54 protein-coding genes (1 of these 54 cut by a window edge) are annotated in these 56311 nt (G+C 68.7%); 24 read left to right on the top strand and 30 right to left on the bottom strand.

The window, feature by feature from the left end:
• The 15 genes from AC5Y2S_RS20720 to fdxE form a co-directional block, all read right to left on the bottom strand.
• Positions 1–695: the 5' portion of a PPE family protein, SVP subgroup gene (locus AC5Y2S_RS20720; protein ID WP_499958052.1), read on the bottom strand. It extends 583 nt beyond the left edge of the window; only the first 695 of its 1278 coding nucleotides appear in the window; its start codon is at positions 693–695; its stop codon lies beyond the left edge, outside the window.
• A 620-nt stretch (positions 696–1315) separates the two neighbouring features.
• On the bottom strand, positions 1316–3145 hold the full coding sequence (gene eccA / locus AC5Y2S_RS20715; RefSeq protein ID WP_499958051.1) for a type VII secretion AAA-ATPase EccA: 1830 nt from the start codon (positions 3143–3145) through the stop codon (positions 1316–1318).
• Positions 3142–4344 carry a type VII secretion protein EccE gene (gene eccE, locus AC5Y2S_RS20710; RefSeq protein WP_499958050.1) on the bottom strand — a complete coding sequence of 401 codons (1203 nt, stop codon included), beginning with the start codon at positions 4342–4344 and terminating at the stop codon, positions 3142–3144. Before eccE ends, eccA begins: the two co-directional genes overlap by 4 nt.
• Positions 4345–4363: 19 nt before the next feature.
• A complete protein-coding gene (locus AC5Y2S_RS20705; RefSeq protein ID WP_499958049.1) occupies positions 4364–6220 on the bottom strand; it encodes a S8 family serine peptidase in 1857 nt (618 codons plus the stop codon).
• Positions 6198–7715, bottom strand: coding sequence for a type VII secretion integral membrane protein EccD (eccD, locus tag AC5Y2S_RS20700; protein WP_499958048.1), 1518 nt, complete (start codon positions 7713–7715; stop codon positions 6198–6200). Before eccD ends, AC5Y2S_RS20705 begins: the two co-directional genes overlap by 23 nt.
• A gap of 233 nt (positions 7716–7948) precedes the next feature.
• Positions 7949–8851 (bottom strand): ESX secretion-associated protein EspG, encoded by a 903-nt coding sequence (locus AC5Y2S_RS20695; protein ID WP_499958047.1) that lies wholly within the window; start codon positions 8849–8851, stop codon positions 7949–7951.
• Positions 8852–8942: 91 nt separating this feature from the next.
• Entirely contained in the window at positions 8943–9227 is a 285-nt protein-coding gene (locus AC5Y2S_RS20690) for a WXG100 family type VII secretion target (protein ID WP_067013757.1), read from the bottom strand.
• Positions 9228–9277: 50 nt separating this feature from the next.
• The gene (locus tag AC5Y2S_RS20685) at positions 9278–9574 is read right to left on the bottom strand and encodes a WXG100 family type VII secretion target (RefSeq protein WP_066914021.1); all 297 of its coding nucleotides are present in this window, start codon (positions 9572–9574) and stop codon (positions 9278–9280) included.
• 233 nt (positions 9575–9807) lie between these two features.
• Positions 9808–10107, bottom strand: coding sequence for a PE family protein (locus AC5Y2S_RS20680; protein WP_066912455.1), 300 nt, complete (start codon positions 10105–10107; stop codon positions 9808–9810).
• Positions 10108–10459: 352 nt separating this feature from the next.
• Positions 10460–11683, bottom strand: coding sequence for a PPE family protein (locus AC5Y2S_RS20675; RefSeq protein ID WP_499958508.1), 1224 nt, complete (start codon positions 11681–11683; stop codon positions 10460–10462).
• Between the two features lie 57 nt (positions 11684–11740).
• A complete protein-coding gene (locus AC5Y2S_RS20670; RefSeq protein WP_499958045.1) occupies positions 11741–12958 on the bottom strand; it encodes a PPE family protein in 1218 nt (405 codons plus the stop codon).
• Between the two features lie 475 nt (positions 12959–13433).
• Positions 13434–14642 carry a PPE family protein gene (locus tag AC5Y2S_RS20665; RefSeq protein ID WP_499958044.1) on the bottom strand — a complete coding sequence of 403 codons (1209 nt, stop codon included), beginning with the start codon at positions 14640–14642 and terminating at the stop codon, positions 13434–13436.
• Between the two features lie 11 nt (positions 14643–14653).
• Positions 14654–14953 carry a PE family protein gene (locus AC5Y2S_RS20660; protein ID WP_066912455.1) on the bottom strand — a complete coding sequence of 100 codons (300 nt, stop codon included), beginning with the start codon at positions 14951–14953 and terminating at the stop codon, positions 14654–14656.
• 173 nt (positions 14954–15126) lie between these two features.
• Complete coding sequence (locus tag AC5Y2S_RS20655; RefSeq protein ID WP_499958043.1) at positions 15127–16395, bottom strand: PPE family protein; 1269 nt, start codon at positions 16393–16395, stop codon at positions 15127–15129.
• 419 nt (positions 16396–16814) lie between these two features.
• Complete coding sequence (gene fdxE, locus AC5Y2S_RS20650; RefSeq protein ID WP_499958041.1) at positions 16815–17009, bottom strand: ferredoxin FdxE; 195 nt, start codon at positions 17007–17009, stop codon at positions 16815–16817.
• Between the two features lie 224 nt (positions 17010–17233).
• Between fdxE and AC5Y2S_RS20645 the strand changes: the two genes are divergently transcribed.
• Positions 17234–18409, top strand: a complete 1176-nt coding sequence (locus AC5Y2S_RS20645) for a cytochrome P450 (protein WP_499958039.1) — start codon at positions 17234–17236, stop codon at positions 18407–18409.
• Between the two features lie 30 nt (positions 18410–18439).
• Here AC5Y2S_RS20645 and eccCa read toward each other — a convergent pair whose 3' ends face one another.
• The gene (gene eccCa, locus AC5Y2S_RS20640) at positions 18440–22609 is read right to left on the bottom strand and encodes a type VII secretion protein EccCa (protein ID WP_499958038.1); all 4170 of its coding nucleotides are present in this window, start codon (positions 22607–22609) and stop codon (positions 18440–18442) included.
• The gene (gene eccB / locus AC5Y2S_RS20635; RefSeq protein WP_499958036.1) at positions 22606–24126 is read right to left on the bottom strand and encodes a type VII secretion protein EccB; all 1521 of its coding nucleotides are present in this window, start codon (positions 24124–24126) and stop codon (positions 22606–22608) included. The genes eccCa and eccB overlap by 4 nt, the downstream gene beginning before the upstream one ends.
• 353 nt (positions 24127–24479) lie before the next feature.
• On the opposite strand from eccB, the gene malQ reads away from it, so the two are divergent.
• From malQ to AC5Y2S_RS20620, 3 genes are read left to right on the top strand one after another with little or no spacing between them, the layout of a single operon-like run.
• Positions 24480–26636 carry a 4-alpha-glucanotransferase gene (malQ, locus tag AC5Y2S_RS20630; RefSeq protein WP_499958035.1) on the top strand — a complete coding sequence of 719 codons (2157 nt, stop codon included), beginning with the start codon at positions 24480–24482 and terminating at the stop codon, positions 26634–26636.
• Between the two features lie 36 nt (positions 26637–26672).
• On the top strand, positions 26673–27554 hold the full coding sequence (locus tag AC5Y2S_RS20625) for an LLM class F420-dependent oxidoreductase (RefSeq protein ID WP_499958507.1): 882 nt from the start codon (positions 26673–26675) through the stop codon (positions 27552–27554).
• Positions 27551–28021: a nuclear transport factor 2 family protein gene (locus tag AC5Y2S_RS20620; RefSeq protein WP_499958034.1), complete on the top strand. Its 471-nt coding sequence runs from the start codon at positions 27551–27553 to the stop codon at positions 28019–28021. The genes AC5Y2S_RS20625 and AC5Y2S_RS20620 overlap by 4 nt, the downstream gene beginning before the upstream one ends.
• Before the next feature lie 24 nt (positions 28022–28045).
• Here AC5Y2S_RS20620 and AC5Y2S_RS20615 read toward each other — a convergent pair whose 3' ends face one another.
• Entirely contained in the window at positions 28046–28450 is a 405-nt protein-coding gene (locus AC5Y2S_RS20615) for a hypothetical protein (protein WP_499958032.1), read from the bottom strand.
• A gap of 111 nt (positions 28451–28561) precedes the next feature.
• Between AC5Y2S_RS20615 and AC5Y2S_RS20610 the strand changes: the two genes are divergently transcribed.
• The 3 genes from AC5Y2S_RS20610 (at position 28562) to AC5Y2S_RS20600 (ending at position 31055) form a co-directional block, all read left to right on the top strand.
• Positions 28562–28867 carry a hypothetical protein gene (locus tag AC5Y2S_RS20610; protein WP_499958031.1) on the top strand — a complete coding sequence of 102 codons (306 nt, stop codon included), beginning with the start codon at positions 28562–28564 and terminating at the stop codon, positions 28865–28867.
• 134 nt (positions 28868–29001) lie between these two features.
• A complete protein-coding gene (locus AC5Y2S_RS20605) occupies positions 29002–30735 on the top strand; it encodes a molybdopterin-dependent oxidoreductase (protein WP_499958506.1) in 1734 nt (577 codons plus the stop codon).
• A gap of 89 nt (positions 30736–30824) precedes the next feature.
• A complete protein-coding gene (locus AC5Y2S_RS20600) occupies positions 30825–31055 on the top strand; it encodes a LapA family protein (RefSeq protein ID WP_499958029.1) in 231 nt (76 codons plus the stop codon).
• On the opposite strand, the gene AC5Y2S_RS20595 is transcribed toward AC5Y2S_RS20600, so the two are convergent.
• Both AC5Y2S_RS20595 and AC5Y2S_RS20590 read right to left on the bottom strand, forming a co-directional pair.
• Entirely contained in the window at positions 31056–31484 is a 429-nt protein-coding gene (locus tag AC5Y2S_RS20595; RefSeq protein WP_499958027.1) for a type II toxin-antitoxin system Rv0910 family toxin, read from the bottom strand. It abuts the gene before it with no gap.
• 91 nt (positions 31485–31575) lie between these two features.
• Complete coding sequence (locus AC5Y2S_RS20590) at positions 31576–32133, bottom strand: hypothetical protein (protein WP_499906457.1); 558 nt, start codon at positions 32131–32133, stop codon at positions 31576–31578.
• Positions 32134–32368: 235 nt separating this feature from the next.
• On the opposite strand from AC5Y2S_RS20590, the gene AC5Y2S_RS20585 reads away from it, so the two are divergent.
• The 3 genes from AC5Y2S_RS20585 (at position 32369) to AC5Y2S_RS20575 (ending at position 35226) form a co-directional block, all read left to right on the top strand.
• Positions 32369–34153, top strand: a complete 1785-nt coding sequence (locus tag AC5Y2S_RS20585) for a DUF4407 domain-containing protein (protein WP_499958025.1) — start codon at positions 32369–32371, stop codon at positions 34151–34153.
• Positions 34154–34254: 101 nt separating this feature from the next.
• The gene (locus AC5Y2S_RS20580; protein ID WP_499958024.1) at positions 34255–34599 is read left to right on the top strand and encodes a DUF732 domain-containing protein; all 345 of its coding nucleotides are present in this window, start codon (positions 34255–34257) and stop codon (positions 34597–34599) included.
• Between the two features lie 177 nt (positions 34600–34776).
• Complete coding sequence (locus tag AC5Y2S_RS20575; RefSeq protein ID WP_499958023.1) at positions 34777–35226, top strand: DUF6941 family protein; 450 nt, start codon at positions 34777–34779, stop codon at positions 35224–35226.
• A gap of 87 nt (positions 35227–35313) precedes the next feature.
• Here AC5Y2S_RS20575 and AC5Y2S_RS20570 read toward each other — a convergent pair whose 3' ends face one another.
• Together AC5Y2S_RS20570 and AC5Y2S_RS20565 are read right to left on the bottom strand one after the other, a co-directional pair.
• The gene (locus AC5Y2S_RS20570) at positions 35314–36108 is read right to left on the bottom strand and encodes a DAPG hydrolase family protein (protein ID WP_499958021.1); all 795 of its coding nucleotides are present in this window, start codon (positions 36106–36108) and stop codon (positions 35314–35316) included.
• The gene (locus AC5Y2S_RS20565; protein WP_499958019.1) at positions 36108–37448 is read right to left on the bottom strand and encodes an FAD-binding oxidoreductase; all 1341 of its coding nucleotides are present in this window, start codon (positions 37446–37448) and stop codon (positions 36108–36110) included. The genes AC5Y2S_RS20570 and AC5Y2S_RS20565 overlap by 1 nt, the downstream gene beginning before the upstream one ends.
• A gap of 96 nt (positions 37449–37544) precedes the next feature.
• Here AC5Y2S_RS20565 and AC5Y2S_RS20560 point away from each other — a divergent pair, with 96 nt between their 5' ends.
• A complete protein-coding gene (locus tag AC5Y2S_RS20560) occupies positions 37545–38273 on the top strand; it encodes an IclR family transcriptional regulator (protein ID WP_499958505.1) in 729 nt (242 codons plus the stop codon).
• 77 nt (positions 38274–38350) lie between these two features.
• Here AC5Y2S_RS20560 and AC5Y2S_RS20555 read toward each other — a convergent pair whose 3' ends face one another.
• The 5 genes from AC5Y2S_RS20555 to AC5Y2S_RS20535 all read right to left on the bottom strand — a co-directional run bounded on the left by AC5Y2S_RS20555 (position 38351) and on the right by AC5Y2S_RS20535 (position 41370).
• Complete coding sequence (locus AC5Y2S_RS20555; protein ID WP_499958018.1) at positions 38351–38617, bottom strand: ANTAR domain-containing protein; 267 nt, start codon at positions 38615–38617, stop codon at positions 38351–38353.
• A gap of 191 nt (positions 38618–38808) precedes the next feature.
• Positions 38809–40173: a wax ester/triacylglycerol synthase domain-containing protein gene (locus tag AC5Y2S_RS20550; protein WP_499958016.1), complete on the bottom strand. Its 1365-nt coding sequence runs from the start codon at positions 40171–40173 to the stop codon at positions 38809–38811.
• A gap of 108 nt (positions 40174–40281) precedes the next feature.
• Positions 40282–40644, bottom strand: coding sequence for a carboxymuconolactone decarboxylase family protein (locus tag AC5Y2S_RS20545; RefSeq protein ID WP_499958014.1), 363 nt, complete (start codon positions 40642–40644; stop codon positions 40282–40284).
• 6 nt (positions 40645–40650) lie between these two features.
• Positions 40651–41070 carry a DUF302 domain-containing protein gene (locus tag AC5Y2S_RS20540; RefSeq protein WP_499958013.1) on the bottom strand — a complete coding sequence of 140 codons (420 nt, stop codon included), beginning with the start codon at positions 41068–41070 and terminating at the stop codon, positions 40651–40653.
• 30 nt (positions 41071–41100) lie between these two features.
• Entirely contained in the window at positions 41101–41370 is a 270-nt protein-coding gene (locus AC5Y2S_RS20535) for a metal-sensitive transcriptional regulator (protein WP_499906480.1), read from the bottom strand.
• Positions 41371–41514: 144 nt separating this feature from the next.
• On the opposite strand from AC5Y2S_RS20535, the gene AC5Y2S_RS20530 reads away from it, so the two are divergent.
• Complete coding sequence (locus AC5Y2S_RS20530) at positions 41515–41889, top strand: thioredoxin family protein (RefSeq protein ID WP_499958011.1); 375 nt, start codon at positions 41515–41517, stop codon at positions 41887–41889.
• A gap of 10 nt (positions 41890–41899) precedes the next feature.
• Here the strand turns inward: AC5Y2S_RS20530 and AC5Y2S_RS20525 are convergent, their stop codons facing one another.
• Positions 41900–43129, bottom strand: a complete 1230-nt coding sequence (locus AC5Y2S_RS20525; protein WP_499958009.1) for a CaiB/BaiF CoA transferase family protein — start codon at positions 43127–43129, stop codon at positions 41900–41902.
• A 214-nt stretch (positions 43130–43343) separates the two neighbouring features.
• Between AC5Y2S_RS20525 and AC5Y2S_RS20520 the strand changes: the two genes are divergently transcribed.
• The 8 genes from AC5Y2S_RS20520 (at position 43344) to AC5Y2S_RS20485 (ending at position 52022) form a co-directional block, all read left to right on the top strand.
• Entirely contained in the window at positions 43344–44210 is an 867-nt protein-coding gene (locus AC5Y2S_RS20520) for a mycofactocin-coupled SDR family oxidoreductase (protein ID WP_499958007.1), read from the top strand.
• A 100-nt stretch (positions 44211–44310) separates the two neighbouring features.
• Complete coding sequence (locus AC5Y2S_RS20515) at positions 44311–45249, top strand: thiamine pyrophosphate-dependent dehydrogenase E1 component subunit alpha (RefSeq protein WP_499958504.1); 939 nt, start codon at positions 44311–44313, stop codon at positions 45247–45249.
• Positions 45246–46247, top strand: coding sequence for an alpha-ketoacid dehydrogenase subunit beta (locus AC5Y2S_RS20510; RefSeq protein ID WP_499958006.1), 1002 nt, complete (start codon positions 45246–45248; stop codon positions 46245–46247). Before AC5Y2S_RS20515 ends, AC5Y2S_RS20510 begins: the two co-directional genes overlap by 4 nt.
• Entirely contained in the window at positions 46240–46476 is a 237-nt protein-coding gene (locus tag AC5Y2S_RS20505) for a lipoyl domain-containing protein (RefSeq protein ID WP_499880337.1), read from the top strand. Before AC5Y2S_RS20510 ends, AC5Y2S_RS20505 begins: the two co-directional genes overlap by 8 nt.
• A gap of 18 nt (positions 46477–46494) precedes the next feature.
• Entirely contained in the window at positions 46495–47370 is an 876-nt protein-coding gene (locus AC5Y2S_RS20500) for an enoyl-CoA hydratase/isomerase family protein (RefSeq protein WP_499906491.1), read from the top strand.
• A 19-nt stretch (positions 47371–47389) separates the two neighbouring features.
• Positions 47390–48934 (top strand): acyl-CoA synthetase, encoded by a 1545-nt coding sequence (locus AC5Y2S_RS20495; protein WP_499958004.1) that lies wholly within the window; start codon positions 47390–47392, stop codon positions 48932–48934.
• A 14-nt stretch (positions 48935–48948) separates the two neighbouring features.
• A complete protein-coding gene (locus tag AC5Y2S_RS20490) occupies positions 48949–50322 on the top strand; it encodes an aromatic ring-hydroxylating oxygenase subunit alpha (RefSeq protein ID WP_499958003.1) in 1374 nt (457 codons plus the stop codon).
• Complete coding sequence (locus AC5Y2S_RS20485) at positions 50319–52022, top strand: FAD-binding protein (protein WP_499958002.1); 1704 nt, start codon at positions 50319–50321, stop codon at positions 52020–52022. Before AC5Y2S_RS20490 ends, AC5Y2S_RS20485 begins: the two co-directional genes overlap by 4 nt.
• A 72-nt stretch (positions 52023–52094) precedes the next feature.
• Here AC5Y2S_RS20485 and AC5Y2S_RS20480 read toward each other — a convergent pair whose 3' ends face one another.
• Positions 52095–52925, bottom strand: a complete 831-nt coding sequence (locus AC5Y2S_RS20480) for an enoyl-CoA hydratase-related protein (protein WP_499958001.1) — start codon at positions 52923–52925, stop codon at positions 52095–52097.
• Between the two features lie 45 nt (positions 52926–52970).
• Entirely contained in the window at positions 52971–53516 is a 546-nt protein-coding gene (locus AC5Y2S_RS20475) for a class I SAM-dependent methyltransferase (RefSeq protein WP_499958000.1), read from the bottom strand.
• 42 nt (positions 53517–53558) lie between these two features.
• Between AC5Y2S_RS20475 and AC5Y2S_RS20470 the strand changes: the two genes are divergently transcribed.
• From AC5Y2S_RS20470 to AC5Y2S_RS20455, 4 genes are all read left to right on the top strand, one after another.
• A complete protein-coding gene (locus AC5Y2S_RS20470) occupies positions 53559–54146 on the top strand; it encodes a TetR/AcrR family transcriptional regulator (protein ID WP_499957998.1) in 588 nt (195 codons plus the stop codon).
• A 53-nt stretch (positions 54147–54199) separates the two neighbouring features.
• Positions 54200–54865, top strand: coding sequence for a TetR/AcrR family transcriptional regulator (locus AC5Y2S_RS20465; RefSeq protein ID WP_499957997.1), 666 nt, complete (start codon positions 54200–54202; stop codon positions 54863–54865).
• Positions 54866–54948: 83 nt separating this feature from the next.
• Positions 54949–55437, top strand: a complete 489-nt coding sequence (locus AC5Y2S_RS20460) for a hypothetical protein (protein WP_499957996.1) — start codon at positions 54949–54951, stop codon at positions 55435–55437.
• Positions 55438–55673: 236 nt separating this feature from the next.
• On the top strand, positions 55674–56311 hold a 638-nt coding region (locus AC5Y2S_RS20455; protein ID WP_499958503.1), incomplete at its 3' end, for a cutinase family protein.

Below are 56311 nucleotides of genomic sequence, written 5' to 3'. Positions count from 1 at the left end.
TGGCCCGGGATGGCCGCGGCGGGGTTCGCGATCCCCGACAGCGGTGACGAGAACCCTTGCAGCGCAGTGGGTATCGCGGACATCAGCTGGTCCACCGTCTGGCTGCCGGTGCCCGCCGCCGTGCCCGTGGCCTGCGTGACCGCCGACGCCTGGGCGGCCGGCCCGGCCGGATTGGTGGTCTGGACCGGCTGATCGAACGGCGTCAGCGTCGAGGCCGCCGCCGAGCTCCCCGCATAGCCGTACATCGCCGCCGCGTCTTGGGCCCACATTTCGCCGTACAGCGCCTCGGTGGCGGCGATCGCCGGGGTGTTCTGCCCGAGGAAGTTGGTCGCAACCAGCGCCGCGAGCAGGGCGCGGTTGGCCGCCACCTCCGCCGGGGGCACCGTCATGGCGAACGCGGCCTCGTAGGCCGCCGCCGCGGCCGCCGCCTGAGCGGACGCCTGCTGGGCGAGCGCCCCGGTGCTGGTCATCCACTGGACATAGGGCGCCGCGGCGGCGCCCATCGACGCGGCGGCCGGCCCCATCCACTCCTCGCTCGTCAGCCCCGTGATGACCGCGTCGTATGAGGCCGCCGTCGAACCGAGCTCCGCACCGAGCGCGGCCCAGGCCGTCGCGGCGGCCATCATCGGCGCTGAGCCCGGCCCGGCATACATGCGGGCGGAGTTGACTTCTGGTGGTAGTGCTCCGAAATCCATTGCCAACACCTCCCTTAACCGGCCGTCACGGTTTCGGCGGCATGCACGGTTGCGTTGCGCGGCGATTTCCGTTGTGTTACAAAGAAATACATCGGACTACTCCTTAAAGAAGCTGATAGTCCGACCCGGTTCCGGGCAGGTGGCCGCCGAGCGATGTCGGGTGTTGCCGAATCAAACGGCGGCGAGCGCGCCGCGACCGGATCGGAAAGAAACGGTCGTTGTTCTCATGCGTTAATGGTCAACTCGGCCAGTGCGCCCACCTCCCGTCATCGCCCGAGGCGCTCACGGACGGGCGCCATGGTTGCCCGAATCGGGACGAGGCCCCGGCGAAAACCATGCGTAGGGCAAAAGCCGCCTGATTTCTAGGCGTCTTGCGACGATAGACCTAAATCCCCTTCTCAAGACCCATTTCCGCGGGGAAACTGCGCTCGGCGATGAGCATTGAGGATCATGGTGGCACCGGTGCCAGCGCCCGGCAATGCGAACCGCTCACCCATTGGAAATTAATAGAAAGCTCATAGAAATCGCCGCGGGCCCCGACCGCCGCGTGAATCGCCACCTGCCCGGATGCCACCGAAAACGATTGGGGCCGTTGGCTAGTCAGAGTCGCGCCAGCGGTGTTACGACGACGGCTTCTTCTCGGCGACGGCCGTGCGGATGCCCTCGAGGAGATCCTCGGCCGTCAGCTCCCTGAACCTGAGCAGCTGGGCCTCGCTGAACTCGCCGCTGGTCAGCACCAAGTCGAGGTCTTCGTCGTCGAGCCGGAAACTGCGGTGGTCACGCGCCTTTTCCACGACATTGCGCACGAACCCGGCGTTGCCGAGCGTGTCGATACCGCGTATCAGATCCCCGTCTTCGGAGTAGCTCTCGTCGAGGTAGAACTTGGTGTACGACGGCAGCAACGCCTCGGCGGCCTCGTCGGTGATGACGTCCTCGTTCTCCCGCCCCATCAGCTTTGTCAGCGCGACGAGCTCGTCCGGCGTGTAGCTGAAGAACTCGATCACGGTCGAAAAGCGCCGCCGCAGACCCTGGTTCACCTCGAGCATCTTGTCCATCGCCTTGGCATAACCCGCGCCGAACACCACCAGCTCGTCGCGGTGGTTTTCCATGTACAGCAGCAGCGTGTTGATGATCGCGTTGCCGTAGGGGTCGCCCTGGTGATATCCGCTCTCGTGCAGCGTGTGCATCTCGTCGAAGAACACGGCTCCGCCCAGCGCCCCCTCGAGCATCTCCTCGGTGTTCTTCTCGGCATCGGCCATGTACCGCCCCAACAGCTTGGTGCGGCTGGTCTCCACCACCACGGGCTTGCGCAACACGGTGAGGCCGCACAGCTGCTTGGAGAAGGCCCGCGCGACCGACGTCTTGCCGGTCCCAGGCGGCCCCAGCAGCAGGGTGTGGCGCGAGGTCACCGGCACCGGGAGGCCCATCTTCTGCCTGGCCAGATTGACCTTGGTGGTCGACTTGATGAGCTTGATTTCCCGCTTGGCCCGTTCCATGCCCAGCATCGCGTTGAGCTCGGCGTCCCCCTCGGCGAGATATTTGGCGGCCTCTTGCGCGTGGCGGGCGGCCTCCGTCTGCGCGCGCGTCGGCGCGCTGTCCGGGTCCCACGGGTCGGTGCGCGCCTCGATCGTCTCCGGATCGGTCAGCACCAGCCGATAGTTGGGGTTGTCCAAGGCTTCTCGGGCCGGGGCGAACTTCGGGTCCCGCGAGTACACCCGGCGCAACAGCTCGACGGCCTCGTCCTCGCGGCCGACATGCCGCAGGCACATGCCCTGCGTGTACAGCGCGATGTTGGCCGCGCCCGGCACCCGGTCACCCTCGACGGCGTCCTGGCCGCGCCGGAAGGCCTCCTCGAACACCCCCAGCGAGGCCAGCGCGGTGGTCGCCATCGCGGCTCCCGCGGCCTTCAGCTCGGGGTGCCGCCAGGTCTTGCCCTCGGGAAATTGAACGAGCACGTCGGGCCACCGGCCGGTGCGGAAGTACAGCACGCCGCGCACGTACTCGACGACTTCCTCGTCGAAAGGATGCCGGGGCTCGACGCCGTCGAGCAGCTTCGCGGCTTCCCCGTAGCGTTTCGCCTCGGCGAGCACGGCCGCGTACGCGCAGGCCAGCGACTCGACGCTGGTGACGGCCAGCCGGAGAAACAATCCGTCCGAGATCTCGGGCCGAAATTGCAGGTCCGTCACCCCGAGGCGGCGGGTCTCCCAACCGAACGTCCGGACCGCGGCCCACGCGCCGGCCAGCACCTCGAGGCTCTGCTCCCCGGCCAGCATCCGCGCCAGCCAGGCGTCACACATCCCCGGGTCGAGCGTGGTGGCCGTGTTGAACATCTGCGCAGCCACCTGCGGGTTGTGGCTGGGCTGCAGCCCGTTGACCGAAATTCCGGACGCCAAGAGCCCGGCGACCATTGCGTTACGGGCGTCTTCGGCGGTCGACTGCGAGCGCGTCATTGCGCGACGGGCACGCTCGCTGCGCTCTCCCGCTCCTGACCGACCGACAGCACGAGATCATCGTCGTCGAGCAACGGACGGCTCGGGACGATTAAGAGCGGGTGGGCCGCCGGGGCGGGCAGGCTGGCGCGGACCGCCGCCAATTGGCGGCCGGTGAGCCGGTTGAGTCCCGACCACACGCTCCTGGGGAGGCGGCGCTCGCTGTGGTAGCGTACCCAGCCCGACAGCTGCGGCCGGCCGCCGCTGGTGACGAGCCGGATCGTGACGACGGCCGCGCCAACGTCGGGCTGCAACAGGTCTTCCAAGGTGTCGGAAGTGATGTCCGACGGGGTCAACCAGAAGCTGGCGGCGAAGCCGTTGAAGTGCTTGAGGTGCCGCCATCCGGGGCGACTCCAGGTCGGCTCGAGGTCGGCCAGCACCGCGCTGTCGACCTCGGCGAGCTCGTCGGCGGTCAACGGCCGGGCCACGCAATTCTGCCCATCGAGGTCTTGGGCGAGCCGCTCGGTGGCCGCCACCAGGGTCGACGCCAGCGAGTCGCGGGCCGCCACGGCGGCGACGTTGCGCTGCGGGTTCATCCGCAGCACCAGCCACGTGCGGCGCACGTAGGAGGCGGGCTGGTCGCTCACCACGCCCCACTCCTCGGGTCCCCAGTCGTCCAGCTTGGACTTCTCGGCCGCCCTGGATTCGGGGCCGCCACGGCGCACCTTCATCGTGACGATGTCGATGGCGTCGAGGTGGATGTCGAACTGGCGCAGGCCGTCGGCGACGGCGTGCACCGGCAGGATTGCCGCCGTGTTCCGGTGCCGGTGGCGCCCGGAATCGTCGTCGCCGCCGTCCACCGCGATCACGCTCACCAGGTGGCCGTCGTACTGGCGCACGCCGACCCGGTCGCGCCCGAACCGGCGCTGGTGGTCAATCGCCGGCGTGCAGCCCGCCGTCAGCGCGGTGCCCGGATCGGCCGACCAGTCCCACAGCCAGGTGGCCAGGCCCGAGGTCACGGTGAGGCCGTGGTGGGTGACCACGGACAGCAGCGTGACCCCCGCCGCAAGGCCAACCCCGACCCAGAACGCGATGTGGTGCTCCCCCTGCCAGGAGGCCGGGCAGTGGCTGGCCACCAACAGGATCAGGATGTCGACAATGAACACCGCGGTGACCCGCGGCCACGACAAAGATAATCCGAAACTTCGCTGCGCCTTCATTGCTATTGCTGCTCCGACCTCATTGCTGCTTCCGTGTTCGCTTCATGAACACTGCTATACCGAACACGGCGCCGCCGATCAGTAATGCTGCGGTCAACCCTCCGGCTGCCACCCATACTGGCACCATATCCCGGTGCGGGGCCGCTTTAGGAATGTTCAGCGGTGCCGACAGTTGCTGCGGCGGCTTTGGCGGGCCTTCCGGTACGTCCCACGTCAGGGCCGCCACCGGGTCGATGACACCGTAGCCGACCTGGTTGTCGACCCCGCGTGCCGGCGCGCGGGCGGTGCGCTCCAACCGGTTGATGACCTGGTACGCCGATAGCTGGGGGTACTTGGCGCGGACCAGGGCGGCCACCCCGGACACGATCGCCGTCGAGAAACTGGTGCCGGCCGGAACCAGCAGCGAGTTGTCCGGGCCGTCGATGGCGTTGATCAAACCGTCGTCGCGCGGCGAGAGCCCGATGACGTCGGTGCCCGGCGCGGCGATGCCCACCCAGGGTCCCGCGACGCTGGTCGAACCCTGGCCCTGACCGCCCTGGGTGAGCGGCCGGCCATCGTTGTCGACCGCGCCCACCGTCAGGACGTAGTCGCTGAACCAGGACGGCGTCACCACGGTGCCCACGCCGCTCCAGTCCCGGGGATCCTTCGGCTGCATGGGATCGAAGGCCGGGTTCTGCTTGCAGTCCTTCTTGCTGGTGTCGCCGGCCGCCGCCACGATGACGACGTTCTTGTCGACCGCCGCGTAGCGCACGGCGGCGCCCAGCGACCGCTGATCGATGATGTTGCGCGAGCTCATGCAGGTGACGTCGGAGATGTTGATCACCGTGGCGCCCAGGTTGGCGGCGTGCACGATCGCCCGCGCCATGGTCTCGACGTCGTCGATCTTGGCCCGGGTCTGCGGGTCCTCATCGCCGGTGTAGGCGTCCTTGAGGCCGAAGGCCTGGCTGGACTGCCGGATCGCGATGATGTCGACGTCCGGGGCGATTCCGCTGTACGCGTCGGGCGCCGACGCCGGGACCGGGGGTGCCGGCGGTGGCTTCGGCGGGTCGAGCGGACGCGGGTTGACCGGGTTGTCGACCGCGATCACGTGCCCACCGCCGGAATGGCCGGGTATGGTCACCGTCCCGCCGCCGTGGCTGGCCGCCGGTGCCTGACCGGGCCCGGCTTGGGGTCCCCCGGGCGGCGCGCCCGGACTGGCCGGACCCGCCGGTGCGGGCGGACCAGCCGGCGCGGCCGGCGGCGCCCCGAACGGCCCCTGCGGAGGTGCCTCCGAAGGGGGCGGCGCGGGCACCATCGTCACGGTCTGGGGCAGCGGCGACAGGGTCACCGTCTGCGGCGGCGGCGCTTTCGGGGGCGGCTCCGTGGTGGGTATGGTGACCGGCTTGCGGGGCGCCGCGGGCGGCGTCGCCGCGCCGTTGGCCGGGGCCGCACCGATCATCGACGCGACGATGGTGCCGTGCGCGTCGCAGTCCGACAGCCCGTCGCCCGACATGATGTAGTCGCCGCCCGGGATGAGGTGCGGAAAGCGGGGGTGCGGCGTCACACCGGTGTCGATGACGGCGACCTTCTGCCCCGCGCCGCGGCCGAACTGCCAGGCCTCCTGGAGATTCAGCATGTCCATGTACTTGGGCTGCAGCCGGAAGTCGCTGCCCGGCAGCACGCCGACCTCGGTGCAATAGGAGTTCTGCTTCATCGGCGCCGGCGGCCCGGGCGGGCCGTCGGGCGGCACCGCCGCCGGGTCAACCGTCGGCGGCGATACCGCGTACGCGGGAGGCAGACCGGCTAATGCACCTGAGGTGAGCAGGAGTGCGGCGACGGTCGCGCGGGGTGCGCGACCGCGCCACACCTTGCTGCTAGCGATAACGGATCGCCGCATAGACATTCATCAGCCACAATGCCAACGGGAAGATCGGCATCAGGCACAGGTACTCGATGTATTCCACGAACTTGCGGAACAGCGGGCTGTAGATGGTGTTGGGCACCACAGCCGCGGCCGTCATGCCCGCCGCCGGCAGCAGGACCAGGATCGCCACGCTGATCGACACCGCCAGCGGAGACTGCAACCCCAGCGCGTAGCGAATCACGATCGCCGCGACGATGAGGACCGACGTCGCGGCCAGGCTGATCGCCTGCCAGCGGTCCACGTACGAGCGGCCGCGCAGCATCAGGAAGCCGGCGGCGAAGCCGGCCAGAATGAGCGGCAGCCACCGCTGGAAGGTGTGCGGGTCCGCCAGCGCGGTCAGCGACACGATCATCAGCACCCCGAGCCCAAGCAGCAGGCCGGAGAGGAACGAGCGGGCGCGCTCGGCCTGCAGCACCACGTCGCGAACCGACGCAGGACCCTCCAGGACCGGAGCGCCGCCGTCGGCGCGCACCACGGTGGTCGGCAGGTCCGGTCGCGCCTCGAACACCCACCGGCTGGTCGCCGACGGGAACACGGGCAGCCGGATGCCGGCCAACCGGCGGGACAGCGCCGGCGCGGACTGGTAGCCCAGCACGCAGACCAGCACCACGCAGGCGAAGTTGGTCACCGCGCTGGTGTTCGCCACCATCCGCGCCAGGCTGGCGATCGCCGCCACGGCGCTGATGGTCACGATCGCCGTATATATGGCCAGTCGGCGACCGGTGAAGCGCAGGATGAGCGACGCCCCAATCGCGAGCACGCCGAAGCCCAGCACCGCTTGCGGCGAGCCGACGCCGCCTGGCGGGGACGACGCCGCGGCCACCGTGAGCGGCGCGAGGCCGCTCAGCAGCATGATGTCGGCGATCAGCCGGTCCGAGTCGGTCTTCGCCCGCATCGCCAGCATGATGGCCACCGACAACGCAATCGCGGCGATGATCGACGAGTAGACCGTGGGCAGCCAGGAGTTGTGGTGCCAACGCCACCAGCCGAGCAGACCCGACGCCGCGGTCACGCCGATCGCGACCATCGACGCGCCGACCTGCACCGCGACGACCGGGTCGATGGCGGCGAACCGCTTGCTCAGGTTTGCCGAGACCGCCGTGGAGATGTGCTCGATGACCTGCGAGCGGTGCTCGGTGTCCGGCAGGAACCGGATCCACAGCCGGTCGCCGTCGTAGATGTCCTGCTCGGTCAGCGACTGCGTGGCCCGCAGCGGCGTGCCGTCGACGAGGCACAGCGCCCACCTGCCGCGGCCGGTGGCCTCCAGCGGGGTCTCGCCGAGCTCGCGCAGCCGGCTGTTGACGACCTTCAACAGCGGGTCGGTCATCACCGAGACCGGGGCGTTGGCGTCGAGCAGGACGCCGATCTGGACACCCTCGCCGGCCATGACGCCGACGACGACCGCCCGAGGCTGGGCGATGCCCTCGATTTCTGCCTGTAAGGCGTCAGCTACTCCGGCCGATGTCATCGCCCAGCACCCCCTGTCGTTTTGAATGTGTAACCCCGTGTCGCCGAGGCGCCGCGGCCCCCTGAGAGGTACAGCTCGACCAATTCGGATTTCATCTGCCTCGCCTTGAGTTAAGGGTCGTGGTGACACTGCTTTGAAGATTTGCTGATGATTCTAGAGAAGTATGCCGTCTTCGCATCCCGACCGCATGTTGTCTGCAAAAGCGTTGGTGAAGTTTATGTTTCACACGTATGTCAGACCCTGCTGTGCGTTTTCCACTCGCCGTAGGGCAGCGTGTCCAGCACGGTCTTGACGCCCACCTGCACCAGTTGGGGCGTCGCCGGGCAGATTGCCAGCCACGCCTCCCCCGAACCCGCCGTGCGCGCTTGCTGGTACAGCGCGATGCGGCCGCCCGAACCGTCCTTCAGCGACAGGACCGAGGCGCTCGGGCCCTTGGCGTCATCCCGATACTGGCGCGCGTACACCGCAACCTCGGCCGCGGGGTCCGACAGCGCCTGACCGAGGGCGGCAACCGTCGCGGCGCTGATGCCCATCCGTCGCAGATCGCCCCCGGAGAAGACATTGAAGCCGGATTCCTGCCAGGACTTGGTCGCCTCCAGCATTTCCTCCAGCGGCACGTTGACCGCGTTGATCGCCGCGGGCTCCGCGTGGTGAATCGACTCCAGACCGTCGATCACCAGCGACGCGATTGAGGCGCTGTCCGCGACGGCGACGTCGTCGACGGTGATGTCGCTGCCCACGCGGACCGCCGAGACCCAGTGCTGGCCGCGGCGGGCGAGCACCACGCGGAACTCGTTGTCGGGGATGTCGCGCGAGCCGGGGGGCTGGTTCTCGTCGTCGACGACTCCGTAGAGCAGCTTGCCCCGCGACAGCAGGGCGACAACCTCGAGATCGGGCGCGGCGAGGACCCGCATTCGAGCCGCGACCTGTTCTTGCACCTCGTCGCCGACCACGATGCCCTGCTCACGCATCACCGCCATTCCGGGGTGCTCGTTGAGCCAGTCGCTCGAGTCGGTCGACACGAACGGGCGGCATCGCAATTCAGGCGCGACGTGGCGAATGTCGAGCAGCGCCTGAAGCATCCAGAAGCCGTCGACGTTGACGGTGATGTCGGTGCGGGTGCTCTGTTGGTCCATCGATAGCCTCAGAAGTGGTCGAAGTTACGGAAACCGCAGGACGCGGCAGCACACCTATTATGTGGTGTGCTGCCGCGCCTGAAGTTGCGAGCTAGGCCCAGCTGGAGCCGACGGCGCTGTCCGTGCTGGACATGTTGCTGCCGGCCGACTGCACCTTCTGGCCATGAGCGTTGGCCTGCTCGTAGATCACCTGGAAGTTGCGACCCAACTGGGTGATGAACTCCTGGCAGGCCACCGAACCGGCGCCACCCCAGAAGTCACCAGCGGCCAGCACATCGCGAACGATGGCCTGGTGCTCGGCTTCCAACGACGCGGCCTGGGCGCGAATCGTCGCACCATGGGCGTCCACATCGCCAAACTGGTAATTGATTGTCATATCGGTGTTCTCCTAACGTCTCAAAGGGTACGCAACCTGCGCTTTTCGCGCTAGCTGCCGAGGATTTGCTGCGAGGCCTGCTCTTGCTGCTCGTAGTTGTTCGCGTCGCGGATCAGCCCGTCGCGCACACCGTGCAGCATGTTCACGATGTTGCGGAACGCCTGATTCATCTGACCCATGGTGTCGTAGGAGGTCGCCTGCGCCTGGCCACTCCAGCCGGCACCGGCGATGTTCATCGACGACGCCCACATCTTGCGGGCCTCGTCCTCAACGGTCTGCGCGTGGACCTCAAACCGGCCCGCCATCGCCCGCATCTCATGCGGGTCAGTCATAAAACGTGTTGCCATGTTGGCTTTCTCCTTAATACTGAGTGACTTGTTTTCAGTTGTGAGTAACGCTGGCTCAACGGTTACGCGTCAGCGCACCGCGGAGCCACATGCAGAAAGACTTCCCCCCATACCGTCGACCGGGGCACGTCCGGCGTGCGGACGTGCAACCCCAGCCACGGCGATTGAAAACTCGGATCCCGGGGCCTCGACCCAGCAGTCAGACCCGACATTCGAAGAACCGCTGAACCTGGTCAGCCGGCGGCCGCTGCGTTGGCGGCTTCGGTCGCGGCGTACGAGCCAGAGCTGATCCCCAGCGTGCTGACGAACTGCTCGTGAATCGCGGCGGCCTGAGCGCTGACGGCCTGGTACATCTGCGCGTGGGCGGCGAACTGGGCCGCGGTCAGCGCCGACACCTCGTCGGCCGCGGCCGGCACTACCCCGGTCGTGGGCGCGGCCGCGGCCGCATTCTGGGCGCTCAGCGCCGAGCCGATCCCCTGCAGGCTCCCGGCCGCCGCAGCCAGAGCCTCCGGCTGAGTGGTCACGAACGACATGCTTTTCCCTCCTAGATTGCCTCCCGCACTGCTCTGTGCAAGAGAGTAGATGACAACATCCGCTTCAAGCTGAGTCCGAGACCACCTGTTCGCAATTGTTCACTGGATGGCACGGCGAATTCACTTTTAGTAACGACACAGTAACAGCGCCCGGCCCCTACCGCTGGCGTTCACAGGACCGTCACAGCAAACCGTCAAGATGAACCCCTACGGGTCGCCGTTGAAGGCCCGTTGGCCAGCACGTATGGAGCTTAGCACCGATGCGGCCAAATCGCGCCGGAGCAAATGCCGTTCCCGGGCCGACGAAGAGGGCCGCTCCGGACCCGTGTCGCCCCGTTCGCCGGTCCACGAGCTAACCCGCCGCGGGCGGGCGGGCCATCACCGTCGGCCGGAATCCGTACCGGGGGCCCGCTCCGCTTCCGCCCGTGCCCGCCCCGGCCAGGGGCATGCCGCCCAGCAGGTTTCCGGGCGCCGCGTCGGGCGCCTCCCGGACGTTGCTCACCGGGATGGCTGTCGCGTGGCTGGGCGTCGTGACCGGCCCGGACCAGGAGGCAGGCACGGAGAGCTTCCCGATCGAGGCGGCGCTGCCAAGATGCGCCGCCACCGGCGGGGCGCCGCCGCCGAGCAGCCCGCCGAGCCCGGGCAGGCCCTTGGGGACGGCGGCCGCGGCGGCCGGCGCCGCGCCGCCGATCGCCCCGACGGTCTTGGCGGTCTGCGTCATCGAGTTGGCCATACCGATGCTGAAGTACGGCAAACCCTCGGTGTTGTACAGGACGCCCGCGTACGGCGACCACGCCGACATGAATGCCGAAAGGCTTCCGCCCGGGAACGACGGTGTCCCGAACAAGACCTGCCACACCGAGGACAACGGGCCGGTGCCTGACGCCAGATACCACCATTCCTGTTGGAGTGGCGTGTAGAACGGCGCCGCCAGGCTCGCCAGTTGCGCGGTGATCTGGCTGATGGCGGCGTTGATCTGGTTCTGTATCGAGCCGACCGACGTCGTCGCGGCGGCGGTCGTCGCGGCCGCCTGGGTGGTCGAAGCGGCGGGATTGGCGATGGCGGGTGCGGCGGTGAACGGGGTGACGTTCGACGCCGTCGCCGAGTTGCCGGCGTAGCCGTACATCGTCGCGGCGTCCTGGGCCCAGAACTCGGCGTACTGGGCTTCCAGCTGCGCGATGATCCCGGTGTTCTGCCCCAGCACGTTGGTCGAGACCGCCTGCGCCCACTCGGCACGGTTGGCCGCGATCAACGGCGGGGGAACGATCGCGGCGAACGCGGCCTCGTAGGCGGCGGCGGCCGCGCTGGCCTGCGTGGCGGCCTGCTCGGCCTGTGCGGCGGTCGTGCTCATCCAGTCCACATACGGTTGCACCGCCGCGGCCATGGACGCCGAGGCCGGCCCCAGCCACTCCTCGCCGGCCAGCTGCGTCACCACGTTCTCATAGCCCAGGGCGGCCGCGGTGAGCTCGGCGGCCAGGGAGTTCCAGGCCGAGGCCGCGGTCACGAGCGGTGTCGAGCCCACACCGGTGTACAGGCGCGCCGAGTTGACCTCCGGCGGTAACGCACCGAAATCGATTGCCATGTCCTGACTCCTTCATCAGTCGCGGCCACGGTGGCCGCTCTATACAGCTGGTTATCCGGCGGATGGCGGGCGTGCGAGCACGCTGCGCTTGAATCCGTATTCGCGGGGCGGCCAGGCCGAGCCCGAGCGGCGGCTGCCGCTGCCCATCGGCATGCCGCGCAGCAGCCCGTTGCCCGCACCCTGCGGGTCGGTGGCGTAGTCGACGGCGACCGCCTGGGCGGCCGATTCCTCGACCGCGCCGGGAGAGCCGGCCCAACCCTGCGGCACGGACAACCCCCCGATCTTGGTCGCCGAGGACAGATTCGCCGCGATCCCGCCATGGCCGACGGCACCGCTGCCCACGGCGCCCAGGTGCAGGCCGGCGAATTGCGGCGTCGCGTACCAGGCGCCTTGCGCCCCGGCCGTCGTCCCACCGGGGCCGAAGGTGATCTGCTGCGCGATGGAGCCGAAGAAGCTCATCAGCCCGGTGGAGAAGTAGGCGAGACCCACGGTGGTGCGTGACAACGCGGTTCGGTTCGACACGTTGAGTGCGACGACCTGCTGCACGATCCACCAGTTGTACGGATTCAGCTGCGAGGCCAGCGCCCCGGCCGAAAGCTGTTGCAGCGCTTGGTTGATCGACGTGAAGACGGACGTGATGGAAACCGCGTCGGGGGTCAGCGCGAGCGCCGGGGCGCCGTTGCCCGCCGGCGTGGCGATGGCCTGGCTGACCGCGGCCGCCTGGGCGGCCAACCCGCCTTGGTCGGTGGCCTGTGCCGGCTCGCCGAACGGGGTCAACTGCGTCGCGACTGCCGAGGCGGCCGCGTAGCCGTACATCGCCGTGGCGTCCTGGGCCCACATCTCGGCGTACTGCGCCTCGGTGGCCGCGATGGCCGGAAAGTTCTGTCCGAAGAAATTGGTCGCGACCAGAGTCGCCAACAACACCCGGTTCGCCGCGATCAGCGGTGGCGGCACCGTCAGCGTGAACGCGGTTTCGAATGCGGCGGCGGCGGCCCTGGCCTGGTTCGCGGCCTCCTCGGCGAGCTCCGCCGCGGAGCCGAGCCACGTTATGTAGGGCGCCGCGGCGGCCACCATGGCCCGCGACGCCGGGCCCAGCCACGGCGAGCCGGTCAGCTCGGTGACGATCGACGAGTAGCCGGTGGCCGCCAGACTCAACTCGGCGGCCAGCCCGTCCCAGGCCGAAGCAGCGGCCATCATCGAGCCGGAGCCCGGGCCGGCATACATCCGGGCCGAGTTGATCTCTGGCGGTAGCGCGCCGAAGTCCAACACCTATGAACCGCCGGGCCGAAACGACATGTTTTCTCCGCAAGTTCTGGCAGCTGTTCGCTTGAGTGGAGGCTAAGGCCGGCAATCCCCGCCCGGAGCCGAGCGAGGTGGCCGGGCTCATGGAGCGACGCCGGATCGCCCGATGGTCCGGGATCGACGCGGGCCTCGGTAGGTGAGCGGCGGACGCGCGAAGGCACCGTCCGCTAGCTGCGAAAATGTGGCGACAATGCGCCGAACCCGCTTCCGGCGCGCACGCGAAGCCGGCCCGGTTGCGGGGAGATCGGTGAGACGAAAGCGGCCGGCCCGGGTAAAAATCCGGCCGCAGATAAAGCCGCCGAATCGGGCGTCAACCGGGCGGCGGGCCCGCCGCGATCTGGGCGCGCTCGCGCGTCGATCGGTCGGGTTTTACCCCAAAACGCCGTCGTGGGCGCAGGCAATTGTGCCCGCGCCCACGACGCCAGTTGTGCTGGAAAGCCGGCTACCCGCCCAGGGGTGGCCGGGCCATGACGGTGGGACGGAACCCGTACCGCGGACCGGCGCCGTTGGCGGCACCGGAGCCCACGCCCGCCAGCGGCATGCCACCGAGCAGGTTTCCGGGTCCCCCGGCCGCCTCCGGCGCAGCGCTGATGCTGCTGACCGGAATGGCATGGGCCGCGGCCGCCGTCGGGGCAGTGGCGCCCGTCCACGAGACCGGCACCGAAAGCTTGCCGATCGACGTCGCGCTGCCCAGGTGCGCCGCCGCGCCGGCGCCACCGCCGAGCAGGCCGCCCAGTCCGGGCAAGCCCTTCGGCACGGCGGCGGCCGCCGCCGCCGGGCCGGTGATGGCGCCCAGGGTCTTGGCCATCTGAACACCGAAGTTGCCCATACCGACGCTGAAGTACGGCAGACCCTCGGTGTTGTAGAAGAAGCTCGCGTAGTTCGAGTAGCCGCCCAGGAAGGTACCGATGTTCGACGGCAGCGTCGTCTGACCGCTGATCAGGAACCAGACTTCGCTGATCAACGGGTTGGAGTTGGAGAACTGCGAAACAAACGAGTTCGTTGTTGCCGGTGAGCCGAGCGCGCCCAGCGCCTGCTGAATCTGGGTGAGGTAACTCTGCAGGGTCTGCTGGATCGATGCCGCCGGTGCCGCGGACTGAGTGACGGCCGCAGCTGCCGGGTTGGCGACGGTCGGCGCGTTTTGGAACGGCGTCACCTTGGCCGCCGCCGCGGACTGATTGGCGTAGCTGTACAACGCCGAGGCGTTCTGCGCCCAGAACTCGGCGTACTGCGCCTCCAGCTGCGCGATGATCCCGTTGTTCTGACCCAGGATGTTCGTCGCCTGGGCCTGCGTCAGCGTGGTGCGGTTGATGGCGATGGCCGGCGGCGGCACCACCGAGGCCAGCACCGTCTCGTAGGCCGCCGCGGCTGACTGGGCCTGGGCGGCCGCTTCCTCGGCCTGACCGGCGGTCGTGGTCATCCACTGCACGTAGGGTTGCGCCGCCGCCGCCATCGACCCCGAGGCCGGCCCCAGCCATTCCTCGCCGGCCAGCTGGGTGACGATCTGGTCGTAGCCCATGGCGGCCGAGGTCAGCTCGGCGGCGATGCCGTTCCACGCGGAGGCGGCCGCCATCAGCGACGACGAACCCGGTCCGGAGTAGATCATCGCGGAACTGACCTCCGGAGGAAGTGCGCCAAGATCCATTGTCATGTCCTAACCCCCTAGCCGGCCGCGGCCGCGTTGGCCGCCTCGGTCGCCGCGTACGACCCGGAGCTGATGCCCAGGGTGCTGACGAACTGCTCGTGGATGGCCGCGGCCTGAGCGCTGACGGCCTGGTACATCTGGGCGTGCGCGGCGAACTGGGCCGCGGTCAGCGCCGACACCTCATCGGCCGCGGCGGGCACCACACCGGTCGTCGGGGCCGCCGCCGCGGCGTTCTGAGCGCTCAACGCCGAGCCGATACCCTGCAAACTGCCTGCCGCCGCCGCCAGCGCTTCGGGCTGCGTAGTCACAAACGACATCTGTTTTCCTCCTCAACTTTCAGGCTCGATGACCTTCAAGGAATGCTCTTCGCTGCTGAAGTTCACTTCAGACAGGGCTTGCTAGTGAGACTAATTTGGATCCCGTCGGGTCGCGCCTCCTTAGCGCCAACTGTTCATTGGTGGACAACTGTTGTTCATTCGCCGTCTCTCGATCATCCGGCCGACGGCGGGCGGGTCAGCACGCTGTAGCGGAAGCCGTATTTGGTGGTGTAGCCATAGCCGGCGCTGCGCCGTCCGACGGCGCCGGTCGGGATGCCGCGCAGCAGGGCGTTGCCCGGCACGGCGCTGCCACCCGCGTTGACGGGCGGCGTCTCTTCGGACACGGCGCTGACCAGCGTTGCCTGCGCCGCCGGGTTGGTCCAGTTCGCCGGGACCGACAGCCCCCCGATCCTGCCGGCCTCGCCCGCGCTCGCCGAGACGGCGCCGGCGGGGTGTGCGCCGCCCAGGCCTCCGATCCCGCCCAGGTGCAGGCCGGCGAACTGCGGTGTGGGAAACCAGGCACCACCGGCACCGGCCGTCGCACCACCGGGGCCGAAGGTGAGCTGCTGGCCGATCGACCAACCGAAGTTTCCGAGGCCAACCCCGAAGTACGCCTGGGCGAACTGCCTCGCCTCGTTGCCCAACGGGCTGACCCCGGAAGAGGGGAACGCCAACCCGTTGTTCCGGAGGCCGAACCAGTCGTTGGTCGCGGTCGGCAGCCCGTACTTGAGGAAGTCTTGCAGCTGCTGCTGCAACATCGAGAACGGCCAGTTCGTGAACGTGTAACCCGACAGCTGCTGCAGCGCCAGTTGCTGCAGTGCCTGCGGGATCGCCGCGATCTGATCGACCACGCTGGCGGCCGGCTGAGCGGTGGCCTGCGCGACGGCGGCGCCCTGGTTGGCCGCGGCTGTCGGGGTGCTGGTGTTGGGCGGCTCCGTATACGGGGTCAGCACGGTGGCGGCCGCCGACGAGGCGGCGTAGCCGTACATGGCGGCGGCGTCCTGGGCCCACATCTCCATGTACTGGGCCTCGGTGGCCATGATCGCGGGCGTGTTCTGCCCGAAGAAGTTGGTGGCGACCAGCGTTGCCAACAGCACCCGGTTGGCCACGATCACCGGCGGCGGCACCGTCAGCGCGAAAGCCTCCTCGAAGGCGCCCGCGGCCGCGCGGGCCTGGCTGGCGCTGTCCTCGGCCAGACCGGCGGCCGAGCTGAGCCAGCTCACGTAGGGCACCACCGCGTTGACCATCGCCGTCGACGACGGCCCGACCCAGGGAGCGCTGATCAGATCGTTGATCACCGAGTCGTAACCAGAAGCAGCCGTGCTCAGCTCCGCCGCCAGCTCGTCCCACGCCGTCGCGGCGACCATTATCGACTCGGCCCCCGGGCCCGCATACATCCGACCGGAATTGATTTCGGGCGGTAACGCTCCGAAGTCGAACACCGTGTCCTCCTCAGTTGGCCATGATCGCGGCGGCGATCATCGCGGTCAGGTACAACCCGTGGTGGGCGCGGTCACGACTTTGTTGACCAGCAAACCCGTTCGACGGGATAGTCCACGCACTGCGACGCGCGTTCCCACTGCCCGGATAGGTGCTCCGCCACCAGGATTGCCTGGTTTTCCGGTCAGGAATGACATGCCCAATCCGCCTCGACTAACCCGCTGTCAGCAACCGAGCGACAGCTCTTTGGTGCCCGAACTGTCGCTCGCGAACGACATTAGCTGGTCGCACCTGGCGCGCCGACCGACGATGCCAACTGTTCATTCCCAGCCAACCAATGTTCATTCCCGGCCAGCCGCGGTTCACCAGAGACAACCGAATGTTCATCTTTCGTTTGTCTAGCGGTGGGCCTTGCCGGGCCCTAGTCCTCTTCGAGGATCAGCGCCATTTCCGGGCAGGAGGCCACGCCGTCGCGGGTCACCTCTTCGTCCTCAGGCCTCACCTCGTGTTCCTCGAGGATCGAATAACCCGATTCGTCGATGGGAAACAGCTTTGGGTCCACGGCATAGCACTGGGCATGGCCCACGCATTTGGACGTTTCGAGACGAACCTTCACGAGGTTTCCTTCTTCGTTTCCTTCGGCGGCTTTGGCGAAAACCCGGAACGGACGATCGATACGTAGATTAGCCGCTCGATAAAGTCTAGGAGACGGTCGCCGATCGGCGCCGACACGATTGGTGCCCCCCTACCCCGCGTGCGATATTGGGGTGCCATCGACAAGCGGCGGGGTCCGCGGCGGCACACCACCAAAATCCAACGGACAAGCGGAGATCAGAGCGCATGAGCACTCTCGGCGAAGGCCAGCCGGGCACCTTCCACCTGCCGCGGCTGGAGTACACCAAGCTGCCGATGTCCGCCGACCGCGGGGTCGGATGGAAGACCCTGCGCGACGCCGGGCCGGTGGTGTTCATGAACGGCCACTACTACCTGACGCGGCGCGAAGACGTGCTCGCCGCGCTGCGCAATCCCAAGGTCTTCTCGTCGCGGCTGGCGCTGCAGCCGCCGGGCAGCCCGCTGCCGGTGGTGCCGCTGGCGTTCGACCCGCCGGAGCACACCCGCTACCGCAAGATCCTGCAGCCGTACTTCAGCCCGCAGGGGCTGGCCGCGTCGCGGCCGGTGCTGCAGCGCCACGCCGCCGAGATGATCGCGGCGCTGGCCGAACAAGGAAAGTGCGACGCGATGGCGGATTTCGCGCGGCTGTATCCCTATCAAGTCTTCCTCGATCTCTACGGTCTGCCGGTCGAGGATCGGGACCGCATCATCGATTGGAAGGACTCCGTCATCGGGGAAAGGCCCTACATGACGCAGGAGGACCACGAAAAGGCGCGGCTACTGCTGGCCTATCTCACCGACGCGATCCAAAAGCGCAGGGAGCACCCAGGTTCGGACATGTTGTCCCGGATCATGACCGGCGAGGGCAACTTCAGCGACCTCGAGCTGCTGGGCATGAGCCACCTGCTGATCCTCGCCGGCCTGGACACGGTGACCGCGTCCATCGGGTTTTCGCTGTACCAACTGGCGCGCAGGCCGGAGCTGCGCGCCACGCTGCGCGACAATCCCCGGCAGATCAGGGTTTTCATCGAGGAGATCGTGCGGCTGGAGCCGTCGGCGCCGGTGGCCCCCCGGGTCACGACGGAGATCGTCAACGTGGGTGGCATGATGCTGCCCGCGGGCACGCCGGTGCGGCTGTGCATGGCCGCGGTGAACCGCGATGGCAGCGACGCGATGTCCACCGACGAGTTGTTCCTGGACGGCAAGGTTCACCGGCACTGGGGATTCGGCGGCGGGCCGCACCGCTGCCTGGGCTCGCACCTGGCGCGCATCGAGCTGACCATCATCGTCGCGGAATGGCTGAAACAGATCCCCGACTTCGACCTGCCCGAGGATTACCAACCGGAGATCAAGTTCCCGTCAAAGACCTTCGCGCTCAAGACATTACCGCTGAGCTGGGGCTGAATCCCAGCCCCAGCTCAGCGGTAGCGGTGTCTACTTGCGAAACTCGGTGGCGGCCACCTGGACGAACACGCCGGTGTCCTCGGCCATCAGCAGGCCACGGCCGCGGGGCAGCGGGCCGCCCTTCATCTTGCCGCGGATGAAGCCCTCGTCGGGGTCGGCGTCCATCACCAGCAGCGGCGCGTTGGCCTGGTGCAATGCCCGCAGCATCGGGTCGCTGCCCGCCGACGACCAACCACCGAACGTGCGGGTGACGATCACGTGCAGGCCCACATCGGCGGCCCGGGTCACCCAGGCCGCGGCCTTGTGCAGTGGCGAGTCGAAACCGGCCGGCATCTGCTGGATGTCGTCGACGATGAGGAAGATCTCCGGGCCGCTCCACCAGGAGTGCGACAACAGCTCCTCCGCCGACAGGCCCGGTGGTGGTTCGCGGCTGGCCAGCAGGGCGGACATGTCGTTCATCATCGCCTGCACGCCGTCCAGGTTGTACGCGAACTTCTCCACGTACTCCGAGCCCAGCACCGTCAAGAGCTGACGGCGCGGGTCGACCAGCCACACCTGGGCGGAGGGCCGCCCGGCCGGTGGCGGCGGCGCGCTGCTGGCGCCGGGCGCATAGAGCCGCCCGATCTCCGACATGATCGTCGCCAGCGTCGTGGTGCGACCACATTCGCGTCGGCCCGTCACCATCAGGTGCGCGTTCTCGGCGAAGTTCAGATACACCGGCGCCAGGTCCAATTCCGATATGGCCCAGACGATTCCGCCGGCACCGACCCCCTGGCGGGTGTCGCGGGCGGCGAGTTCGCGCACCTGCTCGACGCCGAAGCGCGCGGGCAGGCGGCGGATCGGCGGGGCCTGGCCGCTCGCGAGGCGGCCGACCGCCTCGACGATGCTGTCCGACGCGAACACGTTGTCGGGCGTGTTGGCCAGCGCGGGCCGCGCCACCAGCGTGTGCAGACCGGCCTGCGGGTCGGCGTCCAGTCGGACGTAGTTGACCGCGACCATGCCCCGTCCCGGCTTGACCGGAACTTCCTTGGCGAACCGGGAACGCACCAGCTTCGCGTCCTCGACCGCGGCCAACCGCAACTCGACGCGGGAACCGAACCCGCTACGTACCGGCGGCCGCAGCTCCGACTCGCGGTCCGCGGTGACGATCACGTGCACACCGAACGAGGGTCCCTGGTTGATGATCAGGTTCACCTGCTCGATCAGCACCTCGTTTTCCTCGGCCAGCGCCCGGTAGTTATCGATCACCAGGAAGACGTCGCCGAACCCGTCGTTGGGCACCGGCCCGGCCTCGCCGCCGAACTTGCGGCGCCGGAACACGTCCATCGAGGCGATCCCGTATTCGAGGAAGCTGCGCTTGCGCTCGCGAACCAGCGCCAACAGCTCGGCCACCGTGCGGCGCACGCCGTACGGATCGGTGGGGCCGGCCACCTCACCCACGTGGGGCAGGCGGGCCACCGTGGTCAGCGCGGTGCCGCTGTAGGCCAGGCAGTAGAACTGGACCTGCTCGGGCGTGTGGGTCAGCGCCGCCGAGCAGATCAGCGTCTGCAGCGCCGTCGTCTTACCCGAACCGCCGGCCCCCAGGATCAGCACGTTGGCGCCGGGCCCGGAGGTATCGACCGTCCACGGCGGCTGGTCGTGCTTGAAGGGCCGGTCGATGATCCCGATCGGGAACACCAGGTTCTGCTCCGTGCCGTAGTCCTGCTGCCACTGGCGGCCGATGAACCGGTTGACGAGCTCGTCGATGGCGACGGGTGCGTTGAGCGGCGGCTGCCACAACCGGTACGGCTCGAAGTCGATCCTGCGCAGCTGATCGATGATCACCGTGCCGACCTTGGGCGTCCTGACGCCCTCTTCCTCGCCCTCGGCTTCGGCCACCTCGGCCGGCAGGTCGCCGTTCGAGCCGTTCGAGTGGACCGAGTCGATGGTCGGTCCCCCGACGCTCACCTCGAGCGGGGTGAACGAGTTGGTGAACAGTTGGGGGCGAACGTAGTCGATGCTGTGCACCAGCATCGGCGTCTCGTCGCCGTCGACCGTGATCCCGCGCGAGATGTAGTCCCGCCACAGGAACTCGGCCTGGAACCGGACGATGTCCTCGAGGCTTCGGCGGAAGTAACCCAGACCTGCCTGGGCCGGCAGGTTCACCGCGTTGGGCACACCGGCCGCCTGCGCCGCGCCGGCGGTGCGTGCCTTCAGCACCAACCGATAACCCATGTTCTCCATGAGCTTTTCGGCCCGGCTCTCGATCGTCTGGGACGCCATCATCAGGTGGATCCAGTAGGCGCGGCCCTGGCGGCCGATCGAGTCCAGCACGTCGACCGCGGTCGGCATGATGCGGAACCACTCGTAGAACTCGTCGATGACGACCACCAGCATCGGCAGCGGCGGCATGTCCTGGCCGCGGGCCCGCATCCGGGAGCGCACGCTGTTGTATTCCTTGGCGTCGTCGACCCCGGCGCTGTCGCAGATCGCCTTGCGGCGCGCGATCTCGCCCCACAGCGCGTCCAGGAAGCGCTCCATCAGGGCCTGGTCCTCTTCCAGGTCGGTGATGATGCGCGACACGTGCGGCACCCCGGCGAACGGCTTGACCGCCGAACCACCCTTGAGGTCGGCCAGCACGAACTGCAGCTCCTCCGGCGGGTGGCCGAGCATCAGCGACTCGATCACGGTTCGCACCAGCGTCGACTTACCCGAACCGGTCGTACCGGACATGACCCCGTGCGGGCCGTCGCCGCCTTCGTCCAGCGACTTCATGTCCAAGAACAGCAATTCGCCGTTGTCGGAACGGTTGCCGAACGGGGCGCGCAGCCGGGACCGGCCCATCGCGTCGGTGCGGGCGCCCCACAGCGCGTCGAAGTCGATGTCGGCAGGGTCGTCGATCCCGTAGTAGGCCATGATGTCCCGGGCGCCGATGTGGGCCACCCGCTGACCGATCTCTTCGTACGCCTCGGCCAGCCGCCAGCGCGCCAGCTTCTGGGCGAACTCCTCGGACTCCTCGATGCTGAGGTGGTCGGTGAGCGCGAAGAACCACGGCTTCTCGTCGATGACCATCCAGGTGTCGCGGTCGCGCGGCAGGGCCTCGATCACGCCCCGCTCGTCGAACCGCAGCGTCCGCTCGGGCACGGCCGCCCACATCGACGAGCCGGTCAGGTCGAAGAACGTCACGCCGTCGATGCCCTCGGCGCTGATCACGAACTCCCACTGCGGGTCCGCGACGTCGGCGATGATCACCGTGTGCGGCGTCGGGGTCTGCGCCGACGAGCTGGCGTGCCGGGGCGTGAAAGAGCCACGGCCGGCGAACAATTCGGCCTGCTCCGCGGCGAACTCCCGCACCGAGCTGTAGACCATCCGCGCGTTGCCCGCCGCGTCATGGCGCCGCGAGTCACCGAAGTGTGGCAGCCACTTCACCCAATCCCATTGCTCCAGGTCCGAACTGACGACGACCATCTGGACGTGGTCGGGGCCGTGCGAGAACGCCAGCTGGCACACGATCGCCCGCATCAGGCCCAGCACCTGCTCGCGTTCCCCGATCAGCGAGTACCAGGGTTCGACCAGCAGGGAGATCATCTTCGGCAGGTTGTAGACGACGCTCTGGTAGCGGCCGAATTCCTGCAGCGCCTTACCGGTCACCGGCTCGAGCTCGATGTCGGTCGGCATGTTCTGGGGCTCACCCCAGGTCACCTCGGGACGCGTCATGCCCACGCCGACCCGGACGACACCGAAGTTGAGGTCCTTGCCGTCCGGCTTGCGCTCCCACATCCGCGACGAGCCCACCGCGGCGGGCAGCGTGTCGGGCGCCGGGTGGAACCAGCGGTAGTTGGCGTCCATGCTGTCGGCCGACTCGTGGGCGGTCTCGCGCAGCATGTCGAGCATCAGCATGAACTGGGCGCGCATCGCGTCCAGCTTCGGCCGGCTCATCTGCTGCTGGCCGCCGAACCGGCCGCCGAACATCATCATCGCCATGCCGCCGATCATGAAGATCGGGAAGATCGCGCCGACGCCGCCGAACACGTGCGAGCCGCTGGCGAAGGTCATGGCAATCATGCCGCCCAGCAGGCCGATCACCACGACGCCGACCACCACGATCCACCAGGGCTTGCCCTCCGGCGGGGGAATGCTCAGCGGGGTCGGTAGGACGATGTTCTCCGGCTTGATGACCGGCGGCTTTTCCGGTGTCGGGCGCGCGAATCCACGTTTCATCGGGGTACCACCAACTCTGCAGGGGACATGTCCATCGGTAAGGTGTCGTGCTCCACCAAGGCGTCCGCCCGGGAGAGCGTCGGGCCCTGTGGCAGCAGCCGCAGTGCCACCCACGGCGCCAGGCTCGGCGCGGTCTTGAGGCCGAGCGCCTCGCGGGCCTCGCGGGTGTCGTCCACCCCGAACCGCGCGCCGGCGTCGGTCAGCCACCACAGCGATTCGGTGGTCTTGGCACCCGGGTCGTTGCCGGTGACGGCGACGAAGTTGGCGTGGTCGGGACCGAAGTACACCTGGTCGGCTTCGCGGCCGGTCGTGTCGGCCTTCACCAATGACACGACCTTGCTCATCTCCTTGGACGCGACGGGAATGGTCGACCCGGACACCACCTGGATGCGGGCCCGGTTCTCACCGGAGGTCTTCTGCCACCACCAGCAAGTCGCGGGGTTCTCCCGCATGTCCATCACGTTCAGCGGGTTGTCGGGATACGACGACAGATCCAGCTTGTTGACCACCGGCATCTTCGCCAGGGCCGACGGTTCCACCGTCACCGGCTTGTTGTTGCCGGGGCCGCCGGCGTTCTGCAGGATCTGCGCCACCAACGGCGGCAGCGTCTGCACGCCGTCGGCCAGCACCAGCGAATACTGTTGCGGCCCACTGATTTGCGGGGTGACGATCACCGTCCCCACCGGGCCGGGCGCGCTGGCGAACGTCGCCGGGGTGCCCGCGTTGGGTATCTCCGGCACGGTCAGCTCGGGCCCCACCGGCAGCGCGTCGTACAGGGCGCGGCTCATCGGCTTGGCCATGCTGACCTGCTCCGGGGTCAAGCCCAGCGGCAGCAGCACCGAGCGGTTCATCGCGTCGATCTTCGACCGCCGGCCCTGCCGGACCACCCACGCGTCGTCGCCGTAGCGGAGCACCACGGCGTCCGAGCCGTTCAGGACCTGCCGGTGGCCGCTGAGGTCCGGGGTCCCGTCGATCACCGTCACGGTCACCCCGGACGGCGCCCCGACCCCGGTCGAGCCGGCCACCGTGTCGCACACCAGCCATGACGACGCGGTCGGTGTCTTGGGGGCGAAGTTCGACGGCGCACCCGGGATGCCGACCAGGGGCCCGCGCGGCAGGTTCGCGATCTGGCTCCCCCGAACCAGGTGCGGATTGTCGGGCCGCCCGGTGATCAGCCGCGCCGACGCCAGGTTCAGCGCCGGGTACAACTTGTCACCGACGCGGACGTAGAGGGCGCCGGAGTCGCGGTCGGCGATGATCGGCGACTCGTTGATCTGGCCGGACGGGCTGATGAACGACCACAACAACGCGCCCAGGCAGATCACCAGGCCGGCGGAGACCGAGGCCACCAGGGCCAGCGTCTGGCGCCGCCCGGGCTCGATCTCCATGCGGACCCGCCAGCGGGTCAGCGCCATCGAGGTTCGCCGAGCCAGGAACTGGTAGCCGGTCACCTGGGTCTTGGTCGACAACCCAAGGCCGTATCCCGTCCCGCGCTGCCCGCGACTTTCTTCCGCCACGCTAATTCACCATCCGGTCTGCTAGAACGCCTGGACATTGTCCATCGCGCGAATTACATCGACAACCGTAAGGGACCCGCACGGAGCTCGCCACGCGTTGCCGTGCACGTTCACTTGGATTCAATCTCGCCGCGTGGACGAATCCGGCCGCTTTCGGGTCGTGAGTGTCGCTAAGGGTGCCAGCAGCGGCGCTGACACTTTTGCTGTTCCCCACTCATCCCCCGGCTGGATTCCTCACGTCTTCACTGGGCATGTTAACCGGGGACGCCCGCTTAGTCCTGTCGAACGGCCAGCTTCGCCCGCCCGGCTCGGCGGTGAGGCGACCGAACCGCTTCTCAAGCAAGATGGGCGACATGACGGAGCTCGCGCCCTCGCTGGTCGAACTCGCCCGCCGCTTCGGCATCGCCACCGAGTACGACGACTGGACCGGCCGGCGCGTGCTCGTCGGAGAGCACACGCTGGTGGCCGTGCTCGCCGCGCTCGGGGTCGCCGCCGGCACCGAGCGGGAGCGCAACGCCGCCCTGACCGCGCAACGGCGGTCGCATTGGGAGCGCCGGATGCCGGCGACCATCGTCGGGCGCACGGGTGAGCAGATCCGGTTCTGGGTGCACGTGACGCACGGCGATCCCGCCGAGGTGTGGCTGCAGCTCGAGGACGGCACCGTGCGCGGCGGGGTGGCGCAGGTCGACAACTTCACCCAGCCGTTCGAGCTGGACGGGCGCTGGGTCGGTGAGGCCAGCTTCGTCCTGCCGGCTCACCTGCCGCTGGGCTACCACCGCGTGCACCTGCGCTCCGGGGCCTCCGAGACCAGCACCGCGCTGATCGTCACGCCGGACTGGCTCGGCCTGCCGGAGCGGCTGGGCGCCCGCCGTGCCTGGGGCCTGGCCGCGCAGCTCTACAGCGTGCGATCGCGGCAGTCGTGGGGCGTCGGCGACCTCACCGACCTCAGCGACCTCGCGGTGTGGTCGGCGTCGCGCCATGGCGCCGACTACGTGCTGGTCAATCCCCTGCACGCCGCCGCCCCGTCCGGGCCGTCGAGCCCGATGGAGCCGTCGCCGTACCTGCCCACGTCGCGGCGCTTCTTCAACCCGCTCTACCTGCGCGTCGAGGCGATCCCCGAATACGCCGACCTGACCAAGCGGGGCCGGGTGCGCCGGCTGCGCTCGGACGTCCAACAGCGGGCGGGCCACCTCGACGCCATCGACCGCGACGGCGCCTGGGCCGCCAAGCGCGCCGCGCTGCGGCTGCTGCACCGGGAGCCGCGTTCGGCCGGGCGTGAGCTGGCCTACGCCGCGTTCCGCGACCGCGAGGGAACCCCCCTGGACGCCTTCGCCGTCTATTGCGCGCTGGCCGAGGAATACGGCGACGACTGGCATCGCTGGCCGGAGTCGCTGCAGCACCCCGGCGCCGCCGGCGTCGCGGGGTTCGCGGAACGGAACGCGGACGCCGTCGACTTCCACCGCTGGCTGCAGTGGCAACTCGACGAGCAACTCGCCTCGGCGCAGTCCCAGGCGATCCGGGCCGGGATGGCGTTGGGCGTCATGCACGACCTGGCGGTCGGGGTGCACCCCAACGGCGCCGACACCTGGGCCCTGCAGGACGTGATGGCGCTGGGCGTGACGGCCGGAGCGCCGCCGGACGAGTTCAACCAACTCGGCCAGGACTGGTCGCAGCCGCCCTGGCGCCCGGACCGGCTGGACGAAGAGGAATACCGCCCCTTTCGGGCGCTGATCCGGGCCGTGCTGCGGCACGCCGGCGGCGTCCGCATCGACCACATCATCGGGTTGTTCCGGCTGTGGTGGATCCCGCGGGGCGCACCGCCGACCGAGGGCACCTACGTGCGCTACGACCACGAAGCGATGATCGGCATCGTCGCCCTGGAAGCCCACCGGGCCGGGGCGCTGGTCGTCGGCGAAGACCTCGGCACCGTCGAACCGTGGGTGCGCGACTACCTCTTATTACGCGGCGTGCTGGGCACCTCGATCCTGTGGTTCGAGTTGGATCGCGACGGAACCGGCGGGCCGCTGCCGGCCGAGCGCTGGCGCGAATACTGCCTGTCGTCGGTCACCACCCACGATCTGCCGCCGACGGCCGGTTACCTGGCCGGCGACCACGTGCGGCTGCGGGAGTCCCTCGGGTTATTGACCCGGCCGGTGGAGGTCGAGCTCGAATCCGACCGGGCCGAGCTGGCGGCCTGGATGGCCGAGCTGCGCCGGGTCGGGCTACTGGATGGCGGCCCAGCCGGTCAAGACGACCCGGAGCAGGTGATTCTCGCCCTGTACCGGTACCTGGGCCGGACGCCGTCGCGGCTGTTGGGGGTGGCGCTGACGGACGCGGTCGGTGACCGGCGGACCCAGAACCAGCCGGGCACCACCGACGAGTACCCCAACTGGCGGGTCCCGCTGACGGGCCCCGACGGCCGACCGGTGCTGCTTGAGGACGTTTTCACCGATCGCCGGGCGGCCGCGCTGGCAGAGGCCGTCCGAGAGGCGATCGCGCCGCCGGGATAACACCACCTGTTAACTTCTGGTGCCATGACGGCTTCGCTGAAATTCGGGGTTCTGGCGCCGGTCGCCGAGGGTGTCACCGCGGATCCGGAGTGGATGGCGAGCTTCGCGGGGCACCTGGAGCGGTGCGGGTTCGAATCGATCGTGGTCGTGGAGCACACCGTGCTGGCCACCCGCTACGACAGCGTCTACCCGTACGACAGCTCGGGGCGGGTCGGGCTGGCCGCCGACTGCCCCATTCCCGACCCGCTCGACCTGCTGGCGTTCTTGGCCGGGCACACCAGCCGGCTGCGGCTGGCCACCGGGGTGCTGGTGCTGCCCAACCACCATCCGGTGGTGCTGGCCAAACGGGCGGCGACGGTCGATGCGCTCTCGGGCGGACGGCTGCGGCTGTGCGTGGGAGTGGGCTGGCTCCGGGAAGAGGTCGAGGCGTGCGGCGCGGAATTCGACAGCCGGGGCAGGCGGGCCGACGAGCAGCTGGCCGTGTTGCGGGCGCTGTGGGCGGACACCCCGCAGGGGGTGTCGCACCACGGCGAGTTCTTCGACTTCGACGACGTCACGTGCTATCCCAAACCCGTTGCCGGCGAACGGCTTCCGATCTACATCGGCGGGCACAGCAAAGCGGCGGCCCGCCGGGCCGGGCGGTTGGGCGACGGCCTGCAGCCGCTCGGGGTGGCCGGCGCGGAACTCGCGTCGCTGATCGCGCTGATGCGCGACGAGGCGTCGGCGGCGGGCCGCGACCCGGCGGCGCTGGAAGTGTCGCTGGGCCACGCCGTCACCAAGATCGATGCCGAGCGCGCGGGCGGCCTGCTCGATCAGGGGGCCGACCGGATCGTGCTCTCGATGCCGCCGACCGCCGACATCGAGGAGGCCAAGGACGTCCTGTCGGCGTGCGCCCAGCGGCTGTCGTTGAGCTCGTGACCCTCTCGGCGACCGACCGCGCGGCCCTCAGCGACTTGGTGCACCGGTATGCGGCCTACGTGGACGACCGTCGATTCGATTCCGTGGCAACGCTTTTCACCGAGACGGCCGAGTTGCGGGTGCCCGAGCCGCCGGGTGCGCTGGAGCCCGTCCACGTCCACCGCGGGCAGGCGGCCATCGCCGCCGCCGTCGCCGCCGTCGCGGCCGTCACCCGCACCGAACACGCCGTCGTCGGCGAGGTCTATGACGAGGGCGCCCGGAGCGGCACCGCCGTCGGGCGCGTCGCGTGCGTCGCGCATCATTGGAGCCCGCGCGGGGACGAGGTCGTCGACGTGGTCTGGCACCTGCGCTACGACGACGAGTACCGGCTGACCGACGCGGGCTGGCGGATCGGCCGCCGGGCCCTGACCGTCAACGCGATCGAGACCCGGCCGGCCCGCCGATTGCGGCCGCACGACCTCGCCTAGCGCGCGGCTATTGCGCCGCGAGCGTTAGCTGGGGCAGACCTGCTTGACCCAGCCGTCGAGGGCTTTGTTGTTCTTCGTGTAGTCCGGGTCATCGAAGTGCGCGCCGCCCGTCGTGACGAAGTGTTCGATCGCGTCCTTGACGGAAGTCGGCGGGTTGTAGCCCTCCAGGGTGTCGGCGGCTTTCCGCGCGGCATCTTTGTCCGACGCGGTGAGCAGGTCGACGTTCGCCCCTGTGACGTCGACGCATTGGCTCGAATCCAGGGTCGCGCTGACGGGCGCGGTTGCGGAGGTCGTGTCGCTGGAGGCAGCGGGCGCCGACGTGGTAGCTGTCGACGTCGATCGGCCGCTCGCCGACGGGCTGGGCCCCGAAATTGTCGTTTTGCTGCTCGAGCAGCCCGTCATTAACGCTGCGGCAACAACGAGGGCCATAAACAACCACCGCCGGGTCATGTAAGCCTCCAACTGGTTTTGTACTTTCTATCCGCACGGGACATTCGGCCTTCGCCCGCGTGCGACAGGACGTCGTACGATAACGCGCCAATGGCGAAGCTGTTCGCAATTTGCGCGTTCATGCATTTTGCTGACAAGCGCTCGGGGGTGAATGCCGCCGCCGGACGCCCAGACGGGGTGAGCGGCCGCACGACCCGCGCGGTCGCCGCCGTCCAGAAGGTTATGCCCAAACTCACAGGGACCGCCAAGGAACCGATTCTGCGGCAAAAATACCCCGTTTGTTCGGCAGTTGCGGCTACCACCATTCATGACGAGGCGGATTTTGCCCCCAGGCAACTATTGCCGACGACCGCAGACCCCGCGGCGGAGCCTCGCCGCCTGAACGAGCCCAATTAATCCAAGTGCATTCGGGTAAATTCGGCCCCGTGACGAATACCGAACATCGGGACCCGCGCGTTGACAACGCCGCGACCGCCGGGGGGCGGGCAGCGCACGACGGCTCAGTATCGACACTCGCGGCGGGCACGCCGCTGACGTCAATCCCCGACTACCGCAACGAAATACACACCGCCGAGGACACCATCGACGTCGAGGCGTACGGCGGCGGCTTCGACCTCACCCGTCGGGCGACGGCACCGAAGCTGCGCGTCGGGCGGGACAAATGGTTCAACCTGCTCTGGCTGATCCCGATCGGCTTCGCCCTGCTGGTCGTCGGCGTGGCGATCGGCAAGGGCCTGCACAACATGCCGGCGGTGCAGTCGTTCATCCAGCGTTACCCGGGAACCGACACCCACACCGGCGTCAGCCCCGGCCTGCCCGCCTGGATCGGGTGGACGCACTTTTTCAACCTGTTCATGATGATGTTCATCGTCCGGACGGGCATCCAGATCCTGTGTGACCACCCCCGCCTCTACTTCAGCCGCAACGCGACACCGGGCAAAGACGAGTGGCTGCGGGTGGGGCCGCCGGTGCCCGACGACGAGCTGTGGACCGCCAACGCCGACACCGTCGCGCTGCCACCGCAATTCGGGTTGCCGGGATTCCGGCACTCGATCGGGCTGGCCCGGTGGTGGCACCTCGGCATCGACGTGCTGTGGCTCGTCAACGGGTTGGTCTTCTACGTGCTGTTGTTCGCCACCGGCCAGTGGCGCCACATCGTGCCCACCGGCTGGGACGTCTTTCCCAACGCCGCGTCCGTTGCGGTGCAGTACCTCTCGCTGGACTGGCCGAAGGACAACGGCTGGGTCGCCTACAACGGCCTGCAGCTGCTGGCGTACTTCACCACGGTCTTCATCGCCGCGCCGGCGGCGCTGATCACCGGCCTGGGCATGTCGCCCGCGCTGTCGCAGCGCGTGCACTGGCTCAGCAAGCGGCTGAGCATTCAGCACGCGCGGTCCCTGCATTTCGTGGTGCTGGTGTACTTCCTGTTCTTCATCCTGGTGCACGTGACGATGGTCCTGACGACCGGCGCGCTGCGGAACCTCAACCACATGTTCGCGTCGCGCGACGACGACAGCTGGGTGGGTTTCTGGATCTTCGCCGCGGCGATGGTGGTGACGGCCGTCGCGTGGGTGTGGGCCACCCCCTTCACGATTCGCCATCCCCGGGTGATCCAGCGGGTCGGCTATGCGCTCGTCGGCCCCTTCCAGCGCGCGCTCGAACAGCTCGACCCCAAGCCCGGCGCCTTCACCGAGAAGGACATCTCACCGCATCACTGGCGCAACGGCCGCCTGCCCGAGACCGTCGAGTACAAAGAGTTGGAGGCCAACGACTTTCGCGATTGGCGGCTGAAGGTCTACGGCCTGGTCGAGCACCCCATGGAATTCTCGCTCGACGATCTGAAGGCGCTGCCCTACCACGAGCAGATCAGCCAGCACTTCTGCATCCAGGCGTGGTCGGGCGTGGCCAAGTGGGGTGGCGTCCAGATGAAGGCGATCATGGACATCGTCAAACCGCTGCCCGAGGCGAAATGGGCGGTGTTCTATTCGATGGGCCTCGGCGCCACCGGCGGCATCTACTACAACGCCCACCACATCGGCCAGATGGACCACCACATGACGATGCTGGCCTACAACATGAACGACCAGCCACTCCCCTACCTGCACGGCAAGCCGCTGCGGCTGCGCAACGAGCTACAGCACGGCTTCAAGCTGGTGAAGTGGATCAAAGGGATCGAGTTCGTCGCCGACTACCGCGACATCGGCAGCGGGTACGGCGGCTACAGCGAGGACCACAAGTATTTCGGGCGGCACCAGACCCTGTAGCGGCGTCGCGGGCCAAAGTCGTTTCCCCGGAGGCCGTTTCGGGTAGCTCGCAGACGAGCGGTGTAACGAACGGCATCCGAGGAGGCGCCATGGTGCGACGCCCCTGGGAGCGCTCGGCCGGCCTCGCCGTCGTCGCGGCCGCCGCCGTGGCGTTTGTGGTGTGCGTGATCAATTTCGCGCTCGGGCAGGCCGGCGCGGGTGTCACCGCCGCGATCGTCGGCCTACTGGCCTTCGGCGCCGGACTGGCGTGGCTTGCCATGGACCGCAGGCGAATCCGCGACGCCGAACGCGGATGGCACACCGATCGGCCGCCGCGGTGACTACTGCAGGGACGCCAGGTTGTTGACCGAATTACGAATGTCGGAACGCAGCACCCTGGCGACCAGCCCCCCGACCGGACCGCTGAGCACGCCGCCCTTCAGGTCCGCCGTGAGGTGAAAGTCCGATCCGGGAGGGTCCTCGGAGATGGTCACCCCGACCCCGATCCGAATGCCCCCACGGCCCCGGCCTTGCAGCTCAATCGCTTTCGGCGCGTCGTAGCAGGTGACTTCCCAGTGAATGATGTTGCGGAAGCCCTTGACCTTGATGCACGACGAAACGCAGGTGCCCTTCTCGATCGTCGCCGGGACGGATCCGCGCCAGCCACCGAAAATCGTCAGCCACTCGTCGAAGCGGCGCAGGTCGGACGCCAGCTTCCACGCGGTTTCCGCCGGCACCTCCGACGCCATCGAAACATCTACTCGCGCCAACGGTTCTCACTCCTGAAAAAGACGGTCACGGACGTTGCCTCCGCATACCCGTCGGTCCCGAAGGGATAAACCCGGCCCACGGCTCGGCGGGCTAGGGCCAGGCCTCCGCCAACTGATGGGCCACGTCGATGACTTGCGCGGCCTGCGACTGCGGCGAGTCGATCTCCTCGGCGACGTACGCCGCGACGAAACGGCGGATCTCGCCGTCGACGCCGGCCAGGATGCGCAGCACCTCGCCGCGGAAGGACTTCGACGACACGTTGACGGTGATGTCGGACGGGCGGGGTTTTGCGACGTCGACGATCAGGAGAAGGGGCTCGGCGGCCCGCGCCGTGGCGCGCAGCGCGATGTCCCCGGAGACCACGAACCGCTGCTTGTCCAGGCGCAGGTCCAGCAGCAGATCGATAGACAAGGGGATGTGGATGACGAACGTGATGTCGTCGCCCAGCCGGCGGGTCACCTTGGGATCGTGGATCTTGACGTTGGCGCTGACCTTGGCGATCCCGCCGGGGCCCTGGGCGATGGGCTCCATGGCGAACTCGTTGCCCGCGATGTCGGCGAACGCGGCGGCGACACGCTCGGGGGTGACTGCGACCTCGAAGAACCTGCGGCCGAACTCTTCGTAGGTGACATAATCGTGATTTGGCATAGGCTTATACCGTCTCACGTCCCCTGCCGGAACGGTCGCTGATCTGCTCGCGTCGCAGCAATTTCGCGCCAGGGGCGGCCCCGGATCAGGCCGGGCGGACCCGATGGGTATCACGAGGATGTGACCCCGCACCCACCCCGTTGCGCTGTGAACATCACCACACGCATGGCGCCTGGATTCGGTGCGTCGGCCGCCGGCCTGGGAGGCTTGACGAACTTGGAGGTGTTTGGAACCGATGTGCGCCCAGGAAGCCACTGAGTCGCGCTCGTTCACGTCGCGGATCCAGGGTCCGCTGACCTGGCTCGGCGGCGGGCACCGGCGCGAGCCCGGTGAACGGCACGAGCGGGTGACCGAGGCCGACGAAGCGCTGGCCGGCGCGGTCGTGTTGTTCGGGGGCGCGCTGGCCTGGCTGGTCGCGGGCCTGGCGGTGCACGAGTCCACCCGCTGGCCCACGCCCGCCGTGGCGGCGCTGACGCTCCTCTTCGGCCTGCTGGTGGGCGCGGTGACCCGCGGCACCGCCGCCGGGCCCGGCCGCCGCTGGCCCGGCGTCGCCGCTCGCGCGGCCGTCGCGATCGCCGTCGGTGCCGTCGTCGGCGAGCTGGCCTCGCTCGTCATCTTCGCCAGTTCGATCGACCACCGCCTCGACGAACGCGCCCTGCGCGACGCGGACTCGGCGCCGGCCGTCGCGCAGGCGTCGGCGGCGCTGCAACAAACCAAGGACGCGCGGGGCGCGCTCGACGTCGCCGTCGCGCAGGCTCGCGAGCGCCAGGACCAGGCCTTGGTGGTGGCCCGCTGCGAGTACAACCCGTCGCCGCCCTGCCCGCAGACGCGGATCACCGGCGTTCCCGGGGCCGGGCCCGAAACCCGAACCGCAAACGAGCTTCTCGCCGACGCGCAGCGCCAACTGGACGACGCGTTGGTGGCCCGGGACCGCCAGGCGCCCGAACTGGATGCCCGAATCTCCCGCGAGGAGCAGGCCATGGCCCGGGCGCGCCAGGAGGTGGCCGCGGACGCCGGCCGGGGGCTGGGCGCGCGCTGGGTCGCCATGAACGACCTCACACTCGCCGACGCGGGGGCGTTGGCGCTGCGGCTGGCGGCGATCGCGTTCTTCGCGCTGTTGTGCGTGCTGCCGCTGATCCTGCGGCTGTGGCGCGGCGAGACGACCCACGACCGCCACACGACCGCGCGGTCCGAGCGCGAGCGCGCCGAACTCGAGGCCGAAACCGCCATCGCGATCAAGCGGGCACAGGTCCGCCGCGAGGCCGAAATCATGTGGGCCGAGCACCAACTCACGCAGGCACGGCTCGCCATCGAGGCGCAGACCGAGATCGACCGCGAACAGCAGCGCCGGCGGGTGATGGACGCCCTCGAGGCACCGGTGCGCGCGTCGTCGCGGCGCACGTTCGAGCCGGTGCAGAACGACATGTACCTGCCGATCGCGGCGGAAGCCGAGGCGGCCAGTCGAGCGATCGCCCCGCCGCCCGCCGACCCGCAGGAGGTCGAGGTCCAGGTGGCGCCCGAAAGCCCCGCGAACCTGCCCGCACCGATCGAGCCGGGCGGCGAGGTCGAACCGCACGATGAGCGGGCGACGCCCCTGATTCCGTCGCTTCCGGAGGCCACCCGGGCGGCGGCCCGCTGGATTCGCCCGCTGGTTCCCCCGTTCGTCGCCCGGGTCATCGACAACACGACCCAGCCGCTGCGCACCGCGCGTCACGTATTCGAAGAGGTCGAGGAGATCACGTTCGCGCTCAGGCGCACCCACAAGGTGACGCTCGACTCGGAAAGCACCGACGCCGGTGGGCAGGCGTCGCAGCGGCCCGCGTCCGACGAAGCGCCGTCCGCCGCCGGCCGAATGCGGGTGGGCGGCCACGAGCGGCGCTCGGTGCGCGGGATCGCCGCCAACGACGCCGAGGGCCTGGCGCTGGCGGGCCGCGACCGCGACGCCGAGTTGACGCGGCGGGACGGACCGAGCGAGCTGCGTGCACCGGAAGGCCCGCGGCAGCTACCGCCCGGCAAGTGATCGCGGCGCCATCGGATTTCATCCGGTGGCCAGCCGCCGTTAAAGTCCCGTTGGCCGCAACGGATGCACGGTTTTCCTGGCTTTGCAAGAATCTCGGAACTATGAGACCCGTACTGCTGCTGGCCAGTGCCGCCCTGGTGATCGGTACCGCCGCCCCGGCCTACGCCGACCCTGACGCCAAGGATCAAAGCTTCCTCAGCGCGCTCACCCAAGCGGGGCTGACCTACCTGAACGCCGATCGCGCGATCACGGCCGGCAAGCAGGTGTGCAAGTCGGCCGACGACGGCCTGACGGGCGAGGAAATCGTCAAGAACCTGCAGGATAAAAACCCCGGCTTCCAGGGCCCCGGCGCCGCCAAGTTCGCGGCGATCGCGGCCTCGGCGTACTGCCCCGAGAAGCTGACCCAGACCGAGGAAGGCGAATCGCCGAAGCCCGCCGGCACCTAGGTTTCTGCCGGAGGGGCCGACGGCGTCCGAGCGGGTGCACGGCCGCCGTGCCTGATCCGCGCGAAGGTATGATCCTCCGGATAGTGGCGGGGGGAAGGATCTCGTGGATCTCGAGGCGGCGGAGATGGCAGAGCAGGGTCTCGCGGTGAGCACCGCTAAGGCGATCGCGGCCCCGGCGTGAAGATCAGCCTGTTCCTCGCGGACGCGGCGCAGGCCGACGTCGCATCCGGAAAGGTCCATGCCCTCGGCCTGGGCTGGCGGCAGTGCCAAACACCCACTCCCCCTTTCGCTTTGGTGCTTTTCCTGGACATCGACTGGGACGAGACCAACAAGCCGCACAAGCTGACGTGTCAATTGCTGACCACCGACGGCGAGCCGGTGGTGGTGATGGGCACGCAAGGGCCACAACGGATCTCTTTCGAGGCGTCGGCGGAGGCCGGTCGTCCCCCCGGTGCGATCCACGGCACCTCGGTTCGCATGCCGCTCACGCTCAACATCCCGGCGGGTATCCCGCTGGAGCCGGGTCTTTACGAGTGGCGGGTGGAGGTGCAGGGCTTCGAGCAGGCCACCACCGTCGAGGCGTTCGTCGTGGTGGGCGCGCCGCACCCGCAGGCGTCGCAAGCCTGATATCCGAGTCGCGAGAGTGCAACTAGCGACGCCCCCACTCGTGAAACGCGTCGGCAGTGGCACCTTCGCGACGGCCGCCGACGCACGCTATTCGTCGCCGAAGGCCCCGTGCAACTCGGGCAGAAAGGCCGCCAGGTGGTTCATCTCCTGCGCGCAGTGCACCAGCAGGTTGCGGGCGGTCGCCTCGGAAGTGCCCAGCACTCGCGACGCGATCGGACGAACCGCCCGCGACGCGACGCCGGGCGCGTTGCGCACGGCGATGTGCGGTCCGCCCATCCAGAACCGTGACCGCATCTCGGCGCCCGTTGGCGTCGAGCGGATGTGATGGATGAACCAGCCCGCATCGACCGGCACGTCGCCCGACCCCAGCCGAGCGCAGATCGCCACCGCGTCCGCACTGTCGGGCGGACAGCCGAGGGCCCCCGGCTCGACGAATTGAATTGCGCCGTTGAGCAACGTCGAGCCGATGTACTCGCTGATCATCGACCAGCGGCCGATGTACTGGCGGTCGTCGCGACCGTCCTTCCAGGCGGCGGACAGGTGCGCCCGCGGGTGCCACAGCTTGTAGCGGCGGGTGTCGCAACCGTGCCAACCGAACCACCACGCCCACATCGCGGGGGTGACCCCGGGCATGTCGGTGCGCACCGACACCTGCAGGCTGCCGTCCTCGAGGATTCCGTAGCCGTTCTCGGTCTGCTGGTACCCCTCCTCGGCGACGGTGGCGGCATCGTCGAACGCCAGCAACGCCATCCCGCCCTGCGGGCCGTGCTGCAGCGCCTCCACGACATGCGTTGGCAACGGGGCCATTTCGGGCTTGAAAAACTTGCCGAACGGGGTGTTCGCGTCGTCGTCGCGGTAGCCCAGATACAGGTTGCCGGCCATCAGAGTCGTCCCATCCAACTGTTGAACAGGCCGTCGGGGTCATAGGTGGCGCGGGCCTTGTCGAGGCGCGCCATGGCATCGTCGGTGGCGAACTTCGCCGGCCGGTTGCCGAGATTCTCGTCGGCGAGCTGGATTCCGGTGGCCAGGTGCGACATCGCGGCCATGTTGGATCCGGCCCAGTCGCCGTACTTCTCGTCGTCGGCGGCGTCCTTCCACGAGCCGTAGAGCGCCAGGTAGATCTCGTCCTCCACGCTGTAGGCCATGTCCTGGCGCGTCGGGGACGGTCCCCAGTTCAGCCACAGGAAGTGCGACGGGGCGGGCGGCATGGTTTGCAGGATCGTCCGGATGCCCGGCAGCAGCTCCTCGGCGGACGCCGAGGTCCACATGTTGTCGGCCGTGTAGCGGTGGTCGTTCAGGTAGTGGGTCATCACGGCGGTGTACCAGGTGGGCAGGTCGCTCGGCATGTATGGGACCGCGACCAGCGCCTTGTCCACGACGGGGCAGCTGCCGAAGATGGCGAGGGCCTGTTGCGCTTCCTCCTCCGAGTCGGCGAACGCCGGGGAGGCGAACGCGATCGCGGGGCTTTCGATGCCCATCTCCGGGAGGCTGCGGGTGGCGATGGCCTGCATCTCCACCCGCCGGTCCACCTCGGCGCTGATGCTGCGGGCCCAGCTGTAGACCTCGTCGGCGACGTCCCATGGATAGACGTAGACGCTGGTGCCGCAAACGGCCGGGCGCGGATACAGCTTCAGGTAGAACGACGTGACGACACCGAAAAAGCCGGGGCCGGCACCGCGGGCGGCCCAGTAAAGATCGGCGTGATTGTCTGCGTCGCAATGGATCTGCTCGCCATCGGCGGTGATGACGTCCAGGCCGACGACGCTCTCGCACGCCGGGCCGTAGATGCGGCTGTTCCAGCCGTACCCGCCCTGCAGCAGGTAACCGCCGACGCAGACGCCCTTGCAATGGCCGCCGGGAAAGAACAGTCCGTGCTCCTCCAGGTCGGCCATGAGCAGGCTGCCGCCCTTGCCCGGACCGACGACGGCGAGGCGCTTTTCGGCGTCGACCGTGACGTGATCCAGGCGGCTGACGTCGAGCAGCACGGCTCCGTCGCGCAGATGGCTGGCGGCGAAGCTGTGCCCGCCCGAGACGATGCTGACCTTGTGCCCGTTGGCCTTGGCATAGCGGATGCCGGCGACGATCTCCCCGGCGTCGACCGCCTGGACGATCACCTCGGGGTAGCGGTCGGGCACCCGTTGGTGCCACACCGTGCCGCGCCGGGCCGCCTCATACCCGTCGTCGCCCCGGAAAAAGTGCCGCCCGGCTGGTAGCCCGCCCATCTGGGAACTCCTTTGATCCGCATTGTGGGTCATTGTGATCCGCGATGCGGAACACTATAGTGGACGAATGCCGATAACGGGCGTCTAAGGGGGAAAATTTTGCCGACCGGTCGCGACGAGGGCATCCAGGTCCTGCGCCGGGCCGCCGCCGCGCTGGACGAGATCGCCGCCGAGCCCGGGCGGCTGCGCCTGGTCGACCTCGGCGAGCGGCTTGGGCTGGCCAAGTCGACGGCTCGCCGCTTGCTGGTCGGCCTGGTGGAGGTGGGGCTGGCCAACGTCGACGCGCAGGGGCGCTTTTCGCTCGGCGAGCGCCTGCTGGGTTTAGGCGGTGCCGACGGGGAACAGATCGCGACGATCTTCCGCCCGACGATTGAACGGGTGGCGCGTTCAACCGACGGCGAAACCGTCGACCTGTCCATACTGCGGGGCCAGCGGATGTGGTTCGTCGACCAGATCGAATCGCCGCACCGGCTGCGCGCGGTCTCGGCCGTCGGCGTCCGGTTCCCGCTGGAATCGACCGCCAACGGAAAGGCGGCGCTGGCGGCGCTCGACGAGGCCGACGCCGAGGCCGTCATCGCTCGCTTACGCCCCGGGGCGGCCGAGGCGCTGCGCGACGAGATCGCCGAAATCAGGAGCGGCGGTGTCGCTTTCGACCGCGATGAGCACACACCGGGCATCTCGGCGGCCGCCATCGCGCGGCGGACCGCCGGCGACAACGTGGTCGCGATCTCGGTGCCGGCCCCCACCGAACGCTTTCGCGAAAAGGAGCAGCGCATCCTCGCGGCGTTGCGCGCGGCGGCCGACTCGTCGGCCTGGACGCGCTGAAGATTACGGGAACGGCTGGTTGGCGACAGCCGTGGTACCCCCCGGGACCCCGGCCGGCGCCAAGTCCTAACCCCCGCTCAGCAGCGCACCGCCGTCGGCGCGGTGAACAGTGCACCCCATTCGCGACGAGCCGCGGACTGCGCGTCGGTAAAGCTCGGCGTCTTCTCGCCGTCGCCCGCCAGGTGGACAAGCGCCCACGCCATGGCGAATACCGGAACCTTGTGACGCAATGCGGCACGGTGCAGTTCGTCCAAAGCCACTTGCGAAGGGCATCGGCGAAGTCCTATCAAGATGCCCCGCGCGGTGTCGAGAATGCCGCCGGAGTTCGGGCCGTACGCCGTCATGCTGTCGATACCTCCTGTTGCGCCCGAACGGAATCCGCCACAAGCATGGCGGCAAAGGACCCGTGCGGTACGCATCGTCGCGCCTTGTCCCCTAAAAGGCGCCCTATGCCATGATTTGTTGAGCGAAGGCCGTTGTGCCAGAGCACCGCTGGAATCGATACGCCCTTGTGACCGATCCGGGATCGCGCGAATCAGCCTGCGAGAGCCAGCACTTCGTCGAAACCGGCCACCAGTGCGTCGTAGAAGACGTCGTAATCCGGTATCGCGGTGGTGTCGACGTCGATGCCCAAAGCGCACTTGTCGACGTAGGTGAGCAGCGTGACGTTGACCGCCGCACCGATGGTGGGCCCGAAGGCGTATTGCGCGCGCACCGGCGCGCCGCCCAGGAACACCGGCACCGGCACCCCCGGCACATCGCTGGCCAGGAAATCGACGTGGCGCAGGACCGAACCGATGTACCAGCGCGGCATCAGATTGAGGGCGCCGGCAATCAGCTGTGTGTAGGGCAGGGACTTTTCATCGCGCACCGCGGCGGCGCGGTCGTGGATCGCCTTGATTCGTGCTGCCGGGTCGGCTTCACCCACCGGAATGTCGAAGCGCATCAAGGTGATCCGGTTTCCGCCGATGCCGTCGGCGTTTGTCCGCAGGCTGATTGGCATGGTGAGGTGCAAGTCGCCGACGGCGACGCCGTGCTTCTCGTGGTACCGGCGCAGTCCACCGGCCACGCCGGCAACGAACGCATCGTTCAGCGCGCCACCGCAGCGATGCGCCGCCTCGCGCAGTTGCGGCGTCGGCACCTGGTGCACCATGAGACGCCGGATCAGGCCCCGATCGGTTGCCAGGGGCGAGCCGGTGCGACTTATCGGCCGCACCGTCCGGTAGACCGATGCGGCAGTGCCCGCCGCCGACCTGACCGTCGCGACGGGACGGCGAACGCCGTCGTAGACCAGCCGCGGCGCTGCCTTGATGGCGCCCGCCACGGCGTTCGCGAGCAGCCCGGCGTCATAGCGCCAGGCGTCGCGGTAGCCGCTGAGCCACGTCGAGCGAGACGCCTCTGGTTCAGGAGGCAGCGGCTCGTGCTCGTACAGATCCTCGGAAAGGTTGAACAGGTTCATCGCGATCTGCACGCCGCCGATCCCATCGGTGAGGGCGTGATGGAACTTGCAAATCATCGCCGCGCCACCGTCTTGGAGGCCGCCGATCAGCGTCGTCTCCCAGAGCGGCCGGGCCCTGTCGAAGTCCTGCATCTCGGCCAAGCGAGCCATCTCGAGCACGTCGTCGAGCGTGCCGGCCCCGGGCGCCACACCGCGCCGGACGTGGTAGTCGAGGTCGAAGTCGGGGGCGTACTCCCAGCGGGGCGGGGCCGGCGCCGGCGAGTGCACCACTCGTTGCCGAAACATCGGGAGTTTGCGGCTGATCAGGTCGAATCGTTCGCGCACCTCGTCCCAGTCCGGCGACCGATCCAGCAGTACGACGCTGACCACGGTCGACCGCAGCCGCGGGTCGGTTTCCATCGCCCACGTAAACGCGTCGCTGTTGCGTAAGAATGCAGTCATGGTGTGCTCCGGGCCTAAACCTACGACTCGGGGCGGCAAAGGTCAGCACCTCATTGGCAGACAATGACTTTGGTCCCTCAACATCGGGACATTCGTCAGGGGCTCCCGCTATTCCCCCGCCTCCGCGTCGGCGAATTCGCAGAACGCCGTGTAGGCACGTGCACCGTAAATGGTGGCCGGCCCGCCGTGCATCAGGATGGTGACGCCGATGGCCTCCGCCGCCTCCTCACGGGTGGCACCCGCCCGGGCGGCGGCCTGGGCGTGCGAGGCGATACACCCGTCGCAGCCCTGGACGATCCCGATCGCCAACGCCATGAGCTCCTTGACCTTGCGGCTCAGCGCCCCGTCGGCCAGGGCGGCCCCGCTCAGGGCCGCGAACCCCTTGTACACCTCCGGGATTTGCTTGCGCAGCTCGCGGTGCTGAGGCAACAGCTCCTGCAGGACCTCGTGGTGATGCTGTTGATCTGACATGTCCGCCTACTCGGCGCTCACCGGCGAACCACTCTTGAGCGACCCGATCGCCGCTCGCAGCCTGTCCCCGACCTCTTCGGCGACCGGACGCAGCTCCGGCTCACCGGTGACCTCCACCAGTAGCCCGGGATTCATCGCCTCGACGAGCACCGTGCCGGCATCCTCCGGGTCGGCGCGCACGACGACGTTGCATGGCAGCAGCAGGCCGATCTGGCGATTGGCCTGCACGGCGCGATGCGCCAGCGGCGGGTTGCAGGCGCCGAGGATCAGGTAGTCCTCCATGTCGTGGCCGAGTTTGGCCTTCATCGTGGCCTTCACGTCGATCTCGGTCAGCACGCCGAAGCCCTGTTCGGCGAGCGCCTCGCGGGTACGCGCGACCGCGTCCTCGAAAGAGGTGTGCAGCGGCGTCGCAATCGCGATGTCCATCATGACTCCTTCCGTTCGTGCTCAAAGCGCTCAGGCGAGCGCCAGGAACAGCTTCTCCAGCTCCGCCTCGCTCAGCGGAGTCCCACCGTCGGCGGTGCTCCCCGTGACGCATTCCCGCAACCCGGTCGCGACGATCTTGAACCCGGCGCGATCGAGCGCGCGCGAGACCGCCGCGAGCTGGGTGACGACGTCCTTGCAGTCGCGGCCCTGCTCGATCATCGAGATCACCCCGGCGAGTTGCCCCTGCGCGCGGCGCAGCCGGTTGAGCACCGCGCCGATGCTGTCCTGATCACCAACCATTTGAATCCTCCGTCTCGCCGTACGCCCGAACGCTACCCACAGCGTACCCGCGGGGGTATCACCGACTCAATTGGAATATACCCTATGGGGTATCAGTTGTCACTCCTGGACAACTCCTAGAGACCGAACCGGAAGGAACTCACCATGGCGACGACCAACCTGTCCTACGAGACATTCGAGTCGACGATTCTCGACAACCCGCTTGTCCTGGTTGATTTTTGGGCCGGATACTGCGGGCCCTGCCGGGCCTTCGCACCCGTTTACGATCGATCGGCGCAGTCGCACCCCGACGTCGTGCACGCGAAGGTCGACACCCAGGCGGAGCTCGACCTGGCGGCCGCGCTGGGGATCCGTTCCGTGCCGACCATCATGGCGTTTCGCGACGGCGTTCTGGTCTACAGCCAGCCCGGTGCCATGCCGCCGGCCGCGCTCGAAGACCTCATCACCCAGGTGAAATCCCTGGACATGGACGCGGTGCGCGCCAAAATCGCCGCCCGGAAGGCCGCCGCGGCCCGGTAACGGGCGGACCTCAGAGGATGGCCCCGAGGTCCTTCGCCCTGGCGATGTCGTCCCAGTCGACGTCGAGCTCGAGCAGGATCTCTTCGGTGTGCTGCCCGTGTTCCGGGGCGCGGGCGGGCGCCGGCGGGGTCTCGTCGAATTGAACGGGCGCCGCGACGATCCGGTATTTCTCCCCGTGGTCGTCGACGTTGGTCACGACGTACCCGTTGGGCTCGACCTGCGGGTCGTTGAGGGTCTCGCGCGGCGTCGCGAGGGCGCCCCACACCCCGGGTTCGTCCGCGAGCACCTTTTGCCAGTGCGCAAGGTCGTTGCGTGCGAAGGTGTTCGCGAAGATCTCGGTCGCCGCGGCCGCGTTGGCTATCAGGTTGCGCGACGGCACAAACCGCTCGTCGGTGGCCAACTCCCCCAGGCCCATGCGTTCACAGAAGCCGGCCCAGAACTTGTCTGGCTGCAGGAAGACCAGCTGAATCCACCTGCCGTCCTTGGTCTTGTAGCGGTTCACCAGGGGGTTGATGGCCAGCCCGGGCGGGGCGCCCGGGATGCCGTCGATGTCGAAGAAGTCGGCCGCCGAGATCGACGGCGCGATCGCCCACATGGCCTGCGCCAGCAGTGAGGAATCCACGATCGTCGGTTCGCCAGTCCGTTCTCGGTGAAACAGCGCGGCGCACACCCCACCGGCCAGGGTCGCGCCGCCCTGCAGGTCGCCGAACCCCGGGCCCTGGACCGCCGGCGTGTCGGTACCGAACGGCGTGAGCGTGTAGGCCACCCCGCCGCGCGCCAGATAGGTGGCCGCGTCGAAACCCCCGCGGTCCCGGTCCGGACCCCGGACCCCCAACCCGGTGCCCCGCGCGATGATGATCTTCGGGTTGAACCCGCGGATGTCCTCGACGGTGAGCCGGGCCCGCTCGAGCGCGCCGGGCAGCCAATTCGTCAGGAGGACATCCGCACTGGCCAGCAGGCGGCCGAACAGCTCGCGGCCCACCTCGGACTTGATGTCGATGGCGATGCTGCGCTTGCCGCGATTGCCCAACTCGAGGATGAAGTCGGCGTCCGGTCGGGCCGCTTCGCGGGTGAAGCCACCGACCACGAGCGCGCGTCCGGGGTCCCCCGCGGCGACGCCCTCCACCTTGATCACGTCGGCGCCCCAGTCCGACAGGGCCGCCCCCGCCGACGGCACGTACGTCCACGACGCCAACTCGACCACTCGGACACCGCTCAGCACGCCGGACAAGGGCACCATCCGCCTTTCTTGCTATTTTAAGTATTCTAGCTACTCTAAGGGATATCGACAGCCCGGCTGCGGCCACGCGCGGTTTTCGTGGAAGAGATGCGAAGGGGCCGACCATTGGGCCGACCCCGCTCCGCGACGCGGTGAGTGCGCGCCTTCCCAATTATTTGGCAGCGAATAGCTTTGGCCCCCAACGCGGGTCGCTGATTTAGGCAAGGGACGGGATATGGGCAGGGTGACGGGCAAGGTGGCCTTGATCAGCGGGGCCGCGCGGGGGCAGGGACGTTCGCATGCGCGGCTACTAGCCGCCGAGGGCGCCGACATCATCGCGGTGGACATCTGCGAGGACATCGAGACCAACGAGTACCCGCTGGCCCGGCCGGAGGATCTCGACGAGACGGCGCGGCTGGTCGAGAAGGAGGGGCAGCGCGCGTTCACGGCGATCGCCGACGTGCGCGACCGGGTGGCGCTGGCCGCCGCGATCGACCAGGGCGTGGCCGAGTTCGGCCATCTCGACATCGTGGTGGCCAACGCCGGCATCTGCCCACTCACCGCGGGCCTGCCGCCGCAGGCGTTCGCCGACGCCGTCGACGTCGACCTGCTCGGGGTGCTCAACCTCGTGCACGCGAGCCTCAAACATCTGCAGACCGGGGCGTCGATCATCGTGATCGGGTCCAACGCGGCGTTCATGTCGTCGTTGAACACCGGCGGCGGCGTGTCCGGCGGGCCGGGCGGAGCCGGGTACGCGTTCGCGAAACTGGCTGCCGCGCATTATGTGCACGACTTTGCCTTGGCGCTCGCGCCCTTCAGCATCCGGATGAACGCGGTGCATCCGACGAATGTCAACACCGACATGCTGCACAGCGCACCGATGTACCGGGCGTTCCGGCCGGACCTGTCCGAGCCCAAGCGCGAGGACGCCGAACCCGTCTTCCCGGTGGTCCAGGCGATGCCGATCCCCTATGTCGAGCCCGAGGACATCAGCGAGGCCGTGCTGTTCCTCGCCTCGGACGCGGCGCGCTACGTCACCGGCCAGCAGCTCCGCGTCGACGGCGGCGGCTTCCTGAAGGTCAAGCCGTGGTCGGGCGGGTGAGGGCGGCAACGCTAACCATGTTGGGGTGCAACGGAACTGGAGGGGCTTGGTGAGCGACGGTCGATCCGCAGCAGACATCGCGCGTCGCCTCTACGAACTCATGGTCTTGATGAAGGCGGCCGACGACCGCCTTTCCAAGGGCATCGGCACGGGCGAGTTCATGTGCGTGTACTGGCCGTCGCGGGGCCAAGAGGCCATCGCCGCCGCGATGGGGGTGTCGCTGCGGCCCGACGACCAGTTGGTGACGACCTACCGCGGGCTGCACGACCTGATCGGCAAGGGCGTCCCGCTCGAGGAGATCTACGGGGAGATGATGGGGCGCACCGTCGGCGCGAGCCGCGGTAAGGGCGGCACCATGCACATCGCCAACCCCGCCACGGGCGTCATGCTCTCGACCGGGATCGTCGGCGCCGGACCACCGGTGGCCGTGGGGCTGGCGATGGCCGGTAAACGCAAGGGCCTCGACCGCGTCACGGTGGTCAGCTTCGGCGACGGCGCCACGAACACCGGCTCGTTTCACGAGGCCGCCAACATGGCCGCGCTGTGGGATCTGCCGCTCGTCTTCGTGTGCCAGAACAATCTGTTCGCCGAGATGACGCCGACGTCGGACACGATGAAGATCGAGCACGTCGCGCAGCGGGCGGACGGCTACGGCATGCCGGGGGTTCGCGTCGACGGCAACGATCCGCTGGCGGTGAAGTCGGCGCTCGACGAGGCGCTGCGGCGGGCGCGCGCCGGCGCCGGCCCCACGTTCATCGAGTGCGTGACGTTCCGCTTCCGCGGTCACTACTTCGGTGACCGGATGGCCTACATCCCCAAGGATCAACTGGCCGCGGCCATGGCGGCCGACCCGGTGCCGCGGTTCCGCGACCACCTGGCGGAAGCCGGCATCTGCGGCGCCGACGAGCTCGACCGCATCGACCGGGAGGCGCTGTCCAGGGTGGAGGCCGCCCTTGCGACCGTCATGGGCGCGGAGCCCCCCTCGGTCGAGGAACTCGACCGAGACGTGTACGCGACCACGATCGGGTTCCCGGTATGACGCAAGAGAAAGAGATGACCATGCGCGAGGCGCTGAACCTCGCGCTCGACGAGGCGCTCGCCGCCGACGACCGGGTGTTCCTGCTTGGCGAGGACATCGCCGACCCCGGCGCCTCGGGACCGACGGCGGGGCTGTCGACCAAGTACGGCCACGAACGGGTCCTCGACACGCCCATCTCGGAGGCCGCGATCGTCGGTGCCGCGATCGGTGCCGCGATCGACGGCATGCTGCCGGTGGCCGAGATCATGATCATGGACTTCATCGGCATCGCGGCCGACCAGTTGATCAACAACGCCGCGAAGTTGCGGTTCATGACGGCCGGGCGGACGACGGCGCCAATCACCATCCGCACCCAGGTCTATGCCGGGCTGGCCACCGGCGCCACGCACTCGCAGAGCCTGGAAGCGTGGTTCATGCACATCCCCGGCATGAAGGTGATCGTGCCGGCCACCCCGCGCGACGGGAAAGGCCTTCTCACGTCGGCGATCTTCGATCCGGACCCCTGCCTGTTCATCGAGACCATCCGGCTGCAGGGCAAGAAGGGGCCCGTCCCCGTCGAACCCGGATTCTCGATCCCCCTCGGCCGGGCCGATGTCAAACGGCCCGGCACCGACGTGACGCTGATCGCCTACGGCCGCCCCGTGCACGACGCGCTCGCGGCCGCGGACACGCTGGCCGGGCAGGGTGTCAGCGCCGAGGTCGTCGACCTGCGCACGCTGGTGCCGCTCGATGTCGAGACGATCGTCGAATCCGCGCGCCGCACAGGGCGAGTCGTCGTGGTGCACGACGCGGTCCAATTCGCCGGCCCGGGCGCCGAGATCGCCGCCACCCTGCAATCGGAGTTGTTCGGGGAGCTGGCCGCCCCGATCGAGCGCGTCGCCGCCCGGTTCGTCCCCAACCCGGCCGCGGCGGCGCTCGAGGCGCAGGTGTACCCGTCGCCCGCACGCGTCGTGGAGGCCGCCCTGCGCACGCTTGAGAGAGCCAAAGTGCATGGCTGACTTCGTCATCCGGATTCCACGCGTGTCGGTGGCCGTCTCGGAGGCCGAGCTCACCGGCCTTCTCGTCGACGCAGGCGAGCGCGTGGAGGAGGGCACGCCGATCTACGTGATCGCCACGGAGAAGGTGGAGCAGGAAATCGAGGCGGGCGCCTCGGGCATCGTGCAGTGGACCGGACAGGTCGGGGCCACCTACGACATCGGCGCCGAAATCGGCGTCATCAGTTCCTAGCGAAAGGTAAGGCCGGCAATGGATCTCAACGAGACCCGCGAGAGAATCATCTACGAAAAGGAAGGCCCGATCGCACGGGTCACGCTCAACTGGCCCGAGAAAGCCAACGCCCAGGACCAGAAGCTGGCCGAGGAAGTCGACGCCGCGCTGCTGGACGCCGACCGCGACTACGACATCAAGGTGCTGATCCTCAAGGCCAACGGAAAGGGCTTCTGCTCCGGACACGCCATCGGCAACAACGCCGTCGACTACCCGGCGTTCGTCGAGGGTGCGAAGGTCATGGGCACGCCGTGGAAGCCACAGAGCGACCTGTTCGTCAAGCCGGTGCTGAACCTGTGGGAGTTCTCCAAGCCGACCATCGCGGCCGTGCACGGCTACTGCGTCGGCGGCGGGACGCATTACGGGCTGACCACCGACATCGTCATCGCCGCCGAGGACGCCTACTTCTCCTATCCGCCGTTGCAGGGCTTCGGGATGCCGTCCGGCGAATGCTCGATCGAGCCATGGGTTTTCATGAACTGGCGGCGCGCCGCGTACTACCTATACCTCGCCGAGGTCATCGACGCGAAGAAGGCGCTCGAGGTCGGCCTGGTCAACGAGGTCGTGCCGCGGGACCAGCTGGAGTCGCGGGCCGACGCCATCGCCCGCCACATCGCCCAGGCGCCGATGACGACGCTGCTGGCGACCAAGGCGAACCTGAAGCGGGCCTGGGAGCTGATGGGCATGCGGGTGCACTGGCAGAGTTCCAACGACCTCGTCGCGCTCGCGTCGGTCAGCAGGGACGTGCAGGAGCTGATCCAGACGGTGTTCAAGGACAAGGTGCTGCCGTCCGAGCAGGCCCGGCGCCAGGCGGCGGCGGCAGCCTCGTCCACCGACGGCGCGGCGACCACTTGAGCCTTCGCGAGGTCCGCTGGTGAATATCGCCGATCACGCGAGCACCGCCGCCGAGTCGCCGGCCCTCCTCCTCGCGGACGGCGGCACGATCCCGTACGGCGACCTGTATGAAAGGAGCCAACGGGTCGCGGCCGCCCTCCATGGGGCCGGGCTGCGGCGCGGCGACGGCGTCGCGCTGGTGCTGCCGAACCGGCCCGAGTTCTTCGAGATCACCTGGGGCTGCCAGCTTTCCGGGCTCTACTACACCGCCGTCAACACCCACTTCACCCCCGACGAGGTCGCCTACGTCATCGACGACTCCGACGCGAAGGCGGTGTTCGTCGACGCGTCGGAGGCGTCCGGGGCCGACCTCGCCGCGCACGTCCGCGCCGCCAACCCGGGTGTCGGGATCCACCTGGCCGTCGGGGCCGCGCTGCCGGGCTGGCGCCCGTACGACGACGCCCTCGCGGCTGCGGGCGAAGCCCCGCCGCTGGCGGACGGGTCGGAGATGCTCTATTCGTCGGGCACCACGGGACGGCCCAAGGCGGTTCGGCGGTCGCTGCCGGCCGACGGCAACGGGTCGTGGGCCCAGTCGGTCCTGGAGCTGGCGCTGATCCACAAGTACGGGATGGACCGGTCCAGCGTGTACCTCTCCCCCGCGCCGCTGTATCACGCGGCGGGGGTGAACTACACCATGGCCGTGCACCGCGTCGGCGCGGCATCGATCCTGATGCGCAAGTTCGACGCCGAGGCCGTGCTGCGGTTGATCGAGACGCACCGCGTCACCCACGCCCAGTTCGTGCCGACGATGTTCGTGCGCATGCTCAAGCTGCCCGAGGCGGTGCGGCGAAAGTATGACGTCTCGAGCCTCCAATGCGTGATCCACGCGGCGGCCCCGTGCCCGGTGGACGTCAAGCACCGGATGATGGAGTGGTTCGGCCCCATCATCCACGAATATTATGGGGGCACAGAGGGATTCGCGGGCACGACGATCGGGCCCGAGGAATGGCTGGCCCATCCCGGCTCGGTCGGCAAGCCGTTCAGCCCCGTACACGTGGTCGGCGACGACGGGGTCGAACTTCTCGTCGGCCAGTCCGGCGAGTTGTTCTTCGAGGGCGGGCCCGATTTCGAGTATTTCAAGGACCCCGCCAAGACCGCGTCGGTCTCCAACGAGCGGGGCTGGCGGTCGCTCGGCGACATGGGCTACGTCGACGAGGACGGATACCTCTACCTCACCGACCGGTCGACGTTCATGATTGTCTCGGGCGGGGTGAACATCTACCCCCAGGAGGCGGAGAACCTGCTGATCATGCATCCCAAGCTCGTCGACGCCGCGGTGTTCGGCGTCCCCAACGAAGAGTTCGGCGAGGAGGTCAAGGCCGTCGTCCAGCCGGCCGACGGCGTCACGCCCGGGCCCGACCTCGAGGCGGAGCTCATTGCGTACTGCCGGGCCCACCTGGCCGGCTACAAGTGTCCGCGCACAGTCGAATTCGAAGCGGAGTTGCCCCGCGACCCCAACGGAAAGCTGTACAAGAGGCGCATTCGCGAACGGTACTGGCAAGGCCGGGCTTCACGGATCCTATGAACGAGGGAACGGACATGGTGACTACCGAAAGCACCCACACCGACGTGAACTGGACGCCGCTGCCGGTGCCGTGGGCGGTGCAGCGGCCCGACCGGATCCCCAAGCAGCGGTACTACGACCCGGAGTTCTACGCGCTCGAAGCGGAGCTGCTCTGGCCCCGCGTATGGCAGATGGCGTGCCGGCTCGAGGAGATCCCGAAACCCGGCGACTACGTCGAGTACGAGATCCTCGAGGAGTCCGTCATCGTCGTCCGGCTTGACGCCGAAACGGTGCGGGCCTACCACAACGCGTGCCGCCATCGCGGGGTAAAGCTCGTGGAGGGCAACGGAAACCGCCGCACCTTCGTCTGCCCATTCCACGGGTGGTGCTGGGCAATCGACGGCCGCAACACCTTCATCCTGCGACCCGACGAGTTCGCCGAGGACAACCTGAGCCCGGATGATCTGCAACTCGTCCCGGTCCGATGCGAGCTCTGGGGTGGCTGCGCGTGGATCAACCTCGACGACGACGCGCCGCCGATGCGCGACTGCTTCGAGCCGTTCGCCTCGATCTACGACGCCTGGAAGGTCGAGTCGCTGCGCGTCGAGTGGTGGCAGGCGTGCCGGCTTCCGGTGAACTGGAAGCTGGCGACGGCCGCCTTCATGGAGGGCTACCACGTCCCGCAGACCCACCCGCAGCTGCTGCCGTCCTCGATGCCCAGCACGTCGAAACCGCCGGGGCTGGCCCAGACGAACCTGTACTTCATGCGCACCCTCGGCGAGGGCATGGCCGGCATGACCCACGAGAACGACGTCCGCATCGCCGAGGGCCTGCAGAACATGGAGTTACCGGCCGATCCGGCCGCGGCGATGGCCGCCTGGCGGGCCGCGCTCAACGACGCCATCGTCGACTGGCACCGCGCCCGGGGCTGCGACATGCCCGACCTGAACGAGCTGGAGCGGCGCGGCATCACCGAAGCGATCAATTTCTGCTTCCCGCACTACTTTCTGCTGCCCCAGTACAGCAGCGCCTCGTCGTACCGGATCCGTCCGCTGGGCCCGGAGGAGACGCTGTTCGAGATCTGGTCGCTGACCCGCATCCCGCCGGACCAGATCACCGCCAAACCCACACCACCGGAGCCGATGGCGCCCGACGACCCGCGCTGGCCGCCCATCCCCGCCCAGGATTTCTCCAATCTCCCGCGGCAGCAGAAAGGCCTGCACTCCAAGGGATTTGACTACATGCGACTGTCGGACCGGATCGAGGGGCTGATCTCGAACTTCGAACGCGTCGTCGACGGCTTCCTGGCCGGCCTGCCGTACGACGCGCTGGTGCCCGCGATCCAGAAGACCAACACCACCATCGACGTGCCGGTCGCCGACCTGGGCTTCGGCTCGGAGGGGCGATGAGCACCCGCTGGGACCGCTCGGTCGACCTGCTGATCGCGGGCAGCGGCGGCGGCGGCATGGTGGCCGGGCTGGCCGCGATCGACTGCGGGCTCGAGCCGCTGATCATCGAGAAGCAGGCCCTGGTCGGGGGTTCGACGGGGCTCTCGGGCGGCATCGTGTGGCTGCCCAACAACCCGTTGATGCGGGCCGCAGCAATCGCGGATTCGCACGAGGACGGCATGGCCTACCTGGCCGACGTGGTCGGCGACATCGGGGCGCCGTCCTCGCCCGCGCGCCGCGAGATGTTTCTCACCGCGGGCTACGAAATGATCAATTTCCTTATCCGCAAAGGCGTTCGGCTGATCCGGTGCGCCGGGTGGAGCGACTATTACCCGAACCACAAGGGCGGCAACGAGTCCGGCCGCGCCATCGAGGGCATCCCCTTCGACGCCGCGGAGCTCGGCGCCTGGAGCGACAAGGTGCAGCCGCCGCTGGCGAAGAACTACGGGTTCGTGGTCCTGACCAACGAGTTGCGCTCGGTGCAGTACTACAACCGGTCGCCGCGCGCGTTCGCCGTGGCGACCCGGGTGTTCCTGCGCACCGCGGCCGCGCGGATCCGCCGCCGGCAAATCCTCACCAACGGCGCCTCGCTGATCGCCCAGATGCTCAAGGCGCTCATCGAATTCGGCGACGGGCAGCCGCCGCTGTGGACCAACGCCGCGATGGAAGACCTGATCGTCGAAGACGGCCGCGTCGTCGGGGCGCGCGTGTCCCGCGACGGCGGCCCGCCGATGAACGTGGAGGCGCGCAAGGGCGTGCTGCTGGCCGCCGGCGGATTCGGCCACAACAAGGAGATGCGCCGCCAATACAGCGGCGATCAGCCCAACGAGGCGCAGTGGTCGATCGCCAACGCCGGCGACACCGGCGAGGTGCTGCAGGCCGCGATGCGCCTGGGCGCCAAGACCGATCTGCTCGACGAAGCCTGGTGGCTGCCTTCGGTTTTCATCGCGAACGGGGGCGCCGCGGCGGCCTCGCTCGGTTCGGGCCGGCAGCGTCCCGGCGCCATCTACGTCGACGCCACCGGCCGGCGATTCTGCAACGAGTCGAACTCCTACGTCGAGGTCGGCAAGGCGATGTACGCCAACAAGGCGGTGCCCTGCTGGATGATCTTCGACGACGGCTACGTGCACAGGTATGTCACCAGCACGAACCCGCTCAAGCGCAACCAAGGCCTGCCACCCGAACTCATTGAAAAGGGCGCGGTGAAGCGCGGAGACACCATCGCCGACCTCGCCCGTCAGATCGACCTTCCGGCCGACGAGTTGGCGCAAACGATCCAGCGGTTCAACCGCTTCGCCGCCAAGGGCTTGGACCCCGACTTCGGTCGCGGGCAGTCGGCCTACAACGACTGTCTCGGCGACCCCGGCTACCGGCCCAACGCCGCCGTCGGCCCGCTCGACCGTGGGCCCTACTACGCCACCCGGGTCTTCCCGGCGGACGTCGGGACCTGCGGGGGCGTGGTCACCAACGAGCACGCGCAGGTCCTGGACGAGCAGGACCTGGTGATCGAGGGCCTCTACGCCACGGGCAACACCACCGCGACGGTGATGGGCCGCACGTATCCGGGCGCGGGCGCGAGCATCGCCAGCTCGATGGTGTTCGGTTACGTGGCCGCGCGGCACGCCGCCGGCCGCCGGATCGCCGGCGAGAGGGCCCGCTAGACGCGCGAGCAGACGCAGAATCGCACGCGCTGAGCCCCCACAGTGCGATTCTGCGTCTTCTCGCGCAAAAACCTATTCGTCGCGGCCGACGAAATCGCGTGGCTTCATGCCCGACTGCATGAGCTCGGCCCGGCGCGCCTGCACATCCGAGGCAGCACCCACCATGTTGGTCAAGATGTGGCTGACCTGGAGGTGAACCCGCATGCCCATCAACTCCCAGGCCCGCTTCACGTTGTTCTTGACCGCCATCAGCGTCGTCAACGGGATCTGGGAGATCCTGCGCGCCATCTCTTCGACGGTGTCTTCCAGCTCCTCGCGCGGCACCACCCTATTCAGCAGACCCCAGTCGAGGGCTTCGCGCGCGGACAGGGTGGGCGCCAGCAGCAGCCAGTCCATGGTGCGGTGCCAGTTCATCAGCAACCAGGGCTCGATCATGGTGTGCCCGCCGGGCTCCCCGAGGCTTTGGGCAAGCGGCATCTGGAAATACGCGTCCTCGGAGGCCACACAGAAATCGGTCAGCAGGCCGAGATAGATTCCGCCGCCCATGCAATAGCCGTGGATCGCCGAGATCGTCGGCTTGGGAAACTCCCACAGATAGAGAGTGGGCCACAGAAACAGGTCAGCCGTGCCCTTGTACAGGTCCTCGAAGGTGTTGCCGAAGTCCGGGTAGGGATTCTCGTCCGGGCCCCAGCGGGCCACGTGCCCGCCGCAGAAGCCCTTCCCGTTGGCCTTGATGATGACGACCTTGATCTCTTTATCGCGGTCGGCCTCGTGCAGGCAGTCGTCGACCTCGGTGACCAACACCGCGTCCTTGGTATTGGCCTTGTCGACCCGATTCAGGATGATCCGCGCAATCGGCGGTTCGCGTTCATAGATGATCGCTTCGAGCACGCGCCGCTCCATCGTCGTGACATTACCGGCTTGCGGCCCGCATCCGAGTGCGGTGCCTCAGCCGCGCGCCACGAGCCAGGCGCGACCGTCGCCCTCCCCGGCGTCGACGAGCTCGAGCGCGGCGAACGCGGCGGTCAGCTCGCCCGCCGCGGCGCGAAACGGTCCCGGCGCGGCCCCGACCTCGCTCAGCGCGGCGATGGCCAATAGCCCGCCCGGCGCCAGGCGCTCGATGATCGCCCCGTCCAGGCGCCGGTCCCGGAAGTTATGGCACAGGATCACGTCGACGGGCGGTCCGGCGGGCAGCCCGTCGTCGAGGTCGAAGACGTCGAAGCGGCAGCGGTCCCCGACGCCGGCGAGCCGCGCGAACTCGCGCGCCTGATCGATGGCGACCGCCGAGACGTCGTACCCCCAGACGTCAAGCCCGCGGCGGGCCAGCCACACCGCGCCGCGCCCCTGTCCGCAGGCGAGGTCGAGGGCACGTCCCGCGGTCGGAAACTGCTCGGCGTGGTGCGCCACGAACCCGGGCGGCCCGACCTCGCCCACCGGCGGTGGCCCGGCGGCGGCGTACCGCGCGTCCCAGCGACGCCGGTCATCCTCGGCCATGGCGCCACCCTAAGTTGCGCACCGCGTTTCTACACTGGACCGGTGTCTAGAGAGGCGGCCACTCCGACGGACGCGGGGACGGCCCGCCGCTCCGACCGCCGGCCGGCGCAGACGATCCGCAAGGTCCTCGACGCCGGGCTGGAGGAACTGCGGGAATCGTCGTACGCGACCCTGACGATGCGCGCGGTCGCCACCCGCGCCGGCGTGTCCCCGGCCAGCGCGTATACGTACTTTCCGTCGAAGAGCGCCCTGGTGGCGGCGGTGTACCTGCGCTTCCTGCAGGACCTGCCGTTGCACACCGACGTCAACGACACCACCCAGGCGCGGGTCAGCGCGACGCTGCGCGACATGGCGCTGATGGTCGCCGACGAGCCCGAGTTGGCGACGGCCTGCGGCGCGGCGCTGATGGCCGACGACCCCGCCGTCAAGCCGCTGCGGGAGCAGATCGGCGAAGAGGTGTCCAGGCGGATCGCGGCGGCGCTGGGTCCCGGGTGGCCGCGAGCGGTGCGCTCCGCGCTTCAGATGACGTTCTCCGGGGCCCTCCTGACGGCCCGGTTCGTCAGCTATGAGGAGATCGCGGGACAGCTCGACGAGGCCGTCGGCCTCATTCTGAAAGCCTGCGCCGCCTAAAGCCCAGTGGCCCAACCGAATCGCTATTATCCAGCTGTGAGGATCGGTTGAGGATGCGCAGTCACGGCTGGGCAGGGAACGCGCCCGCCTCCGACGAGGAGGCGATCGAGCGCATCCTGGACGCCGCGGACCGGATCATCGACGAGCGGGGCCCGGCGATGGGAATCGCCGACGTGGCGCGGGCCCTGGGTGTGACGCGGCAGACCGTCTACCGGTACTTCCCCGGCACCCAGGCGTTGCTGGTGGCGGCCGCGATGCGGTCGGCCGACGGGTTCCTCGACCGCCTGGCGACCCAGCTCGAAGGCGTGACCGACCCGGTCGTGGCGATGACGGAAGGCATGGCGTTCGCCATCGAGCAACTGGCTTCCGACGATCAGGTCGGGTTCGTGCTGCGCCACCGCAGCGGTCAGAGCGTCTCCATCATCTCCGACACCGCCCTGGCCTTCGGGCGATCGATGCTGCATCGCTTCGACATCGATTGGGAGCACTACGGTTTCGACGAGACGGGGCTCGACGAGCTGAACGAATTCGGCCTGCGGGTGCTGCAATCCTTCCTCACGGACCCGGGCCGGCCCCCGCGCACCGGCGCCGACCTGCGCCGCTATCTCACCCGGTGGCTAGGACCCGCGATCGCCTACCCGCAGTTGATGCGCACCATGGACGCGCTTCGGGCAGCCGAGCCGGCGCAGGCGCGCGGGCGCCCGTCACGAGCGTCCTGATACCGCGGGAGTGGTTGATCCCTCCCCCGAGTTCGGCCATCCTCAACGAACCGACGTTGACGACGACCGACGAAGGAGGGGACATGGCAGGTCTGGGAGCAATCGCGCTGAACAGCGCCCCCATTTTCGGTGGCGCGATGCTGGCCATCGTGGCCGGTCAATTCCGGGGCCCGAACTACCGAGAGCTGATCAAAGAAGACATGGACCTGCTCGACCGGCTCCCCACCGACGCGATCACCCGACGCGCCGAAATGCAACGCATCATCGATGAGCGCATCGATGACCTGATCGGTGTCGCCGACAGGAACCGTGCGATGCGCCGAGCCGCCCTGACCTACCGGGGAAATTGGCGGGACATGGTGCTTTTGCTCTGCGCGCTGCTGTTCACCATCGTCTGGTGGGACGTCAGCCACGAGCGCAGCAACTGGCTGCCGATGTTCATCCTGCTGATCCTGCTGTGTGTGCTTGCCGCCGCGTACGCATTTCGCGGCGTGCTGCGCTCGGCCCGTTCGGTACTGCGCCGGCGGGGCGCCGGCAACCGCGAGACCGCCGCCCCGGACACACGCACGTAATACGGCCGACTTGGTCACATCACCGGGAGTTACCGCGCATTTCGGCTCGCCCGACTTGCGACCGGTCCGGCGCCCCCTTCTGCGGCCCTGAGCTGCGACATTTCCGGGGCCGTGGGCGCAGGCCGTCCCGTGGGAAGGCCTGCGAATCCGTCGGGGGGTGGCCCGCGCTCGGCGAGCATCCGTTACCGCGCTGTGACAAAATTTCGAGCGTGAAGTTTCCTCCCCTCCTCCGTCTCATTTGTGCTGCGGCGGCGCCGATTTGGGCGCTGTTGACCGCGCCCGTTCCGTTCGCCGCCGCCGAGCCGTGCCCCGACGTCGAGGTGGTCTTCGCCCGGGGTACCACCGAGCCCCCCGGCGTCGGCCGCGTCGGCCAGGATTTCGTGGACACGCTGCGCTCGCGTGTGGGCACCCGATCGCTCGGCGTGTACCCGGTCAACTACCCGGCCACCACGGACTTCCCCACTGCGATCGACGGCATCACCGACGCCGGCCACCACGTCGAGTCGATGGCGGCGAACTGCCCCAGAACCAAGATGGTGCTGGGCGGATATTCCCAGGGCGCGGCCGTGATGGGCTTCGTCACCGCGAACAGGGTCCCGGACGGGGCCAACCTCGCGCAGCCGCCCCAGCCGATGCCGCCCGACGTCGCCAATCACGTCGCCGCCGTCGCGCTGTTCGGCAAGCCGTCGACCCAGTTCATGAGCATCATCAACGAGCCCCCCGTCACGGTCGGCCCGCTGTACGCGCCGAAGACGATCGAGCTGTGCGTACCCAACGACCCGGTCTGTTCGGGCTCGGGATTCCCGGCCGCGCACCGGCAGTACGTCGAGGCCGGGATGGTCGATCAGGCGGTCGACTTCGCCGCGGGACGGCT

Source organism: Mycobacterium sp. NGS69 (assembly GCF_059812165.1).
The sequence above is the reverse complement of the archived record's forward strand: the minus strand, read 5'-3'. Positions and strand labels throughout refer to the sequence as shown.

What these genes read in the sequence shown, in the direction of transcription:
- AC5Y2S_RS20530 (WP_499958011.1), top strand. Translation starts at nt 41,515, where the DNA reads ATGGCGACGACCAACCTGTCCTACGAGACATTCGAGTCGACGATTCTC.
- AC5Y2S_RS20475 (WP_499958000.1), bottom strand. Translation starts at nt 53,516, where the DNA reads ATGGCCGAGGATGACCGGCGTCGCTGGGACGCGCGGTACGCCGCCGCC.
- AC5Y2S_RS20660 (WP_066912455.1), bottom strand. Translation starts at nt 14,953, where the DNA reads ATGTCGTTTGTGACTACGCAGCCCGAAGCGCTGGCGGCGGCGGCAGGC.
- AC5Y2S_RS20520 (WP_499958007.1), top strand. Translation starts at nt 43,344, where the DNA reads ATGGGCAGGGTGACGGGCAAGGTGGCCTTGATCAGCGGGGCCGCGCGG.
- AC5Y2S_RS20565 (WP_499958019.1), bottom strand. Translation starts at nt 37,448, where the DNA reads ATGGGCGGGCTACCAGCCGGGCGGCACTTTTTCCGGGGCGACGACGGG.
- AC5Y2S_RS20645 (WP_499958039.1), top strand. Translation starts at nt 17,234, where the DNA reads ATGAGCACTCTCGGCGAAGGCCAGCCGGGCACCTTCCACCTGCCGCGG.
- AC5Y2S_RS20535 (WP_499906480.1), bottom strand. Translation starts at nt 41,370, where the DNA reads ATGGTTGGTGATCAGGACAGCATCGGCGCGGTGCTCAACCGGCTGCGC.
- AC5Y2S_RS20480 (WP_499958001.1), bottom strand. Translation starts at nt 52,925, where the DNA reads ATGGAGCGGCGCGTGCTCGAAGCGATCATCTATGAACGCGAACCGCCG.
- AC5Y2S_RS20540 (WP_499958013.1), bottom strand. Translation starts at nt 41,070, where the DNA reads ATGGACATCGCGATTGCGACGCCGCTGCACACCTCTTTCGAGGACGCG.
- AC5Y2S_RS20570 (WP_499958021.1), bottom strand. Translation starts at nt 36,108, where the DNA reads ATGGCCGGCAACCTGTATCTGGGCTACCGCGACGACGACGCGAACACC.
- AC5Y2S_RS20550 (WP_499958016.1), bottom strand. Translation starts at nt 40,173, where the DNA reads ATGACTGCATTCTTACGCAACAGCGACGCGTTTACGTGGGCGATGGAA.
- eccA (WP_499958051.1), bottom strand. Translation starts at nt 3,145, where the DNA reads ATGACGCGCTCGCAGTCGACCGCCGAAGACGCCCGTAACGCAATGGTC.
- AC5Y2S_RS20500 (WP_499906491.1), top strand. Translation starts at nt 46,495, where the DNA reads ATGGATCTCAACGAGACCCGCGAGAGAATCATCTACGAAAAGGAAGGC.
- AC5Y2S_RS20705 (WP_499958049.1), bottom strand. Translation starts at nt 6,220, where the DNA reads ATGCGGCGATCCGTTATCGCTAGCAGCAAGGTGTGGCGCGGTCGCGCA.
- AC5Y2S_RS20525 (WP_499958009.1), bottom strand. Translation starts at nt 43,129, where the DNA reads ATGGTGCCCTTGTCCGGCGTGCTGAGCGGTGTCCGAGTGGTCGAGTTG.
- AC5Y2S_RS20465 (WP_499957997.1), top strand. Translation starts at nt 54,200, where the DNA reads ATGCGCAGTCACGGCTGGGCAGGGAACGCGCCCGCCTCCGACGAGGAG.
- AC5Y2S_RS20685 (WP_066914021.1), bottom strand. Translation starts at nt 9,574, where the DNA reads ATGGCAACACGTTTTATGACTGACCCGCATGAGATGCGGGCGATGGCG.
- AC5Y2S_RS20690 (WP_067013757.1), bottom strand. Translation starts at nt 9,227, where the DNA reads ATGACAATCAATTACCAGTTTGGCGATGTGGACGCCCATGGTGCGACG.
- AC5Y2S_RS20555 (WP_499958018.1), bottom strand. Translation starts at nt 38,617, where the DNA reads ATGACGGCGTACGGCCCGAACTCCGGCGGCATTCTCGACACCGCGCGG.
- AC5Y2S_RS20615 (WP_499958032.1), bottom strand. Translation starts at nt 28,450, where the DNA reads ATGGCCCTCGTTGTTGCCGCAGCGTTAATGACGGGCTGCTCGAGCAGC.
- eccCa (WP_499958038.1), bottom strand. Translation starts at nt 22,609, where the DNA reads ATGAAACGTGGATTCGCGCGCCCGACACCGGAAAAGCCGCCGGTCATC.
- AC5Y2S_RS20600 (WP_499958029.1), top strand. Translation starts at nt 30,825, where the DNA reads ATGGTGCGACGCCCCTGGGAGCGCTCGGCCGGCCTCGCCGTCGTCGCG.
- AC5Y2S_RS20505 (WP_499880337.1), top strand. Translation starts at nt 46,240, where the DNA reads ATGGCTGACTTCGTCATCCGGATTCCACGCGTGTCGGTGGCCGTCTCG.
- AC5Y2S_RS20585 (WP_499958025.1), top strand. Translation starts at nt 32,369, where the DNA reads ATGTGCGCCCAGGAAGCCACTGAGTCGCGCTCGTTCACGTCGCGGATC.
- AC5Y2S_RS20485 (WP_499958002.1), top strand. Translation starts at nt 50,319, where the DNA reads ATGAGCACCCGCTGGGACCGCTCGGTCGACCTGCTGATCGCGGGCAGC.
- AC5Y2S_RS20680 (WP_066912455.1), bottom strand. Translation starts at nt 10,107, where the DNA reads ATGTCGTTCGTGACCACTCAGCCGGAGGCTCTGGCTGCGGCGGCCGGG.
- AC5Y2S_RS20580 (WP_499958024.1), top strand. Translation starts at nt 34,255, where the DNA reads ATGAGACCCGTACTGCTGCTGGCCAGTGCCGCCCTGGTGATCGGTACC.
- AC5Y2S_RS20610 (WP_499958031.1), top strand. Translation starts at nt 28,562, where the DNA reads ATGGCGAAGCTGTTCGCAATTTGCGCGTTCATGCATTTTGCTGACAAG.
- AC5Y2S_RS20590 (WP_499906457.1), bottom strand. Translation starts at nt 32,133, where the DNA reads ATGCCAAATCACGATTATGTCACCTACGAAGAGTTCGGCCGCAGGTTC.
- AC5Y2S_RS20510 (WP_499958006.1), top strand. Translation starts at nt 45,246, where the DNA reads ATGACGCAAGAGAAAGAGATGACCATGCGCGAGGCGCTGAACCTCGCG.
- AC5Y2S_RS20545 (WP_499958014.1), bottom strand. Translation starts at nt 40,644, where the DNA reads ATGTCAGATCAACAGCATCACCACGAGGTCCTGCAGGAGCTGTTGCCT.
- AC5Y2S_RS20665 (WP_499958044.1), bottom strand. Translation starts at nt 14,642, where the DNA reads ATGACAATGGATCTTGGCGCACTTCCTCCGGAGGTCAGTTCCGCGATG.
- eccD (WP_499958048.1), bottom strand. Translation starts at nt 7,715, where the DNA reads ATGACATCGGCCGGAGTAGCTGACGCCTTACAGGCAGAAATCGAGGGC.
- AC5Y2S_RS20460 (WP_499957996.1), top strand. Translation starts at nt 54,949, where the DNA reads ATGGCAGGTCTGGGAGCAATCGCGCTGAACAGCGCCCCCATTTTCGGT.
- malQ (WP_499958035.1), top strand. Translation starts at nt 24,480, where the DNA reads ATGACGGAGCTCGCGCCCTCGCTGGTCGAACTCGCCCGCCGCTTCGGC.
- AC5Y2S_RS20695 (WP_499958047.1), bottom strand. Translation starts at nt 8,851, where the DNA reads ATGGACCAACAGAGCACCCGCACCGACATCACCGTCAACGTCGACGGC.
- AC5Y2S_RS20490 (WP_499958003.1), top strand. Translation starts at nt 48,949, where the DNA reads ATGGTGACTACCGAAAGCACCCACACCGACGTGAACTGGACGCCGCTG.
- AC5Y2S_RS20515 (WP_499958504.1), top strand. Translation starts at nt 44,311, where the DNA reads ATGGTCTTGATGAAGGCGGCCGACGACCGCCTTTCCAAGGGCATCGGC.
- eccE (WP_499958050.1), bottom strand. Translation starts at nt 4,344, where the DNA reads ATGAAGGCGCAGCGAAGTTTCGGATTATCTTTGTCGTGGCCGCGGGTC.